We start from the raw sequence: 56,984 nt of genomic DNA, 5'->3' as shown, positions 1-56,984 counted from the left end.
AGGCACTGCCACCGATCACCCCCACTTCGGCCTGGGGCAGTTCCGCGGACCTCGTCATGCTCGTGCCTTCCCGGGTCAGCGACGGGGAGTCACCTGTTCAACGCGCCGAACCGTCGACCCGTCGCCAGCGGATCTGCCGCACGAGGTACCAGACGCCGCTGACCAGGAACAGCGTGGCGGTGATTGCCAGCCAGCGGGCCAGGTACGGATGCTGGTCCTGACCGGTGGCCGCGAGATAGGTCTCCCGGCCCTGCCGCAGGATGCCGGGAAGGTAGACCAGGAACAGCAGCCCGGTGGCGAGTGCCGGTACCCGGATGTGGTTCAGCGGGGATGGTCGGGATGGCGTGTGCCCGGCTCGGCGAGGCAGCGGGTGGTGTGCAGCGGGCGACTGACCGTCCGTAGCGGCGTGGCCGGAGCGCCGGAGCGCACCGCGCAGCACCCGGTCGGCCGACGCGTAGATCGGAAAGAGGATGAGGTCGTGGGCGACGGCCGCGCCGACGAACCAGAGCAGCATCCGGCCGGCCGTGGCCTCTTCGGCGATTCGCAGTGCTACCCAGCCGGTGAGGGTGAAGCAGGCGATCATGGCGACGAGGTGCTGTGGGGACGATCCGTAGGCCGCCCGGAATCGGGGGAGAGGCTCAGCCATCGGCGCCGGTCCGGAAGGTGATGTCGGCGACCCATTTCGTGCAGTGCACGCCGGGCAGAGCCGCAACGATCACCCGGGCGGGAAAGCCGTGGTCGGCCGAGAGATCGGCGCCGTTGACCCGCAGAGCGAGCAGAGAGTCGGCGTCGAGCACCTGGTTGGCCTGGAGGATCGCCTGGTTGAACAACCCGGCCTTCTCCAGCGACCGCACCTGCGCCGACGCCGGATCGTCCACACCGACCAGGGCGGCGAGGTCGCGCAGTCGTACACCTGACCAGGTTTGTCGCGTCGACCACCCCTCCACGCAGGCGATCGGCAGGCGGGCGGTGTGCTGGCCCATGGCCAGCAGGCGGGGACGGTCGAGGGTGACGAGACGGCCGCCGCCCCGCACCGTCAACCGCCACCGTTGCCCGATCTCGTCTGGCCGAATACCCGCCGCGGCGGCGGTGCGGTTGATCGGAAAGCCGTTCGGTCCGGTGCCGGGCTCACGTCCGCGCGGTAGCAGCAGTGCGGTGCGACGCCAGCGACCGTCGAGGCTCTGCCCGATCGTGAGGGCGCCGAGCAGCAGCGACAAACCACCGACCAGGGCTATCGCGCCGCGTCGGCTCATTGTCGGCGCGCCGGGTGCGGTGGCCACCAGGTCGTCCGGATCGGGTGGCTCGGGCCGGGTCGCGGTCAGCGGGGTACGCAGCTCGGGCCGACGTGGCTCGCGCTGCCCCGATCGGCGGGGGTCCCGCAGGGCCGGCCGGGATCGGAGTGCGCTGACCAGCCGGGGCAGCTTCAGCATCACATGTGCCACGAACGCTGCGATGAAGACCCAGGCGCCGAAGTAGTGCGCGGTGTAGAAGTCGAAGCCGAACAGGTACGCGTACTGGATGTTGAGCAGACCGGTTGCGATCTCGAAGAGGATCCCGCCGACCAGCAGCAGCAGGGACAGCCGCTCCAGCACCTGGGCCAGCGAGCGGGCCGGTGGCCAGATGAAGAGCTTCGGGATCACCGACCAGAGCTTCGCCAGCACCACGGGGATCAGGACGATGCCGAGCGTCACGTGCAGCCCCTGGGTGACCCGGAACAGCCAGGACGGCCGAGTCGGCCAGTCGAACGGCGGCAGCCGTAACCAGCCCACCTCGCGGGGTAGGGCCTGATCGAACTGGGGGCCGTAGGCGGCGTAGTCGAGCAGCCCCGTGATGATCACCAGCGGCAACCCGACGAGGAGCACGGCGCCGTAGACGGCGGTCAGCCAGGGACCCCGCAGCGGGCTGCGCCAGCGGTCTCCGCGCAGACCGGGGATCGGTGGGGGGTGCCGCTCAAGGGCCCTCCACCACCGCTGGGGGAAACCCGTCTGCCGGTCCGTCACACCCATATCCCGCGACGCTAGACGCCGTGGGCACCGAAGTTGGCGCATACCGGGATACCGATCGCCTGGCAGGCGGGTGATTCGACCCCACCCCGGCCGAGTGCGGTCTACGGTCACCGGGATGCGCGTACTGCTCACCGGCGCGGCCGGCTTCATCGGATCGCAGATCGCCGACCTGCTCGTCGCCGAGGGCCACGACCTGGTGGCGCTCGACGCGTTGCTGCCTCAGGCACACGGCCGGGAAATCCCCGAGTGGTCCCGGCGGCACGCCCCGGTGGTCGGTGACGTCCGGGACGCCCCGCTGCTGGACCGGCTTCTTCCCGGAGTGGACGTGGTGTGTCACCAGGCGGCGATGGTGGGACACGGACTGGATCCGTCCGACGCCCCCGACTACGTCAGCCACAACGACTACGCCACCGTGGTGCTGCTCGCCGCGATGCACCGGGCCGGTGTGACCCGGCTGGTGCTGGCCAGCTCGATGGTCGTCTACGGCGAGGGTCGGTACGTCTGCGCGGCGCACGGCACCGTGCGGCCCGCCTCCCGTAGCGTCGCCGATCTGGCCGCCGGCCGGTACGAGCCAACCTGCCCGGACTGTGCGGGCACCCTCTCGCCAGCTCTGGTGCCCGAGGACGCGCCCCTTGAGCCGCGAAGCACGTACGCGGCCACCAAGCTTGCCCAGGAACACCTGGCCGCCGCGTGGGCGCGACAGACCGGCGGGAGCGTCTGGGCGGTGCGCTACCACAACGTCTACGGCCCTCGGATGCCCCGGGACACCCCGTACGCGGGGGTGGCCTCGATCTTTCGGTCCGCACTGGCGGAGGGTCTGCCGCCGAGGGTGTTGGAGGACGGCCGGCAGCGCCGCGACTTCGTCCACGTCACCGACGTCGCCAGGGCCAACCTGCTGGCGTTGACCGCCTCGCCACCGCGGGGCCTCGTGCCGGTCAACGTCTGCTCAGGCGAGCCGCACACGGTGGGTGAGCTGGCTGTTGCCCTCGCTGAGGCGATGGCCGGGCCGGTGCCGCAGATCGTCGGTGGTGGCCGGGCGGCCGACGTCCGACACGTGGTCGCCGATCCCCGGCGGGCGGCGAAGCTGCTCGGCTACACCGCCCGGGTCGGGTTCGCCGAGGGGGTGGCCGCCTTCGCCACCGATCCGCTACGGGAACCGGCCACCCTCACCGCCTGAGATCGTCGCACTGCCGCCGGCGGATCAGGACACCGTCCACAGCAGGTGACTGACCGCCAGAGCGGTGACCACCTGCCCAGCCAGCCACAACCGTTGGGCAGCCGGCGGCAGGTGGGCGGCGGCCACCAGCAGCCAGACCACGAACGGTAACCAGATCCGTTCCACCTCCGCCTTGCTCAGCCCGGACAGATCAGCCGCGACGACCGCCAGCACGGCGGCCAGCGGCAGCAGCACCGTCGGCCCGGCTCCCCGCAGGGCGTCAAGCCAGGCACTCATCCCGGCTCGGTCCGGCCCACGCCATCGCATCGCTACGCTGCGCGCCGGACCGGCCGACGCGAGCGCGGTCCTGCGCAGTGCGGGCCCGAGCGCCGGGCCCGCACAGAGCAGAAGCGCCGACATGTTCGCCCACACCCAGTAGCCGTACGGGCGATCCGCCGCCCAGCCCTGGTGATACCGCTCAACCACCAGGTGGTAGCCGTCCAGCCACCAGAAACCGGCCAACGTGAAGGTGGCAACCACCGCACCGGCGCCGGCCAGTGCGGCGAGCATCGCCGGCCACCGGTCTCGCGGTCGCAGTGCCACCACCGCCAGGGCGAGGACGCCGACCAGTACGAGGCCGTACGACAGGTAGAGGGCGAAGCCGAGCAACAGGCCCCCGACCGCGGCGGCGGCCAGTCCCCGCACCACCAGCAGGGCCAGCCCTGCCGCGACCACACCGGCGAAGATGCCGTCGGCCGAGACTCCCACCCAGATCGCGCCGGGCAGCAACACCAGGAACGGCAGCACCTGGCGGGCGGCTTCTTCCGCGCCGAGGGCCCGCAGCGTCACCGGCACCGACACGGTGACGGTCGCTCCCACCAGCACGCATGCCAGGGCGGCGACGGTGGGGCCGCCGAGGCCGATCCGGTCCAACTCGACGAAGAGCAGCAGCGCCCCCGGCGGATGGCCGGCGGTGTGGGTGGACCACGCGTTCGGCTGAAAATCGAGGATCCGGGCGCTGAAGCCGGCCAGCATGGTCGTGATGTCGGCGACTCGGGGCACCTCGTGCAAATATTCGGCCTGTGGGGTGAGTCGCCGGGTGAAACCGGCCGACCAGCCGTCCACCAGCGCCAACGACATCGTCCACGCGACCGCCGCGAGGTAGGCGGCAACCAGCAGCCGGCCCCACCTGGCGGTCCGGGCCCACCGGACGCCCCAGCCGAGCACCACGGTGGCGACCAACAGCGCGGCCGGGGTACCCCAACCCAGGTGCGGACGCCAGGTGGCGTAGAGCGGCGCGGCGTCGGCGTGCAGACCGACTCCGCGCGCGTTGAGCAGCACGCCCACCGCCACCGCGGCGGCGATCAACGCCACCTCGACGCCGAGGACCACGAGGTCGGCGTCGACACGCCGGGCGGGCACGTCCGGTCCCCGGCGCAGGGGCGCGAGCACTCTCATGACGACCGGACGGTACGGCCATCGCCGGCCCGGTGGTGCGGGAACGGGCCGGACATCACCGTTCGATGAGGGAGCGACGCTGGCATGGACGCTGATGGTCTGATTTCGCCCATCCAGGGCGGCTTGGCGTTCTAGCGTTTCCGGTATGCCATCACCGATCGACGTGGTACTGCCGTGTCTCGACGAAGCCGCGGCGCTACCCGGCGTCCTGACCGCCCTGCCACCCGGCTACCGGGCGATCGTGGTGGACAACGGCTCCCGGGACGGCTCAGCGGAGGTCGCGGCCCGGCACGGCGCCCGGGTCGTCCACGAAGCGCGTCGGGGCTACGGCGCGGCCGTACACACCGGCCTGGAGGCGGCGCAGGGCGCCCTGGTCTGTGTGCTCGACGCCGACGGCTCCTTCGATCCCACCGAACTCCCGGCACTGGTCGCGCCGGTGGCCAACGGGTCGGCTGATCTGGTGGTCGGTCGTCGCCGGCCCGTCGTCGCCGGTGTCTGGCCGTGGCATGCCCGGGCCGGCACCGCGCTGGTCGCGGCGCTGCTGCGGCACCGGGGCATACCGCTGCGCGACCTCAGCCCGATTCGGGTGGCCCGCCGCGAAGCGCTGCTCGGCCTCGGAGTCACCGACCGCGCCTTCGGATACCCGTTGGAACTACTCATCCGCGCCGCCGCCGCGGGCTGGCGGATCCGGGAACTCGACGTGCGGTACTCGCACCGCGCCGCCGGCACCCGGTCGAAGGTCTCCGGCTCGGTACGCGGCACGCTCCGCGCGACCCGGGACTTCGCCGGGGTCCTGCGCACTGTGGAGCGATCGCGGTGACAGTCCTGCTGGTGATGGCGAAGGCACCCGTGCCCGGGGCGGTGAAGACCCGTCTCTGCCCACCGGCCAGCCACCTGCAGGCGGCCCGGATCGCCGCCGCGGCACTGCTGGACAGTCTGGACACCGTACGCGCCACGCCCGGCGTCACACCCGTCCTCGCCCTGCACGGTCGGCTGGCCGACGCCGAGGAATCCGCCGAGCTGACCGCGGCGATTGCCGGCTGGCAGATCCTGCCGCAGCGCGGCACCGACCTCGGCGATCGTCTCGCCAACGCCCACGCCGACGTGGCGGACGCCTACCCGGGTCGACCTGTGCTCCAGATCGGCATGGACACGCCACAGCTGACGTCGGCGCAGCTCGATGCGGCCGCCCACCGCCTCACCCTGACTGACGCCGTACTCGGCCCTGCCATCGACGGCGGGTGGTGGGCCCTGGGCCTGCACAACCCCCGGCACGCCGCCGTGCTTCGCGCCGTGCCGATGTCCACCGCACTGACCGGACACCACACCATCGTGGCCTTACGCAATGCGGGTTTGCGGGTAGATCCCTTACCCCTGCTTCAAGACGTCGACGAGTGGGCCGACGCACTGGCGGTGGCCGCGTCGACTTCCAGCGATGCGCCGACATGGTCGACCGACGTGATTGCCGACGGTCGCCCTGGGCTTGCCGACGGTCGTCCTGGTCGGGCCGCGACGGTCTTGCCCGGGCGGTCCAGGGGCCAGAAAGCGGCCCACCCGGCGCGGCACGCTACCGGCAGCCGCTTCGCCCGCCAGGTCGCGGCGGTTCAGCGCAGCCTGACGCCCGGGAACCCACGGTGAGCCGTAGCATCCGGGCCAGACCGGCCGAGGCATTCGGCAGCGCGTTGCGGCGCCGCACCGACGACCACTGGCTGGTGCACTGCGACAACGGTTGGCGCAGCCGTCTGCCGGTACGCCGGTGGCACGGCCCGGCCGAACCGGCGGTGGCCGCACTCGTCGCCCGATGCACCGGCCCGACGCTCGACCTTGGCTGCGGTCCAGGCCGGCTCACACTGGCACTCACCCGGGCCGGACTGACCGCCGTCGGAGTCGACATCTCCGCGCAAGCGGTTCGGTTGACCCGGGCCCGAGGCGCAATCGCCCTCCAGAGAGACGTCTTCGCCCCACTGCCCGCAGAAGGGCGTTGGGCGCACGCGCTACTGATCGACGGGAACATCGGCATCGGCGGTGACCCCGTCACCCTCCTCGGCCGGTGCCACGACCTGCTGCGCCCCGGCGGCACCGTGCTCGTAGAACTCGAAGCACCAGGCCCAGGACTGTGGCGCGGTCAGGCCCAACTGGCCCTTCAGGCCGCCGGCGGTGGTTCTCGCCTCGGGCCACCGTTCCGGTGGGCCCGGCTCGATACCATGGCCGTCACCGGGGTGGCCTCTACCGCCGGGCTCACGGTCCGCGAGGTGTTCCGCCGCGATCGCCGTTGGTTCGCCGAGCTGGCCGAGGACAACTCTGGCGCGGTCACCCCATGAGGTGAGGTCATTGCCGGCTTGCATCTGCTCGGCGACGCTGATGACGCCTGCGCATCCGGACCACGGTGACCAACTGCGGTGGAGCCGGCGCGGAGGGACCTGTCGACAGTACGAGCAGGGTCCCGCCGGTCAGATCCGCATCGCGGACGATGAACTCCGCAACCATCACCGGCCTGCGGCCGGATCACCAGGGGTCCGAACTCGTCGAACGCGAACACTCGCTGCGGGAAGCGGCTGCTCACGTACTCAGTTCGGGCGAGCTTGGCGTCCCGGTCAGGGTCGGTGGACTCCCACGTCTTTGTCCGCTGGAAGGTGATCTTGTTCTGGTGCAGTGCAGGTTCTGCCACCGCTACTGCCGGTCGCCCCTCAGTCGAGGGCAATGGGCGCAGGCCGTGCGCGCAATACAAGAATACCGACGCCCCAGTAAGTCACCGAGGGAGACCGTGGTGAGAGGGCGCACCAACCACGTGATCCAACGTCTGCCCGTTCGCTCGCCATGATGCGTTGGGCGTTGCCTGAATGAAGGCTGTTTCTGCGAGCCTTGAGCCGCGATCGGGAGCCGCAGCGCTATCCCGCAGGTGAGACTACGCGATCGTACCGCGATGGAATATGACGGTTGTATGACAGTTCTTTGTCAACCTCGTCAAATTCTGGAACTGCTCCGCGATTAGGCGCCAAAACGCTGGCGAGGTGCGCTCCAGCGGGACGATCGGTGCAGGTCGGGTAGAAGTCGGGCGGTCCGAGGGTGTTGGGCGACGGATCGTGCAACATCTGCCGAGGGCCGATCAGGTTCCGGTGCGTGAAAATTTTGTGTGCATATCCACAACCTGCGGTGCCGACTGGATTTGTCGCGATGACGTCGGTAGGTTTCGCCGCCGGGCCTATGTGACCCGCTGAATGTGATCGATGTTGATATCGACGATGAGACGCGAAGAGGGCGCCCATGGCGCGATACGCCAACCGGTTTCCGTCTCGAAAGGGGGGTCGTGTCCGCGCTCACAGTGCAGTCGCTCTACAAGATATTCGGCAGTCGAGCTGACGAAGCGGTAAGACGTCTGGGGGACGGGAGGCCCCGCGGCGAGGCACTGGCCGGGCTGTCGGCCACGGCCGCCGTGATCGACGCGAATTTCGAGGTACGCCCAGGCGAGATCTTCGTCGTCATGGGCCTCTCCGGTTCCGGAAAGTCGACCCTGATCCGGATGCTCAACGGCCTGCTGCAGCCCACCAGGGGCAGCGTGCGGGTCGATGGGGTCGAACTGACCACGCTCAAGCCGGCGGCGCTGCGCAAGCTGCGCCGCGAGAAGATCAGCATGGTGTTCCAGCACTTCGCGCTCATGCCGCACCGGACGGTGGTGGAGAACGCCGGGTACGCGCTGGAGGTCGCCGGGCTGCCCAAGGCCGAGCGACGTGAGCGGGCCATGGACGCGCTGCGCATGGTGGGCCTGACGGAGTGGGCGGACAACCTGCCGCACGACCTTTCCGGCGGCATGCGGCAGCGGGTCGGGCTGGCCCGGGCGCTCGCTGCCGGCACCGAGATCCTGCTGATGGACGAGGCGTTCTCGGCACTGGACCCGCTCATCCGCCGGGAGATTCAGGACCAACTCCTGGACCTTCAGGCCGAACTGGGCAAGACGATCATCTTCATCACCCACGACCTCAACGAGGCCATGCGGCTCGGCGATCGGATCGCCGTGATGCGGGACGGGCGGATCGTCCAGATCGGCACCGCCGAGGAGATCCTCACCGACCCGGCCAACGACTACGTGGCGCAGTTCGTCGCCGACGTCGACCGGACCCGGATCCTCACCGCCGCGTCGGTCATGGAGAAGCCCCAGCAGGTGCTGGACGTCAACGCCGGTCCCCGGGTCGCCGCGAAGGCGCTGCGGGAAAGCCAAACCTCGGTGGTCTACGTGACCGGTCCGATGAAGCGGTTCCTCGGCACGGTCACCGAGGACGAGGTGTTGCGGGCGCTCCGCGAGGGCCGCCCCCACCTCGACGGTTACGTATCGACCCAGCGGGTCCGCACGGTCACTGCGGACACCTCGGTGGCCGACCTCTTCGGCGACTGCGCGGAGAGTCAACACCCGGTGGCCGTTCTCGACGAGCGCGACCGGCTGATCGGGGTGATCCCCCGGATCACCCTGCTCAGTGCGCTGGCCGCCGCGACCTCGAGCGAGCCGACGCAGGACCAGGGCCAGGCGGAACTGGTCGCAACGGAGGGAGAGTCGACATGAGTCTGACGCAGTCGCCGCTCGACAGTTGGCTGCCCCGGGTGCCGTTGGGCACCTGGACCGAGTCCGCTGTCGACTGGGCAACCGGCGCCCTCGGCCCGTTCTTCGACGGTGTCGCCACCGTGGTCGAGGCGCTGGTGCGACCGCTCAACGACCTGCTCACCGGCGTACCGGCGGTGGTGGTCGTACTGGTGCTCGCCGGGCTCGGCTGGTGGCTGCGCGGGTGGAAGTTCGCCCTCGGCACCGCGATCGGCCTCGGCCTGGTGGCCGGAATGCCGTACTGGGAGGAGACCATGAGCACGCTCGCGCAGGTGCTCGTCGCCAGCACCCTGGCGTTGCTGATGGCCATCCCGCTGGGCGTGCTGGTCGCTGAGAACAAGCGGGCCTCCGCGGTGGCCAGGCCGGTGCTGGACCTGATGCAGACCATGCCCGCGTTCGTCTACCTCATTCCGGCGATCTTCTTCTTCGGCATCGGCACCGTGCCGGGCGTGCTGGCCACCCTGGTCTTCAGCATGCCGCCCGGCGTACGCCTGACCGAGCTGGGTCTGCGTCAGGTCGACAAGGAAATCGTCCAGGCCGCCGAGTCCTTCGGCGCGCCACCGTGGATGGTGCTGCTGCGGACGAAGCTGCCGCTGGCACTGCCCACGATCATGACCGGCGTCAACCAGGTCATCATGCTGGCCCTGTCCATGGTGGTGATCGCCGGCATGGTGGGCGCTGGTGGCCTCGGCGACGTGATCATGTTCGCGTTGTCGCAGGTCGAGGTGGGCAGCGGCTTCGAGGGTGGGATCGCCGTCGTGATCCTCGCCGTGGTGCTCGACCGCCTCACCGACTCGGCGGGCGACCGTCTCCCGTCCGCTCGGGCGCAACGCCTCGCGCGGCAGGCCGCCTGACCCCTCGCTCTCCGCCGGCAATCCCTCTCCCGCGTACGCGGGAGTCCGCCGGCATACCCGAAAGAGGAAGGACAACCCTTTTGTTCACGACACTGAAGCGTGCCCTCGCGCTCACGGTGACCGCCGCCCTGGCCCTCGGCGCCGCTGCCGCCTGCGGCGACCAGGACGACGCGTCCGACAACGGCAAGAAGATCACCATCGGTTACATGGCCTGGGACGAGGCGATCGCCGCGTCCCACCTGTGGCAGGACATCCTGCAGGACAAGGGCTACGAGGTCGAACTCAAGAACCTGGAGGCCGGTCTCGTCTACGGCGGTCTCGCCAACGGCGACATCGACCTGTTCCTGGACAGTTGGCTACCCCAGACACACGCCTCCTATCTGGAGAAGTACGGCGACAAGCTGGAAAAGCTCGGCGTCTGGTACGACGACGCCAGCTTGAGCATCGCGGTGCCGGCCTACGTCGAGGGTGTCGACTCGCTGGCCGACCTGGCCGACAAGGCCGGCAGCTTCGACGGGCAGCTGATCGGCATCGAGCCGGGCGCAGGTCTGACCAAGGCCACCCAGGAGAAGGTCATCCCCGAGTACGGCCTGGACGGCAAGCTGAAGCTGAAGACCTCATCCACGCCGGCGATGCTGGCGGCCTTGGACGGCGCGATCGCCGACAAGAAGCCGATCGTGGTGACCCTCTGGCACCCGCACTGGGCCTACGCCAAGTACGAGTTGAAGGACCTCGCCGATCCGAAGGGCACCCTCGGCCAGGCCGAGCAGATCAACACTCTCGCCCGCACCGGCTTCGGCGGCGACTTCCCCGAGGTCACCGCGATGCTGAAGAAGTTCAAGATGGACGGTGAGCAGCTCGCGTCCCTGGAAGACCTGATGTTCAACACCCACAAGGGCGACGAGGAGAAGGCCGTCGAGGAGTGGCTGAAGGCCAATCCCGACTACCTGAACACGCTTTCCTGAGCCACCTGAGACGAGGAGGCCCCGCCGGATCGGTGGGGCCTCCTCGTCCTCTCCGCCCGACGGGTCAGTGACGGACGGGCATTCAGCCGTCACGAAAGTGGGCAGCAACCGTCATCGGTTCGTCGTCTAGTCCCGGCCGTCCTTTGGGTAGCGCATAAGGATCAGACGCTACGGAAGGAGCAGCTCGTGCCACACGACACGACGGCGATTCTGGTCAAGCTCGGTGACTCCGGGCAGACGATCGCGGATGCCGAGCAGGACGTGCGCGGTCGGCGCGTCCTCGACGCCGACGGTGACGACCTGGGCAAGGTCGACGACCTGCTGATCGATCGCGAGGAGCACAAGGTGCGGTTCCTGCGTGTCGAGCACGGGGGAATTCTCGGCATCGGCGCCACCGCCACCTTCCTCCCCGTCGAGGCGGTCAGCGAGGTCACCGATGACACAGTGCGGGTCGATCTCACCCGGGAGAAGGTCGAGCAGGCCCCGACGTACGACCCGGAGGTCGTCGAGGAGACCGGCTACTACGAGGACGTGTACTGGTACTACGGCTACGCGCCGTTCTTCAGCCCGCGTGGGGTGGCTGCGCCGTACCCGGTGCCCCCAACCCGACGCTGAGTTGCGGCTACCCCCGAGCGGCCGGTATGTCAGCGGCCGAACACGTCCCGCCGAAACCGAGGCACCTGTGAGGGAACATCATGACCTACGTCCCCTGGTTCCTGCCCGACGACCTTCCACCGCTGGTCCAGTTCCAGCCAGCCTCTGAGGATGCCCGGTTGGCCTGCCGGCTGCTGGACGGCATGCAGCGGGATCCCCGGTTGCGTCACGAACGCATCTGCATCGAGGTGCAGAACCGCGTGGTCATCCTGGATGGCGTGGTTACGTGCGCCGACGTGCGCACGGAGGCCCACGCCCGCGCCTGGAGCGTTCCGGGAGTGCACGACGTCAACAACCGTCTGCGGCCGTTGGAGCGGTGAAGAGCCGGTCGGATGGACACCGCTGCCGGTGGGTTTCGCGGCGCGGCACATGCCGACGGCCGCTGGTGAGGGTGGGTCGGTCTGATGACGGAAAGTCGGACCGGCTGCCCTCAGCCTCCCGCTGCGGAGCGCCCTGAGGTCGGGCAGCGGCGGCAGGCAGTGAAGCGCCAGGAGCTACCGAGTGATCTGTTCCCAATGGCGCCACCACTGTTCTTCCGTGGGCTCGCCGGCCGCCACCACCAACGAGTTGATCAGCTCGGCGGTCGTCCGGGGCTCCGTGCCGACAGTTCGCACCAGGCGCCGGATCTCCTGGGTTCGGTGCCGCATGACGTCGCCCACCAGCGCCTTGCCGGCCTCGGTGAGAGTCAGCAGGGCCACCCGCCGGTCCGACGACTGCTGCTGCCGGGCCACCAGGTCCCGGCGTACCAGGCGGTCACAGGTCCTCGTCGCCGTGGACGGGTGCACGCGCAGCGCGGCGGCCAGGTCCACCGTGCGTAGCGGACCACGGGAGGCGAGGATGACCAGTGTTCGGTACTGCGAGAGAGTGACCTCGACATCCAGAATCGCCAGGGTTCGAGCGGTGATCCCCACCAGGGCGCGGCTGAGGGCCGCGAGTCCGGCGAGGGCGACATACTCGTCTGTGGCGCGCCGAGACGAGAATCGCTCGGTACATCTCCGCCGACGAGGAGACCGTCAACGGCCCTTGGTCGGAACCGCCACGGTTCCCAACGGCTGCGGTGGGTGAATGGTGATGCTCTGCGTCACCGACGCCACCCTGATACCGTTCTCCGCGAAGCGGTCCAGCACTCGTCGGGTGACCTGGTCCTTGACCTGTCGGGCGGCGCGTACCGGCACCACGAACCGCGCCGACAACCCGGGTGGGCCGTCACCAGCTTCTGAAAGCCTTCCGCCCAGACGTCAGCGCCGCAGGACTCTTCCTCCTACGCCGATACCACCTGGGGATCGTCGGCGGCGTCGTGGGTGGCCATGCTCTCCTGCCGCTGGGGTTCCTCTCTGAGGATGGCGCAGTGCAGCCAGGCGTCCGGGATGGCGAAACCGTCCACGAGCGTGCGCAGGTGCGGGCGTAGCTCCTTGAGTAGACCGTTGACCACGCCCGTGATGGCCTTGGCGCGGGCCGGTGTGAGCCGGCCGTGCTCCAGGAACCACCCCTTGTTGGCCTCGATGACGCTGAGCGCGTACAGGTCACAGAGCCGCGAGAGCAGCGCCCGGACCGCCGGGTCGGGGGTGTCTTCGATGCCGGCGACGAACGCCTCCAGGGTGACCCGGTCGATGTGCGCGGCGGCGACGGTCAGGACGTGGTCCTGGACGTCGTTGAAGATGTCGAAGGGCCGGTCCTTCTTCGTGGCCGCGCCGTTGCGCAGGCGGCGGACCGCCCCGTCGAGAAGGTGCCTCTCGCGGTCCTCGAAAACCTTGAGCTGCCAACCGCGGTCGGTGACGGCGACCTCCTCGTCACGACCTGGCACGGCGCTGATCAGCCGCTCGATGAGCGACCGCGCGGCGGTGCGTTCGAGCACCATCTCGCGGACCTGCTCGGCGACGAAGGAGGCCCGGCCCCAGCCGTCCAGCGAGCCGAAAGCGTCCCGGTGGCCGGTGAGCAGCCCCTTGGCCACCAGTTGGAGCAGCACCGTGTTGTCGCCCTCGAAGGTGGTGAAGACGTCGGTATCGGCCTTGAGGCTGGGTAGGCGGTTCTCGGCCAGGTAACCGGCGCCGCCGCACGCCTCGCGGCACATCTGGATGGTGCGGGTCGCGTGCCAGGTCTGCGCGGCCTTGAGGCCGGCGGCCCGGGATTCCAGCTCCCGTTGCCGATGCTCGTCGACCGGCCCGTCGCCGCCCTGCACCTCGCTGAGCGCGGCGACCAGCTCGGTCTGGGCGAAGTGCAGCGCGTACGTGGTGGCCAGGGCTGGCAGCAGCTTGCGTTGGTGGGCCAGATAGTCGTTGAGCAGCACCTCCCGTTCCGCGTCGGGGGTGCCGAACTGACGGCGGATGTCGCCGTAGCGCACCGCGATGGTCAGCGCCGACTTCGTGGCCGCCGACGCCGCGCCACCCACGCTCACCCGGCCGCGGACCAGGGTGCCGAGCATGGTGAAGAAGCGCCGGGAGTCGTTCTCGATCGGGCTGGAGTACGTCCCGTCCTGAGCGACCTGACCGTAGCGGTCCAGAAGCATGTCCCTCGGCACCTGTACGTGCTCGAAGGTGAGCCGCCCGTTGTCAACGCCGAGCAGGCCGGCCTTGGCCCCGGCGTCGCCGATGCTCACGCCGGGCAGCGGGTTGCCCCGCTCGTCGCGGATCGGCACCAACCACGCGTGTACGCCGTGCCGCTGACCGTTCGTGATCAGCTGCGCGAAGACCACCGCCATCCGCCCGTCCCGGGCGGCGTTGCCGATGTAGTCCTTGCGGGCCGCCTCGTGCGGGGTGTGCAGGTCGAAAGTCTGCGTCCGCGGGTCGTACGTGCAGGTGGTGCGCAGCTGCTGCACGTCGGAGCCGTGCCCGGTCTCGGTCATCGCGAAGCAGCCGAAGACAGTGCCGGAGACAATGTCCCGCAGATAGGCGTCGTGGTGCCGCCGGGTGCCGAGGGCTTGGACAGCACCGCCGAACAGGCCCCACTGCACGCCCGCCTTGACCATCAGCGACAGGTCGACCTGCGCCAGCATCTCACTGGCGATGATCGAGCCGCCGACGTCGGAGCTGCCGCCGTACTCGGTGGGGAAGGCAGAGGCCATGCCCAGTTCGGCGGGGAGTTCGCCGAGCAGTCGGGTGATCCGCTCCCGTGCCTGGTCACCGGTCTCGCCGTACACCGGGAGGAAACGCGCGTCGAGGTGCTCCCGGTGCGCGTTGCGGACTGCGGCCCACGGTCCGTCGAGCACGTCCCGCAGGCGGGCGAGGTCGATCTGATCGGGCACGGGTCCCTCCTCAGTTAGCGGACATATGCATACAGGTCGTACTCGATCAAGGATAGCCGCGCCAGTGAGCACTGACGGAGACTGCGCCACCATCGCCGCGCCACCACGGCGATTCTGGTCAAGCTCGGTGGCTCTCGGGCAGCCGATCGCGGCTGCTGCGACGGCTACCCCGCTCAGGCATAGAGGTCACGCCGACGGTAGCCGATCGTGCCCGCGACCACTCCTGCTGCGGCGATGCCGACCATCCCCAACGCTGACGGCCATGCCGGTGCGGTGGCCGGGACCGCGGCCAGGTGCGCGAACGGGGACAGCGCCCGGATCCAGGAGGGCGCGTCGATGCTGTCGGCGAGGACCTGCCACAGGAACCCGCCAGCGGCCGGAAGGGCGCCGATCGCCGCGACAGCGCGCGGTGTCCATCCGAGCGCCAGGACGGCAGCTCCCAGACAGAGCAGCACGACCGGCACGACGTTCCAGGCGCCGACGAGCGCGTCACCGGCCCCAAGGCCGGCATCGACAGTAGCCGTGCCGGCCCACATGGCGACGCCCGCCACAGTGATCAGGACCAGCGCGGCGCAACCAGCGACGGCCGCTTCGGCGGCCAACTGCCGTGCCCGGGTCACCGGTGCGGCCAGCAGCAGGGTGAGACGCCGGGCGTTCTCGTCTGCGGCGGTGGCGGCGAGCCGCACGGCGACGAACACCCCGGCCGGGACGGCCAGCAGCGCGTACAGGGTGGCCGCGTAGCCCTCGACCGTGCCGAGTGCCGGGAAGCCGGCCTGGGCCGCCATGGCCGCGAAATCGGGGTTGCCGGTAAGGAATTCGGTCATGGACCGGGCGATCAGGCCCAGGAGCAGGAAGTACGCGCAGGTCCCGGCTGACCATGCGGCCAGCGGTCGCATGGTGCGCCGTACTGCGAAGACGGGCACCGAACCGAGCAACGCGGTACGCGCCGGCCGACTGCCGCGCGTCGCAAGAATCGCCGCGCCGACGTCACGCCGCGCCGCAAGCCGACCGGCGAACGCCAGCAGCAGCACCGCAGCGAACGCCAGCACCAACACCGGCAACCCTCGATTGCCGTCGAACGGGCGGGTCAACGCCAAGAGGCCGAACGGGGACAGCCACCGAAGCCAGGCCAGCGCGGGCACACCGTCGCCGACCATCCGCGTGAGGAGCCCCACGACCAGGACGGCGGCTGCGGCACCGTTGGCCGCCGAACGGCTGACGAACAGCTGCGCGCTGACGCCCCCGACGGCGACGAAGGAGAGCCCGACGGCGGCGAGGCCGGTGCCGTGCAACAACGAACCCGCGGTGTCCACGCCCGCAGCGATCATCGCCGCTGCGGTCGCCGCTCCAACGAGGACCGGAACGACGGCCAGCACACCGAGGTGCTGGCGGACCGCCTCGGCGAGGGTGATGCGGCCGGACAGCAACAGACTCCACCGGCCGGCGTCCTCCTCCCCGCGGGTGATCCGGGTGGCGGCCAGCATCGCCCACACTCCGAGCAGGACCGCCAGGACGGTGCCCGTACGCCACACCGTGAACCCGCCCGCATTGTCGAGCGCGACCGGTTCGCCGAACAGGGTGCGGATCGCCGGGTTGCGGGCCAGCGCCGCCACCGCCGCCGGATCCAGTGCCTCGCTGCGGTAGCCGACAACCACCAGTGCGGACATGCCCGCGCACACAGCGGTCACGACCAGGGCACCACGGCGCACCTGGCGCACCGCGAGCCCTCTCAGCACACGCTCCGGGCGGGCTGCTGCCGCCATGGTCGCGATCATCGGGCGTTCTGCCCGTAGTAGGCGAGGAAGATCTCCTCCAGGCTCTGCTCCCGGACGACGATCGTCGCCACATCGGCGTCGGCCAGGGCGCGCAGCGCCGCGGCGGGGGAGCCGTTCAAGGTGAACCGCACTGTTTCGGCGCCGTCTGTGTGCAGGCCGTGGACGCCGTGGGCGCCGGTGAGGTTCGGTGGCGTGCCGGTGAATGTCGCGGCCACTTCGGTGTGGTGCAGTCGACGTAGCTGTGCGACGGACGCCACCTCCACCAGTTCACCGGCGCGCAGGATACCGACGCGGTCACAGACCGCCTCGACCTCGGCGAGCTGGTGGGAGCTGAGGAACACCGTCTGCCCGTTGTCACGGGCGACCCCGACCGCATGCCGGAACTGCAGTTCCATGAGCGGGTCCAAGCCACTGGTCGGCTCGTCGAGCACCAGCAGAGGCGCCCGGGTGGCGAACGCCGCGATCAGGGCGATCTTCTGCCGGTTGCCCGTCGAGTAGGTGCCGGCCGGTTTGGACACGTCCAGCGCGAATCGTTGAATGAGCTCGTCGCGGTAGGCGGTGTCCGTGCCGGGGCCGATGCGGGCGAGCAGGTCCAGCACCTCGGCGCCGGTCATCCGTGGCCACAGCGCCACATCCGCCGGCACGTAGGCGAGCCTGCGGTGGGCCGCGGCGACATCGGCGGCATCGGTGTCGAAGACCCAGGCCCGTCCGGAGGTGGGTCGGGCAAGTCCGAGCAGCAGCCGGATCGTCGTTGACTTTCCGGCACCGTTGGGGCCGAGAAACCCGAACACCTCACCCGCCGCGACGTCGAGGGTGAGGTCATCGAGGGCGAGCAGCCGTCCGTACCGCTTGGACAGATGTTCGGTGCGCAGGGCAGAAACGCCCATCGGAGCCTCCAGAGCCGCAGCAGGACATGACCTGCCGACCAGACTTCCCGGCGCACCTGACGTGAGAGTACTCCCGGCGGTCGCGGCGCGGAGGCCCCCGGGCTTGTGATCGGACTACTGGCTTCCGATGTTCGGCAACAGCCTCTGTGTCATGTCGGCCGGATGCTGACCTGGATGCCGGGTAGCAAGGCCGGCGACGATGTGGGCATGACAAGCGACATCGCCCTGCTCACCGAGGACCTGACCAAGTTCTATGGTCAGCGACGGGGTATCGAGGGGCTCAACCTGGAGGTTCGCGCCGGGGAGGTGGTGGGGTTCCTGGGACCGAACGGAGCCGGGAAGACCACCACGATCCGGCTGCTGTTGGACTTCCTGCGCCCCACTCGTGGACACGCGACTGTGCTCGGGCTCGACCCGCGCAGGGACAGGACCGCACTGCACCGTCAGGTCGGCTACCTGCCCGGCGAGCTCGTGTTTCCCGGCCGGGACAAGGCGGAAGACCTGCTGCGCTTCTTCGCCGCGGCGCGCGGCGGCGTGGCCTGGCCGCAGGTGACCGAGTTCGCGGAGCGGCTCGACCTGGACCTCTCGCGCTCGGTACGGACGATGAGTAAGGGCAACAAGCAGAAGGTCGGGTTGGTGCAGGCGTTCATGCACCGGCCGGCGGTACTGGTCCTGGATGAGCCGACCAGTGGCCTGGATCCACTCATGCAGCAGGAGTTCCTGGCCATGGTCCGCGACGCCAGTGGTGCTGGGCAGACCGTCTTCATGTCCTCTCATGTCCTGGCCGAGGTGCAGCAGGCGGCCGACCGGGTCGCCATCGTCCGCGACGGCGAGTTGGCCGCGGTCGAGCGGGTTGAGTCACTGGGGAAGCGGGCGGTCCGCGCCGTCGAGATTCATTTCGACGATCCGGTGGACCCGGCAGAGTTCAGTGTCCTGCCCGGCGTGAGTGACGTGGTGGTGTCCGGCCCGGTGCTGAAATGCACTGTCGATGGCCGCATCGATCCGCTGATCAAGGCAGCGGCGCGTCATCAGGTGGTCGACATGTTGTCGACCGAGCCTGACCTGGAAGAGACGTTCCTGTCGTTCTACTACCACGGGGAAGGAGCCGGCGATGCTTCCCGCGCTGGTGCGTAAGACCTGGCGTGACGACCGCCTGGCATTGATCGGGTGGGCCGGTGGCGTCGCCGCTTTCACCGCCATCTACACCTCGTTCTACAGCCAGTTCCAGGGCGCCGCGGAGCTGAAGCAGGACGCGCTGCCCCAGGGCATGCTGGACTTCCTCGGCATCGCCGACATGCTGTCGCCCGCCGGCTATCTGCAGGCGACCATCTTCAGCCTTGTCGGCCCACTGCTGGTCCTGATGTGCGCCATCACGCTGACTGCCCGCACGATCGCTCGGCCGGAGGAGGACGGCGGCATGGAGCTGATGCTGGCCAATCCGGTCTCGCGAGCCGCTTTCGCCTGGCAACGGGTGGCCGCCGCCGGCAGCGCGCTCACCGGGATCGCCGCCATCCCGGGGATCCTGCTGATGATCATTGTTCCCTGGATCGGCATGGACATCCCCCTGTCCAACGTCGCCGCCGCGTCCGCCGGCCTGGTCGCCCTGGTGTGGAGCTTCGCTGGCATCGCCTTCCTCGTTGGCGCCGCCACCGGAAGACGGGCTGTCGTCCTCGCGATCACCGGTGGCCTTGCCCTGGCCGCCTACATGGCCAACGCCATCGGCGGCATGCTCGACGGGTGGCACTGGGTGCGCTGGCTGTCACCGTTCCACTACTTCATCGGCACGGACCCGCTGCACACCGGCTGGCATCCGGTCGAGCTTCTCGCCCTCGTGCTCCTCGGGGCCGCAACCACGACCGCCGGAGTCATCGTGTTCGACCGTCGCGACATCGGTGTGTAAACCTGAGGCTGGTGGCCTCCGCTTACCGGCGGCCACCAGCACGCCGACAAGGAACAGCCCATGAGCGACGACAATTGGCTGGCGGCCAACTGCCAGGATCTGCTGTACGTCCCGGCCAGTGCCCGGCGTCAGGCAGCGGTCAACCTGGGTGCCCGCGCAGCGGATGAGGGGCTGACGCTGCCCGATCTTCTTACCGGTCTGCTGGATGCCACCACTGCCCACTGGAACGCCACACCGGTCGCGTCGACCGACACCGCCGCCGCCGTGCATTCCCGCGCCGAGACGCTGCTCGACACCGCCCGTGTCCTGCTCACCGATGCCGTGGACGGGTACACCCGGCAGAACCGCGCCGAGCTGGATCGCCACGACAACGAACGTGCCGCATTCGTCAACGACCTGCTCACCGGCCGTGCCGACCCAGGAGGTCTGGCCGAGCGCGCACACCGGTACGGCATCCGCCTGTCGGCCACCCACACCGTCCTCATCGCCCGTGCGGCCGGCCTGACTCCCGGCATCACGCACCGCATCGATGCCGCACTGGCCTCCAGGTTCGGCGAAGGCAACACCCTCACCACCCTCCGCGACGGCGACGTGGTCTGCATCAGCGCCGGCGGCCTACGCGGCATCGCGGCCGAACTCGCCCACCTGCTCCTCACCGAACTCGGCGCGGGCAACTGGCAGATCGCCGTCGGCCGTACCCAAGCCGGGGTGCAGGGCCTGGCCACGTCGCTCGACGAGGCCCGCCACACACTCGACTACGCCGTCAGGCTCGGCTTCACCACGCCCGTCCTCAATGCCGCCGATCTGCTGGTGTTCCCCGTGCTGCTGCGTGACCGAGACGCCATCACCGACCTGGTCACCACGGTCCTCGGGCCACTGACCACGGCGCGCGGCGGTGCCGAGCCGTACCTGGAGACCCTGACCGTGCTCTTCGACAACCAGGGCAACCACACCGCAACCGCCCGGCAGATGCACCTGTCCGTCCGCGCGATCACCTACCGACTCGACCGCATCCGAGACCTGACCGGCTACCACCCCGGCGAGCCGACCCAACGGTTCACGCTGCAGACAGCCGTACTCGGCGCTCGACTGCTCGGCTGGCCGCCGTAGCCCAGGAGCGCCAGATCAGGACGGCGTCGTCCTGGTCGGCTGCTCCTCATAGACGTCGGGCACCCCGTCGGCGTCGCTGTCACGCTCCTCCAGCGCGCAGACCCCCTGGTAATGCCGATTACGAGCGCGGAGAACGACGGTTGCCAGCACCGCCGACAGCAGCGACCCGAGCAGAACGCCGATCTTGGAATGGTCGTCGCGTTCGCTGCCGGCGCCGAACGCCAATTCACCGATCAGTAGCGACACGGTGAAACCGACCCCGGCCAGCAGCGCCAACCCCACCATGTCCCACCAGGCCAGCCCTTCCGCAAGCCGGGCCCGGGTGAACCGCTGCACGAGCCAGGTCGCACCGAGAACGCCCGCCGCCTTACCCACCACCAATCCCATGATCACGCCCAGGGCGACCGAGTCGGTCAGGGTTGCGCCGAGGCCACCCGCCCCGGCAACCGAGACTCCGGCGGCGAAGAACGCGAACACCGGCACCGCGACCCCGGCGGACAGGGGCCGGATTCGGTGTTCGAAGTGCTCCGCCAGGCCAGGCCCAGGTCCCGGCTTGCGGCGTAGCACCGGCACGGTGAAGGCCAGCGCGACCCCGGCGACGGTGGCATGCACCCCGGAAGCGTGCACCAGTGCCCACGCCGTGGCGGCCAGCGGCAGCAGCAGCCACCAGGACCGCACCCGGCGCTGCACCAGCAGACCGAACAGCGCCATCGGGGCCAGCGCGAGCAGCAGCAGCCCGAAGTGCAGGGTACTGGTGTAGAAGACCGCGATGATCACAATGGCCAGCAGGTCATCGACCACCGCGAGGGTGAGCAGAAACGTGCGCATCGCCGAGGGCAGGCTCGTGTTGATCACTCCGAGCACGGCGAGGGCGAACGCGATGTCCGTGGCGGTCGGGATCGCCCACCCGGTCAACGCCCCGTCGCCGGCCCCGAGGTTGAACGCCACGTAGATCAGCGCCGGCAGCGTCATGCCGCCGAGCGCAGCGGCGACCGGCAGCATCGCCCGGCGGGGCTCGCGCAGGTCACCGGCGACGAACTCGCGCTTGAGCTCCAGCCCGGCGACGAAGAAGAAGATCGCCAGCAGGCCATCGGCGGCCCACTGCGCCAACGAGAGGTCCAGATGCAGCGCCGCAGGGCCCACTGTGACGTCGGCGAGCGACCGGTACGCGGCGGACCAGGGCGAATTCGCCCAGGCGAGGGCAAGCACGGCGGCGATCAGCAGCAGCACCCCACCGACCGTTTCGGTCCGGAGAATGTCCCCGATCCGGCGTACCTCAGGCCAACTCCTGCGGCTGAGCAGGAGCGGCGTGCGGTTCGCCGGTGGGCGGCTCATCGTGGTCCTCCGTGGGGTCGGTGACGAAGTCGCCGACCAGTCTTCCCGGCACACCGGCTACTACGTTAGCCAAGCGACGACCATCAGCCTGTCACCGCCCCTGAAAGCGTCACCGGTGATCGTCGGTCACCGGTGACCACGCCGTGGGCCGCTGAGCCGCAGTGTGTTGCAGAGGTCGAAGACGCCCGGCACGTCGTAGGCGAGGTCCGCCGCGACCTGCCGCGCGTTCGCGTCACTCACCACGCCAGCGAGGATGACGACCCGGTTCTGCACGGAGACGGTGATCTGCTGACGCCGCGTGGTCCAGTCGATGCTCAATCGCTGCGCAACCAGCGCCTCAAGTCTCAGGTCCTCGTGGTCCGGTGCGGCCTGGTGCGAGGTGTCGGCGGACCAGTTCTCATCGGGCAACGGCCATGGCATGTGCATGGTCAGCTCCTTGGATTGTGACGAGGTCGGGAGGGATGGCGGACGGCGAGCCGGTGGCGTCCTCACGCCGGTCAGGAACGCGACCGGGTGGGACTCAAGAAATGTCACTCCTGCTCCTCGTCCACCTTGAGCGGAATCCGGCCTGACCGTGCTTGTGGTTCACCTCTGGCGCTGGCGCTGCGTCGTCTCCGGTTCAGGGGGAGTCGGATGGGTCGGGCCTGGCGGTGGCCACGACGAGCACGACGCCAATGCCGGCGAGACCGACCTGGATGACCAGGGTCAGGAGGTTGAGGGTGCTGGTATCGACGCCCGCGAGACGGGCGACGATGCTGCCCGCCAGCGCGGCGACCACCGCGACGGAGACGGTCAGCCAGATCGGAGCCTCCTGGCGTCCCGGAATGACGAGCCTGCCGAGCAGGCCGATAGCGACGCCGACGAGGAGCGCGATGACGAGACCAGCGATACTCATGGGCTGCCTCGGATCTCCTTCGAGTACGGGTGCTACCACAAGGTGGGGATCGGTTCCCGAAAGCCGCCGCGGCACCAGCAGCCGCGTTCGAACGCCCCCTGGCTCCTAACGATCCGATCCCATGGGTGTCAGATGTCGCTGCCGGCGACGAAGATGCCCTCGCTTCGGGACCGAGTTCGATCAGGAACGAGTGGCCTTGGCGGCGGCTGCGGTTGGTTGCGCCACAGCCGACCCCTTCGACAGTTGGGCGAGGGCTTCTTCGGGGCTGTCGAAGATGGGGAAGGCACCGTCCAGGCGCATGGTGTGCAGGACGGTACGGATGAACCGCGACGGCGCGGCCAGGCAGAGGGTGGCCCCACGGTCTCGGGCCTCGCGGTGGGCGCGGACGAGGTGACCGAGGCCGGTGGAGTCGATGAGGTGTACTCGGCTCAGATCAACCACCACGTGCCCGCCCATGTCGGCTGCGTGACGCAGGGCGGTGCGCAGGGTGTCCCCGGTATCGAGATCGACGTCACCGGCGGCGGCGACAACGGTCACGTCGTCGAGGTGGTCGATGCCGAGGATGCCACCAGGACCGTGGTCGACGCACGACGCATGGCCGCCACCAGGGAGCGGCAGGAGGCTGCAGTGCGGGCAGCGGTGCGGGCCGGTGGCGAACGGTGAACCGCTCCAGCCCTGTTCGGACACCAGGGTCCAGACGACCTCCGCGTCGGGGAGCACGCACGCGGTGGCCTTGACGGTGTCGCCGCAGGTGTCGCAGATCAGGGTCATCAGGTGGTCGTCTGGGACAACTGTCATTGTGCTGGTCCTTCCTGGGGCCGTGTCTTGCGGTGCTGTGTGACACGGCATTCGTGCAGTGCCGAAGCGGAGATGGCTCCCGAATCTGGTGTTTCCCTGCCGGGTGGCGGTCGAGCCCGATGGTGGGAAAGGTGAGACCACTGGCGATCGTCAGTGCGGGGCTCTTACCGCGGCGCGGCCATGAGCGATCAACGCCGGTGGGGTGGAGGTGGGTTCCTGTCCCGTCGTGGGCGTGCAGGACGACGACGAGGCAGTGTCGACGACCGGCAGAATCTGGTCCAGACGGGCCGTGTGCAGGATGCGTCGGATGCGCGGGTTCGGATTGCGGACGGTGAGGACGCCGTCGGCGCGGGCCAGCCGCCGGTGCACATCCAGCAGGAGGCCGATGGCAGCGGCGTCGATGTGCCGGCACCCGGACAGGTCGACCACGACCTGTGCGGGATGCAGGGTCAGCAGTCGGTCGAACACTGCTCCGGTCGCCGGCAGGCAGGCCAGATCGAACTCGGTGATGCACACCTCGACGAGCGGCAGCGTGCACGGCGTGGTTGCCAGAGGCCCTGTCACGGGCACACCCCTCTCCTTCACGGACGCGGTCGTCTAGGACCCTGCCGTTCCGGCTTGGCGGTCACCACGCGGATCTGTGACAGTTCCGTGACAAATCTGCCAACCGGCCGCCACGGTTGGCCGCCGAGCTGGTCGTGTGGGGATGATTCCCGGTATGACGGCCGTGCTGGTGATCGAGGACGACGACCGAATCCGTCTGGCGTTGTTGCTCGCGCTCGAGGACGAGGGCTACGACGCTCTCGGCGCGGCCACGGCCGAGGAGGGCCTGCGCGTGCAGCGCCGCGACCCGGCCGACTACGTGCTGGTCGACTTGATGCTGCCCGGCCTCGACGGCTTCGAGTGCATCAGGCAGCTGCGCCGTGACGACGACGTGCCGATCGTGGTGGTCAGCGCCCGCGACGACACGCACGACATCGTCGCCGCTCTTGAAGCCGGCGCCGACGACTATGTCGTCAAACCGGTGGCGATCAAGGAATTGACCGCGCGGCTGCGCGCCCTGCGCCGCCGCGCCCGTGCCGGCGTCGCGGGGCAGTCGCCGGAGCCCGTGCCCGTGCTCGTGGTCGGCGAGCTGGAGATCAGCCCGGACGGGGGAGAGGTGCGCCGAGCCGGACAACCCGTACCGGTCACCCGCACCGAATTCCGGCTGCTGTGCGAGCTGGCCGAGCACGCCGGTCGGGTGCTGTCCCGCCAGCAACTGCTCGAACGGGTCTGGGGGTACGACAGCGGCGACGAACGGCTCGTCGATGTGCACGTCGGCCGCCTGCGGCAGAAGATCGAGTCAGACCCGGCGAACCCGCGGCACCTGGTCACCCTGCGGGGCCTGGGCTACAAGCTGCAACGATGAGACGCCTCGGACTGCGTACCCGGGTCACTGTCGCGTTCGCCGTCGGCGCGCTCCTGCTCTCAGCGTCGATGGCCCTGGTCTCCTACGAGTTGACCCGCCGGTCCCTACTCGACGAGCGGGAACGCACCGCCCTGCGCGCCGCCTACTTCGACGCTACCGTCGTTCGTGCCGGGCTCGACACCGACACCCCCGATGTGGTGGAGGTGCTTCGGTCGCTGGACACGGGCGGGAGTCGGCGGCCGGTGCTGCACCTGAACGGCGAGTGGTATGCCCGTACCGCCGACCCCACCACCACCGCTGCCATCCCGGTTGAGCTGCGTCGGGTCGTCGGGGCCGGTGAGCCCGCAGTGCAGCGGGTACGTGTCGACGGCCAATCTGTCCTGGTCGTCGGAGTGCCCCTGTCGGCGTCGGCGACGTACTTCGAGGTCAACTCGCTCCGGGAGCTGGAACAGACGTTCCAGGTTCTGGCGCTCGCGCTGACCACCGTCGCGATCATGGTCGCCGGCTCCGGCGCGGCGCTCGGCTGGTACGCCACCCGGCACGGGCTACGGCCGCTGACGGCGGTCGCCGACGCGGCTGGAAAGATCGCCGCCGGTGACTTCACCGCCCGCCTCGACAAGACCACCGACCCCGACCTGACCCGGTTGTCCTCGTCGTTCAACCAGATGGTCGACCGGCTGGCGCATCGCATCGAGCGGGACCGGCGCTTCGCCGCCGACGTCAGCCACGAGCTGCGCTCGCCACTGCAGACCCTCGCCGCGGCGGCCAGCGTGCTGGCACGTCGTCGGGAACACCAGGACGAACGAACCGCCATCGCGGCCGGGCTCGTCGCCGACGAGATCGACCGTTTCCAGCGGCTCGTCAACGACCTGATCGACCTGGCCCGCAGTGACCAGCCCGCCCACCGGGCCTCCGTGGACGTCGTCGCGCTGGCCCGCGATGCCTGCCGCGCCCTCGACCTGCCCACGGCGCTCGTCCATCTCGCACCCGACGTGCCGGCGACGTGGCTGGTCGAGCGACGCCGTGTCGCACAGGTCCTAGCGAACCTGCTCGACAACGCGGTGACCTACGGAGGCGGTCCTGCAGGCGTCCGGCTGGGCCGCGACGGTAGCGCCGGCATCATCGAAGTCGAGGACGACGGACCCGGTGTGCCCGTCGAGGACCGCGAGGCGATCTTCGACCGTTTCGTCCGGGGACGAGCAGCTCACACCCGCGGCACAAACGACGGCACAGGGCTCGGACTCGCGCTGGTCGCACAGCACGCCGCAGCACACGCCGGACACGTCACCGTCGGTGACCGGTCCGGCGGAGGCGCCTGCTTCCGTGTCACTCTGCCGGAGAGCCTGCCATGAACCATCGTCATTTCGTCGTGCTGGCGTTTGCCGTGCTGCTGACCGGCTGCAGCATTCCCACCGATGATGCCCCCCGGGTGGTGCAGGCACCGAAAGGACCATTCCAGAGCTCCGCGCCCGCCGACACCAGCGCACCAGTCGGCCCTGCCGCCGAGACGCTCTGCTTCGTCCGCGACAACCGCATCATCTCTTTCGTCCGGCGCGTCGACCGACCGCCAACGATCGAGGATCAACTGCGGCATCTGCTGGTCGGACCCACCGCGGCCGAACGCGACACCGACTTGACCAGCGCGCTGCCGGGAGCGGTCAACGCCGCTGGTGTCACACTGACCGGCACCCAGGCCCGCATTGTGGTCGACAAACCCGGCGACGACGCCGGCCGCAGCGACGAGGTCCTCGCCTTCGGGCAGATCGTCTGCACTCTTACCAGCCGCGACGACGTCACCACCGTCACGTTCTCCCGTGATGGCCGACCTCTCAGAGTGCCTCGCGCCGACGGTTCGCTGTCCGACCAGCCCCTCACTCGCGCCGATTTCGCACCACTGATCACCCCTCGTTGACCTTCGTCTCCACTACGCCTGGACCAGCGCCAGGCCGACCATCGTGACCGCTACCGCCGCCAGCAGCGGTGCCGCTGTCCCGCCCAACCCATCAGGAGCCCGCTAGGTGCCGTAGGGATTCGAAGGAGCCGCACCGTAGCTGGCGATACGCCCAGCAGCGATACCAATCGAGCGGTGATCGAGCAGGAGCGCCGCCCGCCCGGGTCGTCTCGGCGGCTGTCAGCGACGCCTACGCCGATTGCTGCGCCGCACGCTCCGTCTTCGCCACCCACGTGCCGCTGAGTACGACCGCGAACACGAGAGTGCCAAGCATCCAGGCGAGCCAGGAAGGGCCGTCAGGGCGCACTACGGTCCATACCACGATCAGGGACCCGATCAACACGACGGCGAGGGCGACCAGATAACCAACGCCGGCGGCGCTGGCTGGAATAGGCAGACGAGTTCCCGAGACTTTCGCCGCGATACGGCTAGTCACTGCCACGGATAGGGCCGCGATGACGAGAAAGGGGCCCGCGATCTGCTGCGACAGAAGACCGCTTGCCGCAGTTGCGGCACCTGCGATTACTCCGATTACCGCGTAGTACCACCGTGGAGCGACAATCTGTCGGTCAGCCACACTCGCCCGGACAGACGATTCTTGGCCTTCAGCTGATGCCGGGTCCATAGCCGCAAGTCAACCCCTGGCCCCCTGCGGTGTCAAGCCCGTCGCGAATGGGGGCGGGAGGTGGGGCGAGTCCGGTTGTCGACCAGGGTCGAGGCTTTCGAAAATGGGGGTTCCTGCACCTTCCGTCCGAAGACCTCGGCGTTCTCCACGGTACTTCCAGGCTCCTGACCTGACCGCTCTGCCGTCCGGAGGACCCTGATCTGACGTCGCCCAGGTGTCGGTGGTAACGGTATCCGCTGATCCGTCCACCGGGACGGGTGGCACCGAGTTGTCATCAGCGTCGGAGAGGGCCATGTCCCTGGCCTAGGTGCAGAGCTCTGTGTAGGAGACATTGTTTTCGTTGGCGATGCTCAACAACTTCGCGAACGAGTCCATCACTTCCAACGGAATTGACCTGCCGTATCACTGGTCGCATCTCGTCACGCCTTGTCGGACCAGGCTGGGTCCACGACCAGGGCACCCGATGGGACTGCAAGGGCATCGGCCTGACCGAGCCGGCGTCGTTCCGCACTTCCTGACCGTCTGCCTGGAAATCCCCCGGCTGAGGACAGCCGTCAGGGCCCAGAGCCCTCGGGTGTCGTGGCGCAGGCGAGGGTGGCGGCGGCCAGCAGTAGCGCGCAGACTGCCGCTCCATGTCGTCCGGTGTGGTCAACTCAGCGGCTGGCGCAGCCGTTCGTCGTCGAAGACGATCTCTATCAGCGGGCTGTGCTCGAGCCAGTCTTCCAAGCGCTGGCGTTGGGTGACGCGCATGCGCAAACCGGGCTCGTCCTGCAGTGCGACGACCGCGGACAGTACGCGATGGCGCACCGCGGGATCCTCGACCGGCACTGCGGTGGCCGGCAGGTCCGCCCGGACGCCGTTCTTGAGGTGGACGGTGAAGTGCGGGTGCGCGGACAGGTTGGCGTTCCAGCTTCGGGGCACCGGCATCCCGCTGAGGTACCAGCGGCCGTCGACGTGGTGGAACCAGATCTCGATGCGCCTCGGGCGGCCGGTGCGCCGGCCCAGGGTCGTGATGTCGATGGTGCGGGCCTCGCGCGGCGAGCCCGGGCCGATGGCCAGAGCGCGCCTGACCGCGCCCACGTCGTAGCTTCTGTCCGTGGTGTCGGTCATGGTCGGCTGCCTCACTCGTCCTGACGGAATGGCTTTTGGGGCAAGTCAAACCTCACGCCGGGAGGGCTGCTAGGGGCATCCTGGCGGATCCTTGCACGATCCTGCTCACGCGTAGCACAACGACGGGCCGGGCACGTCCGGCAAGGGTCGACGCTCCTTGCGCGGCGGGCAGGAGCGGGGTCGGCTGACGCGGCCCATCCGAGAGGATTGGGCAAGAGACGAAGAGGATCGCTCTTTTCGCGGGTCCGGCACAGCGGTCTCCTGGAAGGGACACATTCCCCACGGATTCCGACGAATCCTCAGGCCCAGGAGGCACACAATGAAGGTAGCCGTCGTCACCGGTGCCAGCTCCGGCATCGGCCAGAGCGCCGCCCTGCAGATCGCCCGGCGCGGTACCGGCGTCATCCTGACCTACAGCTCCAACGAACAGGGCGCCAAGGACACCGTCGCGCGGATCGAGCAGCAGGGCGGCACTGCCGTGGCGCTGCACCTGGATCTCGCCGATACGGCGGGATTCGCCACCTTCCGGGAGACCGTTGCCGAGGTGCTGCGCGAAACCTTCCAGCGGCACTCCTTCGACCACCTGGTCAACAACGCCGGATTCGCCGGCATGGCGATGATCGAGGACACCCGCGAGGAGGAATTCGACCGGCTCACGGACGGCCTGTTCAAGGGGCCCTTCTTCCTCACCCAGGCCCTGCTGCCGCTCCTCGCCGACGGCGGCGCCATCGTCAACCTGACCAGCAACTCCACGCTGCCCCAGGTGACCGCGCCGGGATACTCCGTCTACGCCGCTCTCAAGGGCGCCGTGGCGGTGATCACCCGCTACATGGCCAAGGAGTTCGGTCCCCGCGGCATCCGCGTGAACTCGGTCGCACCGGGAGCCACCGTCACCCGCTTCGCCGACGACGCGTTCAGCAGGAACCCGGAGATCATCCCGGAACTGGCGAAGACCTTCACTCTCGGCCGCGTCGGGGAGCCCGACGACATCGGCATGGTCATCGCCGTGTTGGTCTCCGAGGAGGGCCGGTGGATCACCGCCCAGGACATCGAAGTTTCCGGAGGCCAGAACCTCTGAACCAACTCCTGCTGTGAGCGACGCCGCCCACGGCTCGTTGCGCGACGAGCCAGGACAGCCGCCCACGAGCCGCCTTGCCTGGCGGGGACATCTGTGTGCTCAATCCTGCCAGGTCAACGCCACGGTGTGGAGGTTTGTGCATGAATAGACTCATGTCTGCCCTGGACGAAATGCGTGAGCTTCTCAACCGGCATGCGCGGCCCGACATGAGTACGTCGATCGAGGGCATCAGGGTATGCAAGTTCAACCATCCGAACGCGTCGGCGGCCGGGATGTCCGGGACCGTGCTCGCAGTCATCGCCCAGGGCGGCAAACGCCTCGCCCTGGGCGAGCACCTCTACGAGTATGGGCCCGGTGAGTATCTGATCGCCTCTGCCGACCTCCCCGTCACCGGCCATGTCCTGGACACCGGGCAGCCCACCCTCGGCTTCGGCATGACTCTCGCTCCCTCAGCGCTTGCTGAACTCCTCCTGGAAGCCGACCCCCGAGACCTGCCGGCCACCCCACGCACGGCATCGCCAGGCATTGCCGTCTCCACGGCCTCGCCCACACTGCTGGACGCCATCGTGCGCCTCCTGCGACTGCTGGAGCAGCCCGCGGACCGCAAGATCCTCGCTCCCATGGTCAAGCGGGAAATCCTCTGGCATCTCCTGCGAGGTGAGCAGGGAGCCGCCATCCGCCAGCTCGGTCTCGCCGACAGTGGACTGGCCCACATCAACCGCGCCGTACGTCAGATCCGGGAGAACTACGCCACCGCCTTCCGGGTGGAGGACCTGGCGGAAATCGCCGGCATGAGCGTGTCCGCGTTCCACCGCAACTTCCAGACAGTCACCGGAATGAGCCCCATCCAGTTCCAAAAACGCATCCGCCTGCAAGAAGCCCGGCTCCTGCTCGCCAGCCACCCCTCAGACATCACCGGTGTGGGCCTCAGCGTCGGCTACGACAGCCCCTCCCAGTTCAGCCGTGAATACCGCCGCATGTTCGGCACACCGCCCAGCAAGGACACCCAACTCCGCACTCCGCCAGCAGAACTCGTCACTGCGCTGCCCTGAGCCTGATCCTGTCGGGATCGTGGTGTTCCCGCTGTGCGCAGTCACGTACGGGCTGCGACTGGTCGTCAGGCATCCATGAAGCGAGTCGCACTCACGTGCGGCGCATGGTGGGATGGTTTCGGCGTGCGAGAGGCGGCTTTGCGAAAGACTGAAGCCATCAGCGGCGGTTCGTTCATCGATTTCTGCAGGACCACGCATGCACTACGTGCCCCGGTCACGACTGACGGCGGGGTCAGTGGAGCTGATTGGCGTGGCTGACGAGGAGTGGCGACGGTGAGTGAAACAGATCTTGGTGCTCGCAGTGACCGGGGCAGTGATTACGCCGATCTGTCCCGCCTGGTCCGAGGCGCGGGTCTCCTCGACCGGCACCCCCGCCGCTACGCGGCGCGGGTGACAGTGGTGTTTGTCGGTCTCGCGTTGATGGGCGTCGTGTTCGTCCGCCTCGGGTCCTCGTGGTGGCAGACGGCGACCGCCGCTGGCGTCGCAATGCTGTTCGGGCAGCTGGCCTTTCTCGGACACGACGCCGGGCATCGGCAGATCCTTCGATCCCGCCGGGCGAACGACGTGATCGGCTATGTCTGTGCAAACCTGGTGAACGGGATCAGTTACGGCTGGTGGGTCGACAAGCACAATCGCCACCACGCACATCCCAACACCGAGGGCCGCGACCCCGACCTCGTGGTGGCGCCGCTGTCCTTCACCCCCGGTCAGGCCGCGACGCAGCGCGGCCTGCGCGCGCTGTTCGTTCGGCATCAAGCGGCGCTGTTCTTCCCCCTGCTGATGGTGGAGGGTCTGCATCTGCACGCCGCCAGCGTCCGGGCGGTCCTCTTCCGCAGCGGTCTCCGACGCCGACGAGCGGAGGCCGGACTGCTCCTCCTGCACTCCGCCGGCTACCTCACTGTCGTGTTCCTGGTCCTGAGCGTTCCGCAGGCGATCGTGTTCATCCTGGTCAATCAGGCACTCTTCGGCCTCTACCTGGGCAGCTCCTTCGCCCCGAACCACAAGGGGATGCCGATCCTGACCGGGACCGATGACATCGACTACCTACGCCGTCAGGTCCTCACCTCTCGCAATGTGCGCGGGGGTCGCCTCCTCGACGCACTGCTCGGTGGGCTCAACTACCAGATCGAACATCACCTTTTTCCCAGCATGCCCCGGCCGAACCTGCGCCACGCCCAGCCACTGGTCCGCCAGTTCTGCGCCGAACATGGCATCGCGTACCACGAAACCACCCTGATCCAGTCCTGGGCCCAGGGGCTGGCACACCTGCGGACAGTGGGGGCCGGATCGGGCCGACCCGACAACGACTGAAACCGGCCGCACGCACTCTGGATCATGACGATCTGCGTACGTCATCCGCTCACTGGCGGCTCTCCCTTATCTTCGGCAATGGCGTGCCGTCCTCGCACCGCGCCTTGATCTCGCTCTTGTTGCCTGCGGACAGCAGCACCACCTGGATCTCCTTGACGGGCCCGGAGTTGTAGTCCTTGAGGCGGTAGCCGGTGGCAGGAGCGACGTCCAGAACGCGAATCTGATCGCCGGTGCAGAGCACGGTCACCACACCACCGAGTGCCCGAAGGGGCGTACCTGGCTTCGGGGAGGTCGGCGCCGGCGCGGCACTGGACGGTCCCGTCAGATCCTCGGCACTGGGTGACGTTGCAGGGCCAGGGCCAGCCGAGGAACCGGCTCGAGCGGTCGCTTCAGCCGGCCCAGCCGGAACGATCACCGTGCGGCTCGGTAGTGAGACCGGTGCGGGCCGCCCGGACGTCTGCCGGGGAGCAGGCACCTCAGTGACAGTCACATCGAAGGCGGCGTCGGGCGGGGTGGCACCGTCACGTGTGGCGACTTCGCCCGATCTGCCATCGGCAGGTACGAACTGGGGGAGCACAAGCGAAATGATCCCTGCCGTCGCCAGGAGAACGGGGATCAACACCGCGTTCGGGATGCGGCGACGCCGACCGGGAGAGGGACCGGCGGTAGTCGGGGCAGACACGGGCGAGACGGATGCCGGCTGGGCCGCCTGTTTCACCCGCCGCTCGGCGTCCTCGGTCAGACCGTGCAGGGCCGTGGCCACCTCCGCCGCGTCCGGCCGATCCGCGGGATCCCTGGCGAGGCAACGGTCGAGGAGGCGGTGAACCTCCGGCGACACTCCCTCGATATCAGGCAGCGGTGCCGGATCGACGTACACGTGAGCAGTCAACATCTGCGTGGGAGTCTCCGCCGACCAAGGCAGCTCATTGGTCAGCGTTCGGTACAGCAAGAGTCCGAGCGCGTAGACGTCGGAGGCAGGCAGGACGGTGCCACCGGCGAGCCGTTCGGGCGCGAGGTAGGCCGCGGTACCCAACAGCTGTCCGTCCGCCTCCAGCTCCGGCCGACCGACAGTGGTGGCGATACCGAAATCGACCACCTTCACACCGGCCGGCGTCAGCATCACGTTGGACGGCTTGATGTCGCGGTGCACCAGCTGACGTTCGTGCGCGGCGGCGAGCGCCTCGGCGACCTGCGCGCACGTCCGCATCGCGGTGGCCGGCGGCAGCGGACCGGCGGCAAGTCGTTGGGACAGGGTCTGGCCGGGCAGCAGTTCCATCACCACATACGACACCTGGCGGCCGGCGGCATCGGTGTGCTCGCCATAGTCGTACACACTCGTCACGTGCGGATGCCAGAGGCCCGCTGCGGACCTGGCCTCTGCCTGGACGCGTTGCCGTGCGCCTCGGGCGCCGGCCTGCGCGCCGGCCAGGACCTTGACTGCCACCCCACGTTCGAGGACGCGGTCCCACGCCCGCCAGACGACCGACATGCCCCCAGCGCCGAGACGGCTCTCGACCTGATATCTGTCGCCCAAGAGATCACCGACCATCACTGGGACAGCTTGCCAGAGTGGACGCGCGGTGGCATGACGACCGAATTCGACACTGGTCAGATGCCGTCAACAATTGGTGCGTGGCCGCCGGGCGATCAGCGGGCAATCCCCGGAGAGGTTCTGACACCGTGAACTCTCTCCGGGGCCGTCATTTGTCGAACCGGATTTCGACACGTCGATTGCTGGCTCTGCCCTTCGGGTTGTCCTTGCCGTCGACGGTGTTCGGCGCGACGGGCCTGGTCTCCCCGAAGCCGTTGATCTCGTAGGTGACACCGCCGTCGACGAGTGCCGCGGTCAGCGCGTCGCGCACTGCCTGGGCCCGTCGGCGGGACAACGTCAGGTTCTGCGCGTCGTCACCGACCGAGTCGGTGTGACCGTCGATCTGAACCGTGCCCTTGGCCTGGGTACGAAGCCGTTCGGCTATCTCGTCCAGCCGGGCGCGGGTAGCCGGCGACAGATCGGCCTTACCGAAGGCGAAGAGCACATCCGCCGCGAGTGTCAGCTCGATCCGACTGCTGGACTCGGCCTGCAGGCTGGTGCCGTCGGCGTCCCCGGTGAGCAGGAAAATGTCCTGCACCGGGCCCTGAATGTCCACTATCGGCGCGCTCACCTGCTCGCCGGACGTGGCCTGTGGCCCAGGCACGGTGCCGGTCGGCGGGGTTGGGGTCGGTATCGGTGCGGACCAGGCGATCGCCGGTTCGCTGACCAGTAGGCAGATGGTCAGCGTGGCGGCCAGCGCTGTCCGCCGGCTAACCGAGCGGCACATTCTCGAAGACCGGCACGCGGGGGATGACGACATCAACGGCGGTGACATCATCCGGTGGGGCTCCGAACATGGCGTACAGCTCGACCGACTGGCCAGCCTGCACGAACACCGAGGCGAGGCCCGACGAAGCGAGATACTTCACCTGGCCGGGCTTCGCGTCCTGGTCCCCGCTCCGGGCGACCAGGTGCCGCTTGCGGTTCTTCCGGTCGACCAACGTCACGCCCGAGAAGGCCAGGGCGATCGTGTCACCCTCGAACGCGCTTGCGATCTGCCAACGGTCCGGGTTGTCGCCGGCATCCGTGCGGGTCAAACGGACGTTGACTGTGACAAAACCCTTGTCGCGACGGAGTGGGTACAGCTCGACCTTGACCAGGAAGAGCTTGCCGCTGTCGCTGATCTGAATGTCCTGGCTTCCGATCGGTGCCCCGAGTTTCTCGGGCGTGCCCGCCGCGACACCAACGGTCTCCTTCGACTCGCTCGTGCCACCTCCGGGGTCGTGCGATCTGCCGAGGCTGCCGCACCCAGTGAGGGCAATTGTCACCGCGATCGCGAGCGAACCGGCGGTGATCGTGATGCGTGAACCCACGAATAACTCCGTTTACTGGTCCCGGTCTGCCGAACACTTCGTGCCGCCTGGCGGCCATAGCTACCTTCGGCAGACCGGTAAACAGTCTTGGGCCAGAACGGCTGGCCGTCCGCCCAGCGGGAACCGACTGACCGATTGTCGGCGGGGTGGCTTGCAACTCGCCTGCAGCAGGCTTGCAGCGGACACATCAACGCGAGAGCTGGTAGCGGCCACGTTTGGTGTCGCACCAGTGCTGGCACCGGTCGTGTCGGGGGAATCAGGTCAACTGTCGGTCGTCGCCGGCTCGCCCAGCAGCGCCCGGATTTCGTCCGCCTCCGGGTCTCCGAGCTCGTTGAAGACGGCGAGCGCCTGTCGCCAACAGGATCGGGCCTCGTCGTCGCCCCGCTCGCTCAGGGACCGTCCCAGGGCCAGCAGTGTCCGGGCCCTGCCGTGCTCGTTGCCGGTGGACAGGTGCAGCCGCACTGCCTCGCGGAAGCGTCGGATCGCCCGTTCGTGATCGCCCAGTTCGGCGTGCGCCTCGCCGAGATTGGCGATGCAGATGGCCTCCGCGTACCGGTCACCCGCGTCACGCATCGCGGTCAGTGCCTCCTCGTGGCGGTCGATCGCCTCGCCGGGTTGGCCCAGCAGCACATGGCACTGGGCCATGTTCTGCAGTGCCACACCCTCACCCCGTCGGTTACCCCGCAGCCTGTGTTCCTCGCGGGCGAGGGCGAACGTCGCCAGCGCCTCGTCGGGGCGGCCCGCCTCCGCGTGCGCGACGGCGAGGCTGTTCAGGCTGGTGGCTCGCCAGTCCCAGTCGCCGCTGGCCTCGTGCAATCGCAGCGACTTCTGGTACAGGTCGATGGCCTCGGTATAACGTCGGCTCTCGCACAGCGCGGTCGCGAGGCTGGCCAGCAGGGCACCCTCAGCCCGTCGGTCACCGACGGCACGGGTGGCGGCGACCCCGATGCGGGTCGCGATCCGCCAGTCTTCCCTGCGTTTGGTGATGTACCAGTACGCCGACGCGGCCAGGGCGATCTGCCATGCGTACGCCGGCGCGCCGCGCGACGCCGCTGCGCGAACCATCGGAACCAGGTTCGTCCGTTCGCTTTCGCACCAGCCCAGAGCGGCCTGGTACGTCTCGACGCGCATTGCCTCGACCGGGGCTGGCGGGGCTGGGCTGACGTGCGGCCGGTGCGGTTGCAGCACCCGTCCCGCGGCGCTGACCGTGTGCAGGTAACAGTTCAGCAGGCTGTCGAACACCGGTCGCGACTGCGCCGCGTTCTCCGGCGCCTCGGCCAACTCCCTGGCGTAGGCGCCCACCAGGTCGTGGAACTGGTAGCGGTCCGGCGCTGGAAGCTGAAGGAGGTTGGCCCGGTGCAGCTCGGCGGTCAGCTCCCGGGCCCGCAGCACGCTGACGCCCGCGAGGGCCGCCGCGGCGTGGACGCCGACACTCTCGCCCGGGTGCAGTGCCAGCCGCCAGAACAGCTCGGCGGCGGGGGGTGACAGGCCACGGTACGACCAGGAGAAGACAGCACGGAGGTTGGTGTCGGGGCCGTCAGGCCCGACGAACGCGTCAAGCCGGCTTCCCTCGCGTAGTTCGTCGAGCAGGTCGCCGAGCGGACGTTCCGGCAGGTCCAACGCGCGGGCGGCGACGATACGGATCGCCAGCGGCACATGGCCGCAATACTCGGCGAGTGCCGTGCGCTCGTCAGGCCGGGACCGACGTAGGCACCCGGCGACCAGGTCCACCGACTCGACCGGGCGCAGCGGAGCGAGACTCAGCGGCAGCGCCTGCTCGCGGACGACGAGCCCCGGAAGGCGGCGTCGGCTGGTCACCACGACGAGGCCGGCCAGATTCCCCGGCAGCAGCGGTCGGACCTGTGCGGCGTCGTAGGCGTTGTCCAACACGATCAGCAGCCGCCGGCCATCGGTCAGGCTGCGCATCCGCCCGCTCTGAGAGTCGACAGTGGGTGGGATGTCCGATGGTGGCACGCCAAGCGAGAGCAGCAGTCGGGGCAGCGCCTCCACTGGCGGCATCGGGGTGTCGCCCGGGCTGAACCCCCGTAGGTCGCGGTAGACCTGACCGTCCGGGAAGTCGTTGCGGTGCAGATGACCCCAGTGCAGGGCGAGTGCCGTCTTACCGATCCCGCCCATCCCGTCGATGACGACGATGCCGGGCCCGCCGCCGTGACGCACGGCGTCGAGTTGGGCGTCGAGCGCTGTCAGTTCGGCCCGCCGGCCGACGAAACCACCGGGTGCGTGGGGGAGCTCCGCAGGCCGCGCGGGTGGATCACCGGAGCCTCGCCGTACCAGGTCCCCGAGTGGCGGCGGCGAATCCGGTGGGACGTCGAGGGTGGGGTCGGCCCGCAGGATCGCGGCTTCCATCTGCCGCAGTTCCGGGGTGGGATCGAGGCCAAATTCGGTAACCAGCCGGGCTCGCAGCTCGCGGTAGGTCGCGAGGGCCTCGTCGGTGCGTCCCGCGCGGTGCAGGACCAGCATGAGCTGACCGACCAGCCGCTGCCGGAAGGGATGCTCGGCGAGTAGCTTGCCCAGCTCGTCCAGCGCGTCGCGTGACCGGCCCAGCCGGATCAGTGCCTCCAGGCGGTCCTCAACCGCGGTCCACATCATCTCTCGCAGGCCGACGCAGAGCCGGTCTCGTACAACTGTCGGGGCGACGTCGGCCAGCGGATCGCCGCGCCAGAGCGTGAGCGCCAGGCCGAACAGCTTGACTGCCCGTTCGTCATCGGCCTGCCGGGCTCGGGCGACCAGGCCGGTGAAGCGATGTACGTCGACCGAGCCCGGATCCACCCGCAGGAGGTAGCCCGCGCCCGTGTGCAGGATCTCGATGACCTCGGGCGGATCGGCGTCCATCGGGTTGCCGGCGCGGCGCAGGCAGGCGCGCAGTCGGGAGACGAGCGCCTGAAGTGTGCTTCGGGCGGAGGCGGGCGGGTCGGACCCCCAGACGAGTTCGACAAGTCGGTCCACCGCCAGCGCGCGACCGGGCTCCAGCAGGAGCAGCCCCAGCACCAGACGCTGCTGGCGGGAGCCGAGGTCGACGGGCACACCGGCGGTGTACGCCTCGACCGCGCCAAGGACCCGGAATTCCACCTGGCCACCCCCCGGTCGTCCATTATGGCGGCGCGCCGGCAAGCGGTCTGCCGTGTCCCGTGATCATTTGCGCGTGTGCGGCGTCTTCCGTTCCGGGGTCGTGGCGAAGCAGCAGCTCAGGGGTGCCGCAGTGGGCCCGCTGCCGCGCATGCACTGCTCGCAGGTCAGTTCCGCGCAGCGATGCCTCGTGGCTTTTCAGCCGGGGTGACCGAGGACGAGCAGGCAGTGCTCGGCCGGCACTTTGGTGTGCGGTAGGGGAGAATCGAAATCATGTTTGTCATCAAGGAGCGGTTCTTCTCGATCGGCGACGACTTCGACGTGCTCGACGAGCACGGCACCAAGGTCTTCCATGTCGACGGCAAGGTGCTCAGCGTCCGCGACAAGGTCGTCATCGAGGACGCCGCCGGCCGTGAGGTCGCCACGCTGCACCGGCACCTGGTGGCACTGCGCCCCACGTACGAGATCCGCATCGGCGGCGAGAAGGCCGCAGAGGTCCGTAAGAAGCTGCTCACGCCGTTCCGCGACAAGTTCACCATCGACGTGCCGGGGCCTGATGACCTGGAGATGAAGGGTGACCTGCTCGACCACGAGTACGTGATCGAACGCGGCGGCACCGAGGTGGCCTCGGTCTCCAAGCGGTGGCTGACCATCCGGGACACCTACGCCGTGCAGGTCACTGCCGGCGTCGACCCACTGCTCATCATCGGTAGCGTCCTCGCGCTCGACCTGGCCATGAACCGCGACAAGAAGAAGAACGACGACGACTGACCCCCTGCCGCAGCCGCATTGCTGAGGCTCGGGGCCGGGACGGTCTGACGCGTTCCTACGCCGCGAACAGCCCGTAACCAGGCTGGGCTACTGGCTGTGGGGCCGGATGTTGTGGTTGAGGTGGAACACGTTGTGCGGGTCCCAGATCGTCTTGAGTGCGGTGAGCCTGGCGAGCTTGGCGGCCGGGTACGCGCGGCGTACCCCACGTTGCCCCTCGTCGGCGGCGAGCGAGTTGACGTAGACGCCGTCGGCGTACGGGTCGAGCGTCGCTCCGGCACTGCGAGCCGCTGCCATCCGAATGTCGTCCTCGGATGGTTCGGTCCAGCGGGAGCCGGCGCCGAACTCGAACATGGTGCCGCGGTGGCTGAACGCCGCGTCGACGTCCGCGACGTCGGCGATGGCACCGCCGTGCGCCTGCAGGCCGACGCCGGCCAGGTCGGTGCCGTTGTGCAGGTCCGACGCGCCGCGCAGCAGGAACGCCTCGATCGCGGCAGTGGGGAACTGCCGCAGGTAGTGCGCACTGGAGTACCGGCGGTAGGCGTGGCCACCGACGGTGTCGTCGCGTTGCTGCAATTGAAGGTATGAGGGGGTGGTGACCCGCTCGGCGAGCGGGCGCCCGAGCGCGCGCATCGCCGGCAGCAGCCGGTGACCCTGTGCCGGGTCGCCGACCCACACGAAGCCGACGGTGGCGATAGGGCCGGTGGGCGTGCTCTGGACGTCGGCGGTGAAGGTCGCCTGCCGCGGCGCGACGGTGTTGAGGTCCCGCCAGCCTTCGAGCACCGGTACGGCGTCCTCGGCGCGGAAGTCGAACTCGGCGACCAGGGTCTGCGTTCCGGTGTGGTGCAGGTGAAATTCGAAGTCGGTGACGATGCCGAAGTTGCCGCCCCCGCCGCGTAGGCCCCAGTAGAGGTCGGGGTTCTCGGTTCGGCTCGCTGTCACCACCTCCCCGTCCGCGGTGACCATCGTGTAGGAGACGACGTTGTCGCAGGCCAACCCGTGTTGGCGGGCGAGCCAGCCCATGCCGCCGCCGAGGGTCAGGCCGCCGACTCCGGTGTGCGAGACGTTACCGGCAGTCGTGGCGAGGCCGTATGGCTGTGACGCCCGATCGAGTACGCCGAGCAGCGCGCCGCCCTGGACCCGGGCGCGTCGCCGGATCGGGTCGACCCGAACGCCGTTCAACGGGGTCAGGTCGATCATCAGGCCGTTCGCGGGGACGGCGTGGCCGGCCACGTTGTGCCCACCGCAGCGCACCCCGATCTCCAGGTCGAGTTCGCGGGCCAGGCGCACCGCGGCCACCACGTCGGCGACGCCGGCGGCCTGCACGATCATCCGCGGACGACGGTCAATCATGGCGTTCCAGACGGTGCGGGCCGCGTCGTAACCCGGATCGCCAGGGGTGAGGAGGCGGCCGTCGAAGCGGGGACTGGTCGTTGTCGGCATACGTCTGAGCCTGACGGAAATCGGTACACTCGGTAAGGTCCGATTCCATGGCTCGAACCAGAACCAATTCGAGCACGGCGGAGGACCTGCTCATCCATGTCGACCGGTCCGCGGCCGAACCGCTGCACCGGCAGATCGCCGCCTCGATCCGGGGCAGCATCCGGGCCGGTCGGTTGCGTCTCGGGACGTCCCTGCCGCCCACCCGCACCGTCGCAACCGATCTGGGAGTCTCCCGCGGCGTCGTGGTCGAGGCCTACCAGCAACTCCTCGCCGAGGGCTACCTCACCAGCCGGGCGGGCGGCTACACCCAGGTCGCCGTCGAGCCGGTTCCTCCGTCGGCGGGTCGGCGCGGCGGGGATCGGCCAGCGGCCCGGATCGACTTCGGGTACGGCCGGACCGACGTGTCGTCATTCCCCCGGGCCGCCTGGCTGCGCTCGGTGCGAACGGTCCTCACCACCACGCCGAACGAACGCTTCGCCTACCTCGACGGGCGCGGCGTACCCGAACTGCACGCAGCCCTGATCGACTATCTCAACCGGGTCCGCGGCACATCGGCCCGCCCGGAGAACGTCGTGATCTGCAGTGGCTACGGCCAAGGCGTCGCGCTGATACTCCAGGTGCTCGCGGCGCGCGGCGCCCGCAGGGTGGCAGTCGAGGACCCATCCGCTGACGACGACGCCCGCCTCGCCGCGGCCGCCCTCGGTGTGGACGTGATCGGCGTCCCGGTCGGGCCGGACGGCATCCTCGTCGAGGAACTCGAACGGACCGACGCGGACGCCGTCGTGCTGACGCCCTCGCACCAGTGGCCCACCGGCGGCGTCCTGTCGGCCACCGCACGGGCCCGGGTCATCGGCTGGGCGCAGCGCCGCGGCGCCGTGGTCATCGAGGACGACTACGACGCGGAGTACCGCTACGACCGCTCGCCCGTCGGCGCCATGCAGGGGCTGGCACCCGACTCCGTCGTCTACTGCGGAACCGCGAGCAAGACCCTGGCACCAGGGCTGCGTCTCGGGTGGCTGCTGGCACCGTCCCACCTGGTCGACGACATCACGGCGGCCAAGGTACGAGCCGACCGCGGCTCGCCCGTCATCGACCAACTGACCTTCGCCGACTTCCTCACCCGCGGCGAATTCGACAGGCACCTACGGCGCATGCGCCCGGTCTACCGCCGTCGCCGCGACGCACTCCTGGCCGCCTTGCGCGCACGGCTGCCCGAGTTGGAACCAGTCGGTGTCGCGGCGGGCCAACACGTCGTCACCTGGCTCCCGCACGACCTCGACGAGGCGCGGGTCGTGGCTGCCGCCGGCCGGCGCGGACTGGTAGTGCAGGGCGTCTCCCGGTACCGACTGAGCCCCGCCGGACCCGGCGGGCTGATCTTCGGCTACGCGACCCTCACCGAACGCTTCATCGCCGACGGAGTGGAAGCCCTTGCCGAAGCGGTCGCAGAGGTCCGTGCACTGACCCGCCGCTGATGGGGCCCGCGCACGAGGGAGCATCATCCAGACGTACCTTGCGATTTCCGGCAGTGGCCCGCAGCCGCGCGTCGGCGCGGCCGCGGGCGTCGAGGTCAGGGCGCTTTCCGGTGTCCCAGAGAGGACCCACCGGGGAACGTGGAAAGGGGTCTTGAGCGTGGGCCTCGTCTACCTGGCGCCGTACCTCATGAACCGACCCAGTGCGTCGAGTGTGGCCGGGGCGAGGACGTCCGGATTCGCGGGGTCGGTCAGACCGTGGGCAACGCCGGACAGCACGATTCGGCCAGGCCCCCTGGTGTGCGCCCGTTCCAGCGCTACTGCCAGCGGCGTGGTCATGTGGCATGGGACCTGTGGGTCGATGGTTCCGCAGGTGAGCAGGACAGGAGTCCGACGGGGTAGCTGGTACGCGACAGCAACAGGGTCGATGGCGTCGATGGTCTCCACGTAGCGCCGGCTGGGGCCGTCGAGGGCACGGAAGAGATCGGCGAGCGCGGGCGGCATGGCGCTGGTGTCGGGTGGGCGGTGCGCTCGGAAATCGGCAACGGCCCGGTCGACAGCGCGCCCGAGGGTGAGTTGCTCCTGCCGGCTCATCTGGCCCGCGGCGACGGCAGCGGCGAGCTGGTCGTGCAACTGCTGCGCGAGCACGTCGAGGAACCGTTTCGCCAGGGGTTGCAACAGCCCGACTCCGGCCGTACGAGGTTCGGCGGCGACCGCGACCCGCAGTGCCGTCAGCGCACCTTCGCTGTGCCCGATCAGGCGTACCGCTCGCCGGTTGACCTCGGGTTGGCCGGCGAGCAGCCGGTACGCGGTAGCGGCCTGGCGGACGAAGGCGGGATGGTCGAGCGTCTCGGGCCTTCCGGCGTAGGCGCCCAGCCCGGTCCGGCCCGTGCCGTACTTGTCGAAGCGCAGGCTGACGACTCCGTCGTGCGCCAGCGCTCCGGCGAGTTTGGCGAGGGTGTGTGGGGTGAGCGCGGGCGGCTGGTCGCCGTTGCGGTCGGTCGGACCGCTGCCGGGCAGCAACAACACGGCAGGCATCTTCTGCCCCCGGCGGTGGGCGGGGATGTGCAGGGTGCCGTATGTGGTGGTCCCGTCCACAGTGAAGGTGATCTCGCGGTCCGTGGCAGGCGTGGTCGGCATGGCCTGCACGGCGGTGGCGGGAAGAGTCCCTGCGGCGATGGTTCCCAGCATGACGGTGCCGACAGTGATCCGGCGGACGGTTCGTGGCATCCGGCCGACGGAGATCATCGCGGGACCGCCTGCTCGATCAGGGCGACAGTGGCGGCTGGGTCGGCGACCTCCACGACCAGGCGGGCATAGCGCTCGTCGGCGAGTTCGATGACGACGGCGCGGGCACCGTCACGAATGTTCCAGAAGACGCGCTCACCGTCCTGATGGAAGGTGCCGGCCGTGATGACGCCGGGCACACTCGTCCCCGGTGCGCGCAGGCCCTTCGGTTCGGCGGCGATACCCGGGTCGGCGGTGGCGCCGCGGACGTTGGCCAACGGGATCACCAGACGGCTCTTGAGCGACCACAACCTGTCCATACCTTCGATCTCCACGACGAGATCGTCGCCGTCGACGCGCACAGTGGCCATGACAACCGTCCTTTCGTCAGGCCGACGGCACCGGCCGTCGGGCATGGTGGGGCACCGGCGCGAGCGGCGCCGGGCGAGGTGGTCGGGTACGGGAGTGGGGTTACGAAGGGCCGGCCGACGCCGTAGCGGCACGGGCCCGCAGCCGCTCGCCCAGCAGCGCGTTCAACGCAGTCGAGGCAGGGGGGTCGGCGGGGGTCGCCGGTGCTCGCTGCAGGGCCTGGTCAAGCGTCTGCCACGCCTTGGCCACCAGGGCTGCCACCTCGACGTCACTGGGGGCGCGTTCGACAGCGGCCAACAACAGCAGATCGAGGGTGGGGTCGTCGGCGACCGCCGCGCCAGCGGCGAGTTGCTCGGTCAGCGACGGCAGCCGGTGCTCGAGGTGCCACCGCAGAGCGGCGAGATAGAGACCCCGCTTGCTGCCGAAGGTCTTGTAGAGACTGTTGCGGTGCACCCCCAGTTGTTGGACGAGATCGTCGACGGACACCCCGTCGTAGGCCCTGCCGGCGAACAACCCCGCTGCCGCTGCGGTCACGGCTTGCTCGTCGAAACCCCGCGGGCGACCCATGTCCAGAACACTACTGATTGAGGAATGATCAGTCAAGAACGATCGTTCCTAATCTCGCTGGACCGAGCCGTCCGAGGTCGCCACCGACTGCGGGGCCGGCGCTCGTGGCGCCGGCCCCGCAGTGGTCTACCTGCTCAGGCGCGGAAGTAGCTGCACTGGAAGGCGAAGTCGTCCACCCGCACGGCACCGCTGCCACCAAGCAGGGAGACCCGGACGAACACCTGGTTCGGGCCGTTCGTGTAGCTGGCCAGGTCATGCCGTCGCCACGTGGTGTCGGTGATCCGGACGGTGCGCAGCGCAAGGTAGGTCCAGCTCGCCGGATCGATCACCTCGACGTTGAGCACCGCCGGCCCGCTGACTGCCCGGACGAAGAACCCGCCGCCACAGGTGGTGGAGTGCCCGGCGGTACGCGGCGCCACCGTGAGCAGCTTGCCCACCCCGGACCAGCCACCGGTCGAGGTGGTGAGAATGGCGTTGTTAGAACCGGACCGGGCCGTTCCGGTACCCAGCTCGAAGGCTCCGCTCCCAGCCCCGGAGCGGTGGAACTCCCACACCGTTGCCGGGTTCCCCTCGAACCCGTCGGTGTGCTGCCAGAGGTCCGCCTGAGCGGGGCCGACGGCCACTGTCAGGGCCACCGCCGTGGCCGTGACGGCCGCGGCGGTGAGGCGTACGGCTCTGGTGAATGCGGTTCTCATCCCTGTCTCCTTCGTTGGTCGCCGCTCGTCACGGCGCGCCGTAGATGACGACCTGATACGCGGTGATCGCCTCTCCCACCGGCTGGTGCCAGGTGCGGGGCGAGGAGTTGCACTGGGTGCCGACCCGGTTGGCGTGCGAGTTCAGCCCGTACGCGGTGTTGCTGGCGAAGAGCGGCCCACCGCTGTCACCGCCGAGGGTGCAGATGTTGGTCTCGACCATCTGGCGTACGGTGCCGCCGGCGCCGTTGACAGTCACGTTGGTCTTGAGCACGGTGCCGCACCTGAATCCGGTGGTCTTGCCCGAGTTGCAGACCGACAGCCCGCTCACGGCCGTCGCCCAGCCGTGGATGCTCCGGCTTGTGTTGTTCCACAGGTTGATGACGCCGGTCGCCCAGACCGACGGACCGTTCATCCAGATGAGGCCGTAGTCGTCCTCCGGATAGTTGCTCTCCAGCGACGGCCCGACGTCCTGCCCGTTGGGCAGTGTCCAGTGCGGGTAACCCTGGGTGCAGTGGCCGGCAGTGATGATGTAGTTGAAGGTGTAGTCGGTGGCGGTGAACCCGGCTGAGCAGCCGCCCAACGAGTCCCCGCTGGAGATCCCGACGTTCGGCTGGATCTGGCCGGCGCTGGTCTCGAACCGCACCGCCGCGCCGAACTTGCGCGCCGCCGAGCGTTGGCCGGCGTTCTTCGCCCCGGACGCCGGCAGGCTCACCACCACCTGGTTGGTCGCCGGGTCCACCGCCCAGGTGGTGTTCGGTTCACTCGGCGTGGCCTCCAGCGCCCGCTGGATGGACTGGAGTTGCCGTTCGCCACGCGCGACGATGCGCGCCTTCGCGCCGGCGGCGGTCACCTTCGCGGCAGCCGCGGCGTCGGTGACAGTGACGACGAGGTTGCCGTCGGACAGGTACGCGCCGCCCGAGCTGGCGCCCAGCTCGGTGGTCAACTGGTTGGCGAGTCGCACATCGGCGTTCTCGGCACTGAGCAGCTTCTCGGCGGCCTCGCGGCTGATGCCCCGCTGTCCGGCGATCGCCTCGGCCATGTCCGCCGCCCCGCCCGCCCGGTCCCTGTCGACGCTGCCCGGGGAAGCCAGGGCTGCCCGGCCGTCGGTGCGGGCCCGATCCGCCGCGCCTCCGGGCTGGGCCGGTCGGTCGACCGGCCCGGCCGCCGCGGCCGTCGGAACGAAGGCCACCGATGCCACGACGGCGAGTGCCATCGCGAGCAGGGACCTGCGGCTGGGTCTTTTCGTACGCGGGTGGCTGACAACAGGTTCTGACATTCACCGCTCCCATCACGAGGGGACTGGTCGGCCGGGTCAGGAGTCGGACGGCCCGGACGGACGGCAAGTCTCGCAATCGGGAGAGGGCGGCGAGTGCGATGTTGGACGCGGCTGGACACGGTTGGACACCTGGTTCCTGAGGCCCCTTTCGCAGTGCACGCCGACGTCGGGCAGCGAGGCGGCGCTCGGAGGGGCCGGGGCGCTGGTGCGCCCCGGCCCCTCCGGTCTGCTCCGCCGGTGTGGTGCGGAGCTGGGTCTCTCAGGTCACTCGCAACGTTGCGAGTTGAGGGTGAAGGCGGTTGGTGCCGGATTGGTGCCGCTCCACGTGCCGTTGAAGCCAATGCTGGTGGATGCGCCGGGGGCGAGTTTGCCGTTCCAACTCATGCTGTCCGCTGTGACGCTCGTTCCGTTCTGTTTCCAGGTGGCCGACCAGCCCTGGTCGACCTTCTGGCCGGTGGTGGGGAAGTCGAAGGCGAGTTTCCAGCCGTCGATCGCAGTGGCGCCGGTGTTCTTGATCGTCACTGTCGCGGTGAAGCCGCCCGGCCAACTGTTCGCCGTGTAGCCGACAGCGCAGCCGGCGGTCGGGGCGGTGGGCGCGGTCCGTACGGTCAGGCCGGGGGAGGCCGCCGAGACGTTGCCCGCCGCGTCGCGGGCGGTCACCACGAAGGTGTACGGGGTGTCCGGCGTCAGCCCGGTCACTGTGTACGTCGTTCCGTTGGCGCTGCCCACCTTCACGGTGCCGGCGGTGTCGACCCGATGCACGCCGTAGCCGGCGACGGCGGTGTCGTCGGTGGACGGTGCCCAGGCCAGTGAGACGCTGTCGCCGGTGATCGTGCCGGCGGTCGGCTTGCCCGGGGCGGTCGGCGCCTGGGTGTCGCCGGGCGTGGTGTCACGCGGCAGCACCAGGTGGGTGATCGAGTTGGCCGGGAAGGTGGCCGTGAGGCCGTCGGCGGTCACCGGCTGGTCGGCCTCCCGGACGACGCCGGCGAGGTTCGCCCCGCTGTACCGGTAGACCTGAGCGGTGCTGGCGGAGGCGCCGGTGAGGGCGACCGGGCTGGTCAGGTCGTCGCCGGTCTTGTTGATGACGACGAGGGTGAGGGCCTTGTCGGCGCTCCGCTCGGCGGCGTACACGGCCAGCCTGCCCTGGTCGGTGCTTGTCGCCTGGACCGAGGTCTCGCCGAACGCGCCGCCCTTGCCGTCGTAGTTGCGGTAGACGCGGAAGGCGTTGGCCACCGGCTGGTCGGCCTGGGGTGCGGTCCAGAGGGTAGCCAGGTCGAGTCCTTCGCGGCCGAAGATGCCGAGGACGTCAGCCTGGGCGAGCGCGCCGTTGAGCGACCCGAAGGCGCCCCAGTTGTACTCGGTCATCGCGATCTTCGTGCCCGGGTAGTGCTGGTCGACCAGTTCGCGTAGGCGCGGGATGTACCGGACCGGACTGTTGATCCAGCTCTCGTCCACGTATGTCGGGTCCCAGAGTTGGCGGGTCGAGCGCAGTCGCAGCGCCTGGGTGTTGGCGTCGCCGGCCGCGTCGCCGAGCACGCCGGACTGCTGCGGGTAGAGGTGGACGTCGAAGTAGTCGAGGATGCGGGTGCCGTGCTGCTGCTCGTACTCGCGCATCCGGTCCAGGTACCACGGGCCGAGGTCCTGGCCGCCGTGCGCGGCCTTGTCCGGCGGGTTCGACCAGCAGCCGGTGCGCGAGCAGGTGTCCTGGTCGAGGCCCGAGTAGAGGATCGAGTTCAGGCCCCAGCCGACGGGACCGAGCGTCTTCGCGCCGGGGTCGGCGGCCTTGATCGCGGCGGCGTACTCGTAGGTTCTGTCGCGTAGCTCGTCGTAGCCCAGCCCGGCCGGGCGGACGTCGCGGTGGGTGGAGTGCCACAGGTCCGGCTCGTTGTCCAGGTTGTAGAACTGGACCCCGCCGTCGGCGGCGGCGCCAAACTGCCCCTTGAGGTGGTTGACGAAGTCGGCGGCGTACTCCGGACCCACCGCGACGCTGGTGTCCTCGGGATCGTTGCCGGTGACCGGTGACCCGTCCGGCTTCAGGCCGTTGCCGCAGTCCGGTGCCCAGGTGTCGGTGGACTGCTGCGGGCCGTACTTGGCGACGCTGAAGCCACACGCCCGTGCCCGGTCCTTGGCGATCCAGCCGAGCATCGGCACTGTCATGACCGTGGCGGCGCCGGTGGCCTTGTTCTCCTGCACGAACCGGTCGGTCTCCGAGCCCTCCGGGAGGTTGGCCGGGTTCGGGTTGTCGTTGGGGATGTTCTCGAAGTACCAGTCCGACGCACGGTTGGTGGTGTCGGCACGGAAGTTGTAGCGGGTGGTGGCGTTGCCGCCGTAGCGGTGCACAGGTAGCCGCAGGTCGCGGGCGAGGCCCTGGTCGGCGAAGTTCATGCCGTAGACGTACGGGCTGATCTGGTGCCGGGCGGCAGTGGTGTCCACTGTCAGCGCCGGGCCGGCTGCGGCCAGGGCGGGCCCCGGCAGGGCCACACCGCCGAGGGCCGTGGCGAGCACGACCGGAAGTAGAGCTGTGGTGGGACGCACGAGCATTCCTTTCGCAGAGGAGCTCGACGATGGGAGCGCTTCCACAGCGTTCCGCTTTCCCGGCTCCGAGTCAACGCCCAGCGGATCCGTGCAGCACTAGCGGCCGACCGACCGGAGTCAGTCTCTTCACATATAATGACGGCCGTCAATGTGGCTGTGGCTGATGCGGTGATGCCGGAATAGCTCGGATCACCGCAGCGCGGAGGCAACCGCGCCGCAGCGGTGCGAGCGGGAGCACCTCAGCGTCGCATGGCCGGAAGATTCCTGCTGGCCCCGCCCCTGTGGTGGGGAGCCAGCCGTCTTGGAGGATGACAATGCGGAGTTTTCTCGCGGTGTTCAGCGCCGCCCTGATCCTCGGGGCCGCAGTCGGCAGCGTCCCGGCCGGCGCATCGGCGGCGTCCCCGCCCTCGTGCCCCCGTGGCCTGCTCTTCTGTGAGGACTTCGAGCGGCTGCCCGCCGGGGGGCCCAGCACGTTGAACTGGGGCGTCGACACCCGCAACGGCACGCTCACCGTCGAACGTGCCCGGCGCGGTAACCAGGTGCTGCACGTCCACACCGTCGACAACGGGCGCGCCTTCCTGCGCGTCGACGACTTCGCTGCGCCCGGCAACCGCTTCTACGGCCGGATGCGTCTGCGCGTCGACGCCTTCCCGACGGCCCCGGACTGGGCGCACTTCACGCTGGTGGAAGCAACCGGCACCGGCAGCGCGGAGGTCGTCCGTCCGGTCGGTGGGCAGTACGCGCCAACGGTCCCCGGAACCTTCTGGGGGGTCGGCGCCGACGGCGGTCCGACCGGCGACTGGACCAACTGGCGGGAGTCCGCCCCGGTCGTAGAGGACACCTGGCAATGCTTCGAATGGAAGATCGACGCGGCGGACAACCGCGTCGCGGTGTGGATCGACGGCGTGGCGAACCCGGAGCTGACAGCCTCCACGAGCGACCACGGTGGCAACGACGTTCCCTTCGTCCTGCCGACTGTCGACACTGTGAAGATCGGCTGGCAGCTTTACCAGGGCGGCACGACGCCGGGCGATTTCGACCTCTGGATCGACGACATCGCCCTGTCGAGCAAGCGGCTCGGTTGCTGATCTGGAGCCGAGGAGGCTCGCGACACCTGTGGTCGTGATGTCAGTCCCGATGGGTGTCCCTGCCGGGGTGCGGCTCTACTGCCGCACCCCGGCGGAGTGGCTGGTCGTCGAGAGCGAGGCCCGGCGAGCGGTTGGCCGCGAGACCGTCTTCGCGTGCGGACGGGACCAGCCTCCATGGCGATCATCGGCATCTCCCGCTACGATCCGACATCGACAGATTACTAAGCGTTGATGTGTGCTGCCCGCAAGCCCTGGACGCTGGCAATCCGGCGCCGCTACGAACGTGGTGCCCGACCTGAGGATCACGCCGTCTCGACGAAGGGAATCCGGATGACGGAGAGCGCGCAGACCACCGAGAGTCGAAGCGTTCCGCCCGCGCGGCCGTATCCGTTCAGTGTGCCCGACCGCCTCGTCGTCGATCCGACCTACGGCGAGCTGCGCGAGAACGAGCCGATGACCCGCGTGAAGCTCCCCTACGGCGAGGAGGCCTGGCTCGCCACCCGGTACGAGGACGTCCGTACGGTCCTCGGCGACGTGCGGTTCGGCCGCGCCCCGGCCGTCCAGCGCGACGAGCCCCGACTCACCCCGCGCCAGCAGTACAGCGGCATGCTGACCCTGGACCCGCCCGATCACACCCGGCTGCGCCGGTTGGTGGCGAAGGCGTTCACGGCACGTCGGGTGGAGGCGCTGCGCCCCCGAACCCAGGAGATCGCCGACGCGCTCGTCGACAACCTGGTCCGGCTCGGTCCTCCGGCCGACCTGGTGGAGCACGTCGCCACGCCGCTGCCGATCCAGGTGATCTGCGAGCTGCTCGGGGTGCCGTACGCCGACCGCGACCGCTTCCACATCTGGTCCGAGGCGATCGTCTCGACCACCTCCCTGCCGATGGAGACGATCCAGGAGTACCTGAACAATCTCTGGGGCTACATCGGTGATCTGGTTGCCGAGCGCCGCCGCGAGCCGGGGATCGACGACCTGCTCGGCGCGTTGGTGCGGGCCCGCGACGAGAATCAGGATCGACTCAGCGAGACCGAGTTGGTGGAGCTGGCCGGAGGGCTGCTCGCGGCCGGCCACGAGACCACTGTGACCCAGATCCCCAACTTCGTCTACGTCCTGCTGTACAACCCGGACCAGCTCGCTCAGCTGCGGGCCGACCCGTCGCTGGTGCCGGCCGCGGTGGAGGAACTGTTGCGGTACGTGCCGCTCGGCGTCGGCTCCTCCTTCGCCCGGTACGCCAAGGAGGACGTCGAGGTCGGCGGGGTGCTGGTCCGGGCAGGTGAGCCGGTTCTCGGCTCACTGTCATCGGCGAATCGGGACGGTACCGTCTTCGCCGACCCGGACCGGCTGGATCTCACCCGCGAGCAGAACCCGCACCTGGGCTTCGGGCACGGTGTGCACCACTGCGTCGGCGCACAGTTGGCCCGCATGGAGTTGCAGGTCGCCGTCGCCACCCTCGTGACACGCCTGCCCGGATTGCGGCTCGCCGTGCCGGAAGCCGAGCTGGAGTGGAAGCGGGGCATGTTGGTGCGGGGCCTGCTCGGCATGCCGGTGGCCTGGTGAGCGCCGCCTGGCGGATCGGGGTGGACTCACGCCGCTGCATCGGCACGAGCATCTGCGCCGGTACCGCGCCCGAGTACTTCCACCTGGTAGGCGGTCTGTCCGCGCCGCTGGCCGACGTGGTCGCCCCGGCCGAGGTCGTCCTCGACGCCGCCGACTCGTGCCCGGTGGAAGCGATCACGGTCCACGACACCACCGACGACAGGCTGATCGCGCCGCAGGAGTGACCCGAGATCGACCCCGGCTCCAGGGCGCACAGCGACCCCTGGAGGGCTGGCATGGACGGCGTATCAGCTCGCGTCAGCTTCAACTTCCGGCTGGCGATCCGGGGCAGAAGCGTCGCCTGGCGCCCGGCACCGAGTTGCTCGTGGGCTTCGACGCCGGGGGCATGCCTTCGGCCGACACCTTCACCGGTGCTCCTGGCCGGTCGGATCGGCCCCGACGGAGGGGCACTGTGCGTACGACTAGGCGCGAGTGTGAGCAGGCGGGCCTGCATCGAGCGACACTGCCATGAGGGCCACGTCGTCGTCGAGCCGTTGGAAGGTGGCGAGGAGTTCGGTAAGCGCACTGACTGCCGCGGGCGCGGTGGTGGGCGCCAGCCGGGCCAGGAATTCCTGCAGCGACTCTTCGCCGAACTGCTCCGCGCCGAGACCGGAACGGGCTTCGAGAAGGCCGTCGCTGTAGAGGATCAGCGTGTCGCCGGGCTCCAGGGGGAAGGTCCGGGTCGCGATGCGTGGTGTGCGGAGGCCGCCGATGATGGTGCCGCCGGTGGTGGGTCGCGGCTCGACGGTGCCGTCGGCGCGCAGCAGCATGGGGGCGGGGTGGCCACCACCGGCGAGGGTGATCGAGTAGCCGGTTGGCGTCGGGGTGAGGATGCCGAGGATGACCGTGCAGTGGCGGTGTGACCGGCTGCGGTGATCCTGGTAGAGAACGGTGTTGAGGTGGGCGAGCGCGGCGGCGGGATCCGGGTCGTAGGCGGTAGCGGTGCGCAGGGTGTGTCGGGCGGCTGCGGTCGTGGCGGCAGCGGCGAGGCCCTTGCCGCACACGTCGCCGAGGAAGAACCCCCACCGGCTCGCGTCGAGCGGGTACAGGTCGTAGAAGTCTCCGCCGATCCGGTCGGCGGAGGCCATGTGGTAATAGGCGCTGGTCTGTGTACGCGGCGGGGCCGGCAACGTGTCCGGCAGCAGACTGTGTTGCAGTCCGGCGATCAATCCCCGCAGGCGTTCCCGTTCGGCGTCGGCTTCCTGGCGGGCATGTAGGAGCTCGTTTTCGTATGCGCGACGTTCGCGGGCGTCGAAGACTGTCGTACGGATCAGCAGGGGTTGGCCGTCACTGCCCGTCTTGACCACGGAGGTGACAAGCACTGGTAACCGGGATCCGTCCGCGCGCCTGAGTTCGAGGGCGACACCGTTGATCTCGCCCTGCATCTGTAGCGTCGGGGCGAAATGTGTCTCGTGATACAGCCTCCCGCCTACGGTGAGCAGGTCACTGAAGCGTTTGCGCCCGATGACGTCCTCGCGGGTGTAGCCGAGCCAACCGAGCAACGTCGCATTGATCTTGGCAATGGTGCCGTCCAGTAACGTGGAGACGTTCCCGCACGGCGAACCGTCGTAGAGATCGTCGATGTTGTCCTCCAGCATGGCGGGAAACTCTGCGGCGTCCCGCAGCCCGCAGCGCGACCCCGTGCGGGGCACCGGTTCACTCACCGGCGTTCGGCCACGAACGCGGCGATGGCCTGCGCCGTGGCCTGCGGTGCGCTCAGTTGTGGGCAGTGCCCGGTGGCGTCGAGCGTGACCAGGCGACTGCCCGTTATCTGGTCGTTGACGTAGGCGCCCACCTCGGGGGGCGCGATCGCGTCGATCGCCGACTGGATCACCAGCGTGGGCACTCGTACCCTCGCCAGGTCGGCACGATGGTCGGACAGGAAGGTGACCCTCGCGAACGCCTTCGCGATGGTCGGGTCGGCGCGGCAGAAACTGGCAGTCAGTTCTTCGCCCAGTTCGGGCCGGTCGGGATTTCCCATAATCATCGGCGCCATGCTGGCCGACCATCCGAGATAGTTGCTGTCCAGCGAATCCAGCAGCTCGTCGATGTCGTCACGGGTGAACCCGCCCCGGTAGCCCTCCTCGTCGATGTAGCAGGGTGAGGGAGTCAGCAGGACCAGGCCGGCGAAGCGGTCAGGCTGCTCGTTGACAGCCAACACGCCGATCATGGCGCTCACGGAGTGCCCCACGAAGATCACGTCGCGAAGGTCCAGATCACGGCAGATCTCCAGGACGTCGCGGGCGTAGCCGTCGAGAGTCGCGTGCCGATCCGAGTCCCACGCCGTGACGTCGGAGCGCCCCGCACCGACGTGGTCGAAGAGCAGTACGCGAGACTGCTCGCCGAGCGTCGCCGTGATGTGCCGCCACATGTTCTGGTCACATCCGAAGCCGTGGGCGAGCATCACCATCGGGCCACCTTCCCGACCCGTGACGGTGACGTTGCTGCGCTCCCGAACGTTCATTCCCGCATTGTTGCACCCGTGCGAGCCGATCTGGAATGACCGGTAATCCACCTCAAATGCCGCCGGCTGCTGGCCGAGACGATGTCGCTCACCGTTTGGGTCGCTGCTCAGCCGGTGCAGTGTCACTGAGGCTGAGGGTGCTGCCCGGGAAGTCCCGGCTCTGCCACCGGCCGTCCCGGCAGCGCCCGCTGCCGTTCAGCCAAACGGGAAGGCGGATCTTGGACAATGTGATGCTGCGTGCTCCTCCGATCCGCAGGATGCCAGGTAGCCCCCGGTCGTACCGGCGTCAGACAGCCGCCGTCGCCGGCTGGCGGACGATCGGAGATGCTCATGACCACCCCGATGGGCTCGCGCCGCCACCGCCCCAGCGACGACGTCCGGCGGCTGCACACCGCGCTGCTGCGGATGCCCGCTGACATCGCCACCGACGAACTGGTCGCCGCCCGGTACGGGCCGACCACCCGCCGTGGAGTGGCCGAGTTCCAACGGACGCACAAGCTGCCGGTCACCGGCACTGTGGACGGGGCGACCCGGGACGCGGTGCAGATGGTGCTGGCCGAGCCGCCGTCCCGGTTCGTCGTGGTGGGTCGGGTGCGCTGGGCCGACGGGCAGCCGGCAAACGCTCTGACGATCGGAGCGTTCGACCGGGACCTGCGGCACTCCGAGCAGCTCGGCGAGGCGATCACCGGGGATGACGGACTGTATCGCATCGACTACTCGCGGGACCGGTTCACCCGCTCCGAGAAGCAGTCCGCCGACCTGTTCGTCCGCGTGTCCGCTGGTGATCGCCTTCTGTCCGATCCGCCGCTGAGCGCTGTGTTGTTCAACGCTCCCGAGCTTGCCGCGCTCACAGTGGATCTGTCCGGTGGCGGGGACCGGGAACGCAGTGAGTACGAGCGGATCCTCGCCACGATCGTCCCGCTGCTCGGCGAGGTCGCGCTGTACGAGCTGCGGCAGGACGACGAGGTCGAGGACGTGACGTTCCTGGCCGCCGAGACCGGACTGCCCGCGACGGCGCTGGCGCACTTCGGTGTGGCGCAGAAACTGGCCGCGTCCTACAAGCTGCCGGCGGTGTTCGGTTACGCGCTGTTCGCCGAGCGGACGCTGTTGACAGCGAGTCGCACCGGCGCCGCGCTCGCCCGGTTCGACGTCGATCTGAACACCGAGCTGCGGCCGCTGTACTACGACATGGCCCTGCTCGACGAGCACACCGTCCGGAACGCCGTCGCCGAGGCCGTGCGCCATCGCTACGTTCCCGAGGACCTGCTCGGTGAGCTGGACCGGATCCTCGACATGCTGGCCCGGGTACGGCCGGAGGCCAAGGAGTACGTCGCGCAGGAACGGCCGAAGGTGTTGTACGGGCGGGTGGAGCGGTTCCTCGCCGACGGCGCGCACGAGCGGGTCCAGACTCTTCTCGCCGCCGACGCCGCCGGTGACCTGCCCGGGCTGATCGCCCGGCTTGCTGACGCGGCGGCGTTTCCCGACCGGTCGGCCGCCGAGGCGGCCGGCGCGGCGAGCGTGTTGGCCGACGTGCTGGGCTACGACGAGACGATCGTCGACCGGGTCCGCGACCGCGAGGGAATCGAGCGGCCGGCCGACGTTCGCCGGCTGGCCCGGCTGGCCCCGGCGGACTGGCGGCGGGTGTTGCGGGACAGCACAACGGATGTCCGGGTCGCTGGTCAGCCGGTCCGGCCGGAGCTGATCGACCTGCACGCCGGCGCGCTGGCCCGCAAGCTGGAGAGGCGCTATCCCACCACTGCCTTCACCGCGCAACTCGAACGCGACGCGGGCGCCGTGGCCGACACCACAGCGACCGCCGCAGCCGAACGACCCGACGGCAACGGCGATCGGCCCGGCCCCGGTCAACGGGTCGACCCCGACGAACAGCCCGGCACCGACGAGCGGGCCAGGGCCGCCGAACGCGCCTTCGGTGGGCACCGGGACGCGGTGCTCGAACTGCTCACCGCGAATCCGGACTTCGACCTCGCGACAGGCAACGTGGAACGGCTGCTGCGCGACCACCCGGAGCGGCTGCGGACCGGGCGGCCGGCGCTCAAGGCCACGCAGCGGATCTTCAAGCTGGCGCCAACCTATCGGCAGACCACGGCGTTGCTGGCGGCCAACGTGCCGTCGGCGGCCCGGATCCACGCCCTCGGCGAGACGCGGTTCGTGGCCACCGCCGTGAACACCGGCCGGTTCACCGACGAGCAGGCCCGGTCGGTGTATCGCCGGGCCGTGGACGTGCACGTGGCGAGCGGGCTGCTGGCCGGCGAACTCCAGAGCGCGGCGCGGGCGCTGCCGGTCCGGGCCCTGGGCGGCTCGGTGGCCCCGGACCTCACCCCCGTCAGCGCCGACTTTCCCAACCTGAGCAGCCTGTTCCAGCTCGCCGACTCCAGCTACTGCGAGCCGTGCCGCAGCGTGCACAGCGCCGCCGCGTACCTGGTGGACGCCCTTCAGTTCCTCGGTAACCGGCTGGTCACCGACGCCGACACGCCGGGTCCGGCCACCAAGGTCGCCCGGGACGTGCTGTACGGTCGCCGGCCGGACCTCGGTGACCTGGATCTGAGCTGCGAGAACACCGACCTTCCGCTGCCCTACCTGGACCTGGTGTGTGAGCTGCTGGAGGAGGCGGTGGCACCGGACGCGGGCCTGGCGTTCGGGGGCCCGCTGAGCGGCGGCGTCGACCCGGTGGAGGCGCCGTCGGCCGGGCTGCTGAGCCTGTTGCAGGGCCAGGGCTGGCCGTTCACCGACCGTTCCCTCGTGTACGAGCCGGACCTGGCCGGGGCTCGCGTCGTCCGGGACGTCGGCGTGGTGGCCAAGGCGAGCCCGGATGGGGCCGGCGGGTGGTTCGTGCGCCGACTGCGCCAGACCACCGGCACCGCGCTGGAGTTGGCGGCCGCGCCGCAGTACGTGAATGCCGCCGCGTTCGCCCTGCTGGCGGGCAGCCGGTACGCGTTCGCCCTGCCGTTCGACCTGGCGCACGAGGAGACCCGCAGCTACTTCGACCAGTTCGACATCGCCCGGGCCGACGTGATGCGGGCGCTGCGCCGGTCGGCGGGCCCGAGCGACGAGGCCATCGCGGCCGAGGAACTGGGGATCAGCGACGCGCAGCGGCAGTTGGTGGTCACAGCCGACCCGGCCGCTCAGGACGACATCTGGAACACCGCGCCGCTCGGCGCTCTGGGCGGCATCGCCCGGGTGGACAACTTCCTCGCTCGGGCGCGCCTGGACTATCGGGAGTTGACCGAGCTGCTGGCGCTGGCCTGGGTCAATCCCGGGAACGCCATGTTCGTCAAGCACCTGGACACCGGGTCCGACCTCAGCGCAAAGCGG

Annotated in this window: 50 protein-coding genes and 1 pseudogene (1 of these 51 running past the window's edge); 24 read left to right on the top strand and 27 right to left on the bottom strand. The window is 69.5% G+C overall.

What is annotated here, in order from left to right:
- Window positions 1-97: 97 nt before the first annotated feature.
- Entirely contained in the window at window positions 98-646 is a 549-nt protein-coding gene (locus tag MED01_RS09210) for a hypothetical protein (protein WP_238668089.1), read from the bottom strand.
- A complete protein-coding gene (locus tag MED01_RS09205; RefSeq protein ID WP_238668088.1) occupies window positions 639-2,006 on the bottom strand; it encodes a molybdopterin-dependent oxidoreductase in 1,368 nt (455 codons plus the stop codon). The genes MED01_RS09210 and MED01_RS09205 overlap by 8 nt, the downstream gene beginning before the upstream one ends.
- A gap of 115 nt (window positions 2,007-2,121) precedes the next feature.
- Between MED01_RS09205 and MED01_RS09200 the strand changes: the two genes are divergently transcribed.
- Window positions 2,122-3,183 (top strand): NAD-dependent epimerase/dehydratase family protein, encoded by a 1,062-nt coding sequence (locus MED01_RS09200; protein WP_238668087.1) that lies wholly within the window; start codon window positions 2,122-2,124, stop codon window positions 3,181-3,183.
- Between the two features lie 24 nt (window positions 3,184-3,207).
- Here MED01_RS09200 and MED01_RS09195 read toward each other — a convergent pair whose 3' ends face one another.
- Window positions 3,208-4,620: a hypothetical protein gene (locus MED01_RS09195; protein WP_238668086.1), complete on the bottom strand. Its 1,413-nt coding sequence runs from the start codon at window positions 4,618-4,620 to the stop codon at window positions 3,208-3,210.
- 145 nt (window positions 4,621-4,765) lie between these two features.
- Here MED01_RS09195 and MED01_RS09190 point away from each other — a divergent pair, with 145 nt between their 5' ends.
- The 8 genes and pseudogenes from MED01_RS09190 to MED01_RS09150 all read left to right on the top strand — a co-directional run bounded on the left by MED01_RS09190 (window position 4,766) and on the right by MED01_RS09150 (window position 12,004).
- The gene (locus tag MED01_RS09190; protein ID WP_238668085.1) at window positions 4,766-5,440 is read left to right on the top strand and encodes a glycosyltransferase family 2 protein; all 675 of its coding nucleotides are present in this window, start codon (window positions 4,766-4,768) and stop codon (window positions 5,438-5,440) included.
- Window positions 5,437-6,039, top strand: a pseudogene (locus MED01_RS09185) (TIGR04282 family arsenosugar biosynthesis glycosyltransferase); the annotation flags it as partial. The gene MED01_RS09190 and the pseudogene MED01_RS09185, both read left to right, overlap by 4 nt.
- 215 nt (window positions 6,040-6,254) lie before the next feature.
- Window positions 6,255-6,941 carry a class I SAM-dependent methyltransferase gene (locus MED01_RS09180; protein ID WP_372493612.1) on the top strand — a complete coding sequence of 229 codons (687 nt, stop codon included), beginning with the start codon at window positions 6,255-6,257 and terminating at the stop codon, window positions 6,939-6,941.
- Window positions 6,942-7,927: 986 nt separating this feature from the next.
- A complete protein-coding gene (locus tag MED01_RS09170; protein ID WP_238668083.1) occupies window positions 7,928-9,175 on the top strand; it encodes a quaternary amine ABC transporter ATP-binding protein in 1,248 nt (415 codons plus the stop codon).
- The gene (locus tag MED01_RS09165) at window positions 9,172-10,065 is read left to right on the top strand and encodes an ABC transporter permease (protein ID WP_238668082.1); all 894 of its coding nucleotides are present in this window, start codon (window positions 9,172-9,174) and stop codon (window positions 10,063-10,065) included. Before MED01_RS09170 ends, MED01_RS09165 begins: the two co-directional genes overlap by 4 nt.
- An 80-nt stretch (window positions 10,066-10,145) precedes the next feature.
- On the top strand, window positions 10,146-11,030 hold the full coding sequence (locus tag MED01_RS09160; protein ID WP_238668081.1) for a glycine betaine ABC transporter substrate-binding protein: 885 nt from the start codon (window positions 10,146-10,148) through the stop codon (window positions 11,028-11,030).
- Between the two features lie 186 nt (window positions 11,031-11,216).
- Window positions 11,217-11,645 (top strand): PRC-barrel domain-containing protein, encoded by a 429-nt coding sequence (locus MED01_RS09155; RefSeq protein WP_238668080.1) that lies wholly within the window; start codon window positions 11,217-11,219, stop codon window positions 11,643-11,645.
- A gap of 80 nt (window positions 11,646-11,725) precedes the next feature.
- A complete protein-coding gene (locus tag MED01_RS09150) occupies window positions 11,726-12,004 on the top strand; it encodes a BON domain-containing protein (protein ID WP_238668079.1) in 279 nt (92 codons plus the stop codon).
- Window positions 12,005-12,178: 174 nt separating this feature from the next.
- Here the strand turns inward: MED01_RS09150 and MED01_RS09145 are convergent, their stop codons facing one another.
- From MED01_RS09145 to MED01_RS09130, 4 genes are all read right to left on the bottom strand, one after another.
- Window positions 12,179-12,598, bottom strand: a complete 420-nt coding sequence (locus tag MED01_RS09145; protein ID WP_372493619.1) for a MarR family winged helix-turn-helix transcriptional regulator — start codon at window positions 12,596-12,598, stop codon at window positions 12,179-12,181.
- A 347-nt stretch (window positions 12,599-12,945) separates the two neighbouring features.
- Window positions 12,946-14,925 (bottom strand): acyl-CoA dehydrogenase family protein, encoded by a 1,980-nt coding sequence (locus MED01_RS09140; RefSeq protein ID WP_238668078.1) that lies wholly within the window; start codon window positions 14,923-14,925, stop codon window positions 12,946-12,948.
- 173 nt (window positions 14,926-15,098) lie between these two features.
- A complete protein-coding gene (locus tag MED01_RS09135) occupies window positions 15,099-16,688 on the bottom strand; it encodes an ABC transporter permease (protein ID WP_238668077.1) in 1,590 nt (529 codons plus the stop codon).
- Between the two features lie 8 nt (window positions 16,689-16,696).
- A complete protein-coding gene (locus MED01_RS09130; protein ID WP_238668076.1) occupies window positions 16,697-17,587 on the bottom strand; it encodes an ABC transporter ATP-binding protein in 891 nt (296 codons plus the stop codon).
- A gap of 207 nt (window positions 17,588-17,794) precedes the next feature.
- On the opposite strand from MED01_RS09130, the gene MED01_RS09125 reads away from it, so the two are divergent.
- From MED01_RS09125 to MED01_RS09115, 3 genes are read left to right on the top strand one after another with little or no spacing between them, the layout of a single operon-like run.
- A complete protein-coding gene (locus tag MED01_RS09125) occupies window positions 17,795-18,721 on the top strand; it encodes an ABC transporter ATP-binding protein (RefSeq protein ID WP_238668075.1) in 927 nt (308 codons plus the stop codon).
- The gene (locus MED01_RS09120; RefSeq protein WP_238668074.1) at window positions 18,699-19,487 is read left to right on the top strand and encodes an efflux permease Rv1217c-related protein; all 789 of its coding nucleotides are present in this window, start codon (window positions 18,699-18,701) and stop codon (window positions 19,485-19,487) included. The genes MED01_RS09125 and MED01_RS09120 overlap by 23 nt, the downstream gene beginning before the upstream one ends.
- Before the next feature lie 60 nt (window positions 19,488-19,547).
- A complete protein-coding gene (locus MED01_RS09115; RefSeq protein WP_238668073.1) occupies window positions 19,548-20,597 on the top strand; it encodes a PucR family transcriptional regulator in 1,050 nt (349 codons plus the stop codon).
- A gap of 15 nt (window positions 20,598-20,612) precedes the next feature.
- Here the strand turns inward: MED01_RS09115 and nhaA are convergent, their stop codons facing one another.
- From nhaA to MED01_RS09090, 5 genes are all read right to left on the bottom strand, one after another.
- Window positions 20,613-21,932, bottom strand: a complete 1,320-nt coding sequence (nhaA, locus tag MED01_RS09110) for a Na+/H+ antiporter NhaA (protein ID WP_238668072.1) — start codon at window positions 21,930-21,932, stop codon at window positions 20,613-20,615.
- Window positions 21,933-22,058: 126 nt separating this feature from the next.
- Entirely contained in the window at window positions 22,059-22,358 is a 300-nt protein-coding gene (locus MED01_RS09105) for a BON domain-containing protein (RefSeq protein ID WP_238668071.1), read from the bottom strand.
- A 193-nt stretch (window positions 22,359-22,551) separates the two neighbouring features.
- Window positions 22,552-22,827, bottom strand: a complete 276-nt coding sequence (locus MED01_RS09100) for a GlsB/YeaQ/YmgE family stress response membrane protein (RefSeq protein WP_238668070.1) — start codon at window positions 22,825-22,827, stop codon at window positions 22,552-22,554.
- Between the two features lie 180 nt (window positions 22,828-23,007).
- A complete protein-coding gene (locus MED01_RS09095; RefSeq protein ID WP_238668069.1) occupies window positions 23,008-23,625 on the bottom strand; it encodes an STAS domain-containing protein in 618 nt (205 codons plus the stop codon).
- Between the two features lie 150 nt (window positions 23,626-23,775).
- Window positions 23,776-24,189, bottom strand: coding sequence for an STAS domain-containing protein (locus tag MED01_RS09090; RefSeq protein ID WP_238668068.1), 414 nt, complete (start codon window positions 24,187-24,189; stop codon window positions 23,776-23,778).
- A 154-nt stretch (window positions 24,190-24,343) separates the two neighbouring features.
- Here MED01_RS09090 and MED01_RS09085 point away from each other — a divergent pair, with 154 nt between their 5' ends.
- From MED01_RS09085 to MED01_RS09075, 3 genes are read left to right on the top strand one after another with little or no spacing between them, the layout of a single operon-like run.
- Window positions 24,344-25,033: a response regulator transcription factor gene (locus tag MED01_RS09085; RefSeq protein ID WP_238668067.1), complete on the top strand. Its 690-nt coding sequence runs from the start codon at window positions 24,344-24,346 to the stop codon at window positions 25,031-25,033.
- Entirely contained in the window at window positions 25,030-26,385 is a 1,356-nt protein-coding gene (locus MED01_RS09080; protein WP_238668066.1) for a sensor histidine kinase, read from the top strand. The genes MED01_RS09085 and MED01_RS09080 overlap by 4 nt, the downstream gene beginning before the upstream one ends.
- Window positions 26,382-26,945: a GerMN domain-containing protein gene (locus tag MED01_RS09075; protein WP_238668065.1), complete on the top strand. Its 564-nt coding sequence runs from the start codon at window positions 26,382-26,384 to the stop codon at window positions 26,943-26,945. Before MED01_RS09080 ends, MED01_RS09075 begins: the two co-directional genes overlap by 4 nt.
- A gap of 967 nt (window positions 26,946-27,912) precedes the next feature.
- Here the strand turns inward: MED01_RS09075 and MED01_RS36320 are convergent.
- Both MED01_RS36320 and MED01_RS09070 read right to left on the bottom strand, forming a co-directional pair.
- Window positions 27,913-27,993, bottom strand: a complete 81-nt coding sequence (locus tag MED01_RS36320) for a DUF2610 domain-containing protein (protein WP_504898598.1) — start codon at window positions 27,991-27,993, stop codon at window positions 27,913-27,915.
- A gap of 264 nt (window positions 27,994-28,257) precedes the next feature.
- Entirely contained in the window at window positions 28,258-28,719 is a 462-nt protein-coding gene (locus MED01_RS09070) for a nitroreductase/quinone reductase family protein (protein ID WP_238668064.1), read from the bottom strand.
- A 319-nt stretch (window positions 28,720-29,038) separates the two neighbouring features.
- Here MED01_RS09070 and MED01_RS09065 point away from each other — a divergent pair, with 319 nt between their 5' ends.
- From MED01_RS09065 to MED01_RS09055, 3 genes are all read left to right on the top strand, one after another.
- Entirely contained in the window at window positions 29,039-29,797 is a 759-nt protein-coding gene (locus MED01_RS09065) for an SDR family NAD(P)-dependent oxidoreductase (protein ID WP_238668063.1), read from the top strand.
- Between the two features lie 152 nt (window positions 29,798-29,949).
- Window positions 29,950-30,849 (top strand): AraC family transcriptional regulator, encoded by a 900-nt coding sequence (locus MED01_RS09060; protein WP_238668062.1) that lies wholly within the window; start codon window positions 29,950-29,952, stop codon window positions 30,847-30,849.
- Between the two features lie 273 nt (window positions 30,850-31,122).
- Window positions 31,123-32,160 (top strand): fatty acid desaturase family protein, encoded by a 1,038-nt coding sequence (locus MED01_RS09055; protein ID WP_238668061.1) that lies wholly within the window; start codon window positions 31,123-31,125, stop codon window positions 32,158-32,160.
- Window positions 32,161-32,209: 49 nt separating this feature from the next.
- On the opposite strand, the gene MED01_RS09050 is transcribed toward MED01_RS09055, so the two are convergent.
- From MED01_RS09050 to MED01_RS09035, 4 genes are all read right to left on the bottom strand, one after another.
- Complete coding sequence (locus tag MED01_RS09050; protein ID WP_238668150.1) at window positions 32,210-33,709, bottom strand: serine/threonine-protein kinase; 1,500 nt, start codon at window positions 33,707-33,709, stop codon at window positions 32,210-32,212.
- Between the two features lie 151 nt (window positions 33,710-33,860).
- Window positions 33,861-34,478 carry an OmpA family protein gene (locus MED01_RS09045; protein ID WP_238668060.1) on the bottom strand — a complete coding sequence of 206 codons (618 nt, stop codon included), beginning with the start codon at window positions 34,476-34,478 and terminating at the stop codon, window positions 33,861-33,863.
- A complete protein-coding gene (locus MED01_RS09040) occupies window positions 34,462-35,064 on the bottom strand; it encodes a hypothetical protein (protein WP_238668059.1) in 603 nt (200 codons plus the stop codon). Before MED01_RS09040 ends, MED01_RS09045 begins: the two co-directional genes overlap by 17 nt.
- 261 nt (window positions 35,065-35,325) lie before the next feature.
- Window positions 35,326-38,154, bottom strand: a complete 2,829-nt coding sequence (locus MED01_RS09035) for an AfsR/SARP family transcriptional regulator (protein WP_238668058.1) — start codon at window positions 38,152-38,154, stop codon at window positions 35,326-35,328.
- Between the two features lie 270 nt (window positions 38,155-38,424).
- On the opposite strand from MED01_RS09035, the gene MED01_RS09030 reads away from it, so the two are divergent.
- Window positions 38,425-38,922, top strand: a complete 498-nt coding sequence (locus MED01_RS09030) for an LURP-one-related/scramblase family protein (protein ID WP_238668057.1) — start codon at window positions 38,425-38,427, stop codon at window positions 38,920-38,922.
- Window positions 38,923-39,009: 87 nt separating this feature from the next.
- Here MED01_RS09030 and MED01_RS09025 read toward each other — a convergent pair whose 3' ends face one another.
- Window positions 39,010-40,362, bottom strand: coding sequence for an FAD-binding oxidoreductase (locus tag MED01_RS09025; protein ID WP_238668056.1), 1,353 nt, complete (start codon window positions 40,360-40,362; stop codon window positions 39,010-39,012).
- A 47-nt stretch (window positions 40,363-40,409) separates the two neighbouring features.
- Here MED01_RS09025 and pdxR point away from each other — a divergent pair, with 47 nt between their 5' ends.
- Complete coding sequence (gene pdxR / locus MED01_RS09020) at window positions 40,410-41,834, top strand: MocR-like pyridoxine biosynthesis transcription factor PdxR (protein ID WP_238668055.1); 1,425 nt, start codon at window positions 40,410-40,412, stop codon at window positions 41,832-41,834.
- A gap of 168 nt (window positions 41,835-42,002) precedes the next feature.
- Here pdxR and MED01_RS09015 read toward each other — a convergent pair whose 3' ends face one another.
- The 6 genes from MED01_RS09015 to MED01_RS08990 all read right to left on the bottom strand — a co-directional run bounded on the left by MED01_RS09015 (window position 42,003) and on the right by MED01_RS08990 (window position 48,500).
- Window positions 42,003-43,061 (bottom strand): alpha/beta hydrolase family protein, encoded by a 1,059-nt coding sequence (locus tag MED01_RS09015; protein WP_238668054.1) that lies wholly within the window; start codon window positions 43,059-43,061, stop codon window positions 42,003-42,005.
- A 14-nt stretch (window positions 43,062-43,075) separates the two neighbouring features.
- Window positions 43,076-43,429, bottom strand: a complete 354-nt coding sequence (locus MED01_RS09010) for a hypothetical protein (protein WP_238668053.1) — start codon at window positions 43,427-43,429, stop codon at window positions 43,076-43,078.
- Between the two features lie 100 nt (window positions 43,430-43,529).
- Window positions 43,530-43,994 carry a TetR/AcrR family transcriptional regulator gene (locus MED01_RS09005; protein ID WP_238668052.1) on the bottom strand — a complete coding sequence of 155 codons (465 nt, stop codon included), beginning with the start codon at window positions 43,992-43,994 and terminating at the stop codon, window positions 43,530-43,532.
- 134 nt (window positions 43,995-44,128) lie between these two features.
- Window positions 44,129-44,689: a hypothetical protein gene (locus tag MED01_RS09000; RefSeq protein ID WP_238668051.1), complete on the bottom strand. Its 561-nt coding sequence runs from the start codon at window positions 44,687-44,689 to the stop codon at window positions 44,129-44,131.
- A gap of 28 nt (window positions 44,690-44,717) precedes the next feature.
- Window positions 44,718-45,965, bottom strand: coding sequence for a S1 family peptidase (locus tag MED01_RS08995; protein WP_238668050.1), 1,248 nt, complete (start codon window positions 45,963-45,965; stop codon window positions 44,718-44,720).
- 264 nt (window positions 45,966-46,229) lie between these two features.
- Window positions 46,230-48,500: a glycoside hydrolase family 44 protein gene (locus MED01_RS08990; protein ID WP_238668049.1), complete on the bottom strand. Its 2,271-nt coding sequence runs from the start codon at window positions 48,498-48,500 to the stop codon at window positions 46,230-46,232.
- Between the two features lie 314 nt (window positions 48,501-48,814).
- Between MED01_RS08990 and MED01_RS08985 the strand changes: the two genes are divergently transcribed.
- The 3 genes from MED01_RS08985 (at window position 48,815) to MED01_RS08975 (ending at window position 51,372) form a co-directional block, all read left to right on the top strand.
- Window positions 48,815-49,588 carry a hypothetical protein gene (locus tag MED01_RS08985; RefSeq protein ID WP_238668048.1) on the top strand — a complete coding sequence of 258 codons (774 nt, stop codon included), beginning with the start codon at window positions 48,815-48,817 and terminating at the stop codon, window positions 49,586-49,588.
- 330 nt (window positions 49,589-49,918) lie between these two features.
- Window positions 49,919-51,148: a cytochrome P450 gene (locus MED01_RS08980; RefSeq protein WP_238668047.1), complete on the top strand. Its 1,230-nt coding sequence runs from the start codon at window positions 49,919-49,921 to the stop codon at window positions 51,146-51,148.
- Window positions 51,145-51,372, top strand: a complete 228-nt coding sequence (locus MED01_RS08975; RefSeq protein ID WP_238668046.1) for a ferredoxin — start codon at window positions 51,145-51,147, stop codon at window positions 51,370-51,372. Before MED01_RS08980 ends, MED01_RS08975 begins: the two co-directional genes overlap by 4 nt.
- Before the next feature lie 237 nt (window positions 51,373-51,609).
- Here MED01_RS08975 and MED01_RS08970 read toward each other — a convergent pair whose 3' ends face one another.
- Window positions 51,610-52,785, bottom strand: coding sequence for a PP2C family protein-serine/threonine phosphatase (locus MED01_RS08970; RefSeq protein WP_238668045.1), 1,176 nt, complete (start codon window positions 52,783-52,785; stop codon window positions 51,610-51,612).
- A 62-nt stretch (window positions 52,786-52,847) separates the two neighbouring features.
- Window positions 52,848-53,651 (bottom strand): alpha/beta fold hydrolase, encoded by an 804-nt coding sequence (locus MED01_RS08965; protein ID WP_238668044.1) that lies wholly within the window; start codon window positions 53,649-53,651, stop codon window positions 52,848-52,850.
- A 330-nt stretch (window positions 53,652-53,981) separates the two neighbouring features.
- Between MED01_RS08965 and MED01_RS08960 the strand changes: the two genes are divergently transcribed.
- Window positions 53,982-56,984 carry the start of a Tc toxin subunit A-related protein gene (locus tag MED01_RS08960; RefSeq protein ID WP_238668043.1) on the top strand. 6,378 nt of this gene lie beyond the right edge of the window, so the window shows 3,003 of its 9,381 coding nt (coding positions 1-3,003); it begins with the start codon at window positions 53,982-53,984; its stop codon lies beyond the right edge, outside the window.

Source organism: Micromonospora alfalfae (assembly GCF_022230925.1).
Classification (GTDB): Bacteria; Actinomycetota; Actinomycetes; order Mycobacteriales; family Micromonosporaceae; genus Micromonospora; species Micromonospora alfalfae.
Note: the sequence above shows the minus strand (reverse complement) of the source record. Positions and strands in the feature narration are given on the sequence as shown.

What these genes read in the sequence shown, in the direction of transcription:
- MED01_RS09080 (WP_238668066.1), top strand. Translation starts at nt 25,030, where the DNA reads ATGAGACGCCTCGGACTGCGTACCCGGGTCACTGTCGCGTTCGCCGTC.
- MED01_RS09190 (WP_238668085.1), top strand. Translation starts at nt 4,766, where the DNA reads ATGCCATCACCGATCGACGTGGTACTGCCGTGTCTCGACGAAGCCGCG.
- MED01_RS09005 (WP_238668052.1), bottom strand. Translation starts at nt 43,994, where the DNA reads ATGGGTCGCCCGCGGGGTTTCGACGAGCAAGCCGTGACCGCAGCGGCA.
- MED01_RS09135 (WP_238668077.1), bottom strand. Translation starts at nt 16,688, where the DNA reads ATGGCGGCAGCAGCCCGCCCGGAGCGTGTGCTGAGAGGGCTCGCGGTG.
- MED01_RS09125 (WP_238668075.1), top strand. Translation starts at nt 17,795, where the DNA reads ATGACAAGCGACATCGCCCTGCTCACCGAGGACCTGACCAAGTTCTAT.
- MED01_RS09025 (WP_238668056.1), bottom strand. Translation starts at nt 40,362, where the DNA reads ATGCCGACAACGACCAGTCCCCGCTTCGACGGCCGCCTCCTCACCCCT.
- MED01_RS09195 (WP_238668086.1), bottom strand. Translation starts at nt 4,620, where the DNA reads ATGAGAGTGCTCGCGCCCCTGCGCCGGGGACCGGACGTGCCCGCCCGG.
- MED01_RS09130 (WP_238668076.1), bottom strand. Translation starts at nt 17,587, where the DNA reads ATGGGCGTTTCTGCCCTGCGCACCGAACATCTGTCCAAGCGGTACGGA.
- MED01_RS09115 (WP_238668073.1), top strand. Translation starts at nt 19,548, where the DNA reads ATGAGCGACGACAATTGGCTGGCGGCCAACTGCCAGGATCTGCTGTAC.
- MED01_RS09065 (WP_238668063.1), top strand. Translation starts at nt 29,039, where the DNA reads ATGAAGGTAGCCGTCGTCACCGGTGCCAGCTCCGGCATCGGCCAGAGC.
- MED01_RS09100 (WP_238668070.1), bottom strand. Translation starts at nt 22,827, where the DNA reads ATGAGTATCGCTGGTCTCGTCATCGCGCTCCTCGTCGGCGTCGCTATC.
- MED01_RS08980 (WP_238668047.1), top strand. Translation starts at nt 49,919, where the DNA reads ATGACGGAGAGCGCGCAGACCACCGAGAGTCGAAGCGTTCCGCCCGCG.
- MED01_RS09045 (WP_238668060.1), bottom strand. Translation starts at nt 34,478, where the DNA reads ATGTGCCGCTCGGTTAGCCGGCGGACAGCGCTGGCCGCCACGCTGACC.
- MED01_RS09000 (WP_238668051.1), bottom strand. Translation starts at nt 44,689, where the DNA reads ATGAGAACCGCATTCACCAGAGCCGTACGCCTCACCGCCGCGGCCGTC.
- MED01_RS09085 (WP_238668067.1), top strand. Translation starts at nt 24,344, where the DNA reads ATGACGGCCGTGCTGGTGATCGAGGACGACGACCGAATCCGTCTGGCG.
- MED01_RS09075 (WP_238668065.1), top strand. Translation starts at nt 26,382, where the DNA reads ATGAACCATCGTCATTTCGTCGTGCTGGCGTTTGCCGTGCTGCTGACC.
- MED01_RS09165 (WP_238668082.1), top strand. Translation starts at nt 9,172, where the DNA reads ATGAGTCTGACGCAGTCGCCGCTCGACAGTTGGCTGCCCCGGGTGCCG.
- MED01_RS08970 (WP_238668045.1), bottom strand. Translation starts at nt 52,785, where the DNA reads ATGCTGGAGGACAACATCGACGATCTCTACGACGGTTCGCCGTGCGGG.
- pdxR (WP_238668055.1), top strand. Translation starts at nt 40,410, where the DNA reads ATGGCTCGAACCAGAACCAATTCGAGCACGGCGGAGGACCTGCTCATC.
- MED01_RS09095 (WP_238668069.1), bottom strand. Translation starts at nt 23,625, where the DNA reads ATGACAGTTGTCCCAGACGACCACCTGATGACCCTGATCTGCGACACC.
- MED01_RS09210 (WP_238668089.1), bottom strand. Translation starts at nt 646, where the DNA reads ATGGCTGAGCCTCTCCCCCGATTCCGGGCGGCCTACGGATCGTCCCCA.
- MED01_RS09205 (WP_238668088.1), bottom strand. Translation starts at nt 2,006, where the DNA reads ATGGGTGTGACGGACCGGCAGACGGGTTTCCCCCAGCGGTGGTGGAGG.
- MED01_RS08985 (WP_238668048.1), top strand. Translation starts at nt 48,815, where the DNA reads ATGCGGAGTTTTCTCGCGGTGTTCAGCGCCGCCCTGATCCTCGGGGCC.
- nhaA (WP_238668072.1), bottom strand. Translation starts at nt 21,932, where the DNA reads ATGAGCCGCCCACCGGCGAACCGCACGCCGCTCCTGCTCAGCCGCAGG.
- MED01_RS09050 (WP_238668150.1), bottom strand. Translation starts at nt 33,709, where the DNA reads ATGGTCGGTGATCTCTTGGGCGACAGATATCAGGTCGAGAGCCGTCTC.
- MED01_RS09030 (WP_238668057.1), top strand. Translation starts at nt 38,425, where the DNA reads ATGTTTGTCATCAAGGAGCGGTTCTTCTCGATCGGCGACGACTTCGAC.
- MED01_RS08965 (WP_238668044.1), bottom strand. Translation starts at nt 53,651, where the DNA reads ATGAACGTTCGGGAGCGCAGCAACGTCACCGTCACGGGTCGGGAAGGT.
- MED01_RS09070 (WP_238668064.1), bottom strand. Translation starts at nt 28,719, where the DNA reads ATGACCGACACCACGGACAGAAGCTACGACGTGGGCGCGGTCAGGCGC.
- MED01_RS08995 (WP_238668050.1), bottom strand. Translation starts at nt 45,965, where the DNA reads ATGTCAGAACCTGTTGTCAGCCACCCGCGTACGAAAAGACCCAGCCGC.
- MED01_RS09015 (WP_238668054.1), bottom strand. Translation starts at nt 43,061, where the DNA reads ATGCCACGAACCGTCCGCCGGATCACTGTCGGCACCGTCATGCTGGGA.
- MED01_RS09120 (WP_238668074.1), top strand. Translation starts at nt 18,699, where the DNA reads ATGCTTCCCGCGCTGGTGCGTAAGACCTGGCGTGACGACCGCCTGGCA.
- MED01_RS09105 (WP_238668071.1), bottom strand. Translation starts at nt 22,358, where the DNA reads ATGCACATGCCATGGCCGTTGCCCGATGAGAACTGGTCCGCCGACACC.
- MED01_RS09010 (WP_238668053.1), bottom strand. Translation starts at nt 43,429, where the DNA reads ATGGCCACTGTGCGCGTCGACGGCGACGATCTCGTCGTGGAGATCGAA.
- MED01_RS09200 (WP_238668087.1), top strand. Translation starts at nt 2,122, where the DNA reads ATGCGCGTACTGCTCACCGGCGCGGCCGGCTTCATCGGATCGCAGATC.
- MED01_RS09060 (WP_238668062.1), top strand. Translation starts at nt 29,950, where the DNA reads ATGTCTGCCCTGGACGAAATGCGTGAGCTTCTCAACCGGCATGCGCGG.
- MED01_RS09150 (WP_238668079.1), top strand. Translation starts at nt 11,726, where the DNA reads ATGACCTACGTCCCCTGGTTCCTGCCCGACGACCTTCCACCGCTGGTC.